This window comes from Macrococcus equipercicus (assembly GCF_024205945.1).
Lineage (GTDB): Bacteria > Bacillota > Bacilli > Staphylococcales > Staphylococcaceae > Macrococcus > Macrococcus equipercicus.
Window position 1 is genome coordinate 1,265,527 of the sequence record NZ_CP073809.1, and the last position, 56,582, is coordinate 1,322,108.

A 56,582-nucleotide genomic window follows, 5' to 3' on the forward strand; every position below is an offset into this window, starting at 1 on the left:
TATAAAAAAACAGGATAGCTGATAGACTATCCTGTCGATTTCTTCAGGTAAGCGTCCGAGTGATATCCTTTTGCCTGAGAGTTTCACGTTAGTTTGCCCCTTCGGCGATGATATTATCATTCTCTCTATCACTGTTCTTCCGCTGTTATATATTGTTTAATATATGAGATGCATGCATCTATAGTATCTTCACTATCGACTTTTATGAATGCGATTTCATTATATCGTGAACACCGTGAGATATACAACTGTTTAATGGAAGAATAGGATCGGGAAGCTGCATTAGGGCGTGCAGAATCACCAACAATCCTATTATACATTGTATTAATGTTCGTATCTACCCAAATATTAAGTTTATTTTTATTTAGCATTTCAATATTGTTCGTATTTTCAACAATACCGCCACCGGTCGCGATGATGTAATTGCCATCGATAAATTTTTTGAGCGCGGCCGCTTCGAGCGCTCTGAAGGCAGACTCACCATGCTGTGCGAAAATTTCACTGATGGCCATCTGCTCCTCGTCTTCAATATATGTATCAATATCAATAAACGGCAGATTTAATTCTGCCGCCAGTCGTTGTCCTAATGTAGTTTTCCCTGCGCCCATAAAACCTACTAGTGTAATCGCCAAGTCAATGCTCCTTTAGTTCCTGGATAATCCGGTTATAGTAATAGTCTTCGATATTATCGATTGAATTCAGTTTGATCATATATCTTACACTATAACTACTGACGTAAAAAATAACAATCATCAGCAGGATCAGTGCAAAAGGAAACATCATCCCTTCATGTGATTTGAACGATCTCATTTTTGACTCTCCTCGCATCATGCCATTTAACCGCTAAAAAAATATGGCCGCTCTGTTCATAGAAGCGTGCCTGTCTGACCTGTTCAAGCAGGATGACATAGCCCGTCTGATTGAGTGTCCTGACGATTCTGCCTTGATGATACATATAGCTGTAGCGCTTCCCTGATGCGGTGTCTTTTGCCGCAAGATCGCCGTCTATGACAGTCACTTCTTTACCTTCTATCTCACTGAGTATATCTCTCAGACAAAGCTCAAAGTTAATATCATAGTTGTCAGAAGCAATCGATTGAAACATCTTGATATTCTGGATGATCAGCGGAAATAACGCGCAAATGACCAGCGCTATACTGAAATTCAGCAGCATCTCAAGAAGTGTAAAGGCATCATCTCCTCTGAATGCACACTGTCTCAGAATCTTTGCGGCATAGTGCGCCTCCTTGTTCAATAACGTCTCCTCCCGATTTCACATAGACATAAAATTCACGGTAATCTTCCAGTTCCTTAGTTGATACCGCATACGTGCTATTCATCTGATGCAGAAGCGGAATCAGCACTGCACAGATCAATGTAATAATGGAAAGGCTGAGTATAGCATCGATAAGCAGAAATGCATCATCCCTGTACAATTCTGACCCTCCCTCTAACAAGCTGAAAGATAAGTTCAAATCGTTTATTATTGACAAAATAAGTCACTGTCGCCCCGTGATTGATGCTGTCACCCGAAAAGGTGATGGCAGACGCATTACGGCTGTTACCTGTGTATATATAGCCGTTCCTAAGACGATAGCTCGTCTTTATGCCGAGTTTGGACGAAGATATATTAATGGCTGTCTGACCAGGCAGAAACTCGAGCGTGACCGACTGCCCCGTCGACAGCGCAAGTGTCTGATAATAAGTCACTACCGCCAGCAGCTCATTATTGACTTCAGCTACGTCAGCCTGCTTGTAGTCAAACGGATGATAGCTCATCATATGAATCATGATGAGCATCATCAACATCACAAGCAGCATTTCAATGTAACTGAACGCCGAATTACTTGCCGGCTGTCGCTTCGCCATTAACAATTGTAATCTGGCTGCCATTTTTACATGTGGTCTGATTGGATTTCAAAAATTCAGGTACCAGTTCCTGAATAGAAGCAGGCGTTGTCCCGTTCTGCAGTCTATAAGCCTCAATCTGCCCCTGCACCATCTTCACCTGGGCCTGACAGCCTGTCTGCTGAACATTATCGGTCTGTTTGGCGATATTTGGTATAATGACGATGATCAGCACCGAAATCACCAGCAGGACGAGCAGCATTTCAATCAAAGTAAATCCTTCATCACTTCTGAAAACTTTTTTAAAACCTTTCCTGATAAAGTTCAGCATTAATTTCTCTCCTTTATTGTATGCCGCTCATCATCTGCAGCATGGGCAGGATGATCACAAGATACAGGGTGATGATCAGCAGCCCGAGCGCTGAGAAGACAACCGGCTGAATCCACTTAATATATTTGAGTATCTGCATCTCAAATTTCTTGAAGATGTATTCCGAGTAATATTTGAGTTCGACATCCAGTTTGGAGTTCTTCTCCCCGTGCCTGATAAAGTTAATCATCGATTGTTCGAACAATCCGACGCTCTCTACCGCTTCCGGCAGTGATTGGCCTGCCATCAATGCCTGCTGAATCACGTTTCCGATGTGCTGCATGACGAGGTCCTTATCCTGACTTCTGAAAATCTCAATGATTTTAATCATCGCGATGCCATTGCCGAGGAAGAAAGACAGCTCAATACTGACCCGGTAAGTAATATATTTTCTGTAAAGGCTGTTGATCACCGGCACTTTCTTCAGGAGCCAGAGCTTCCTTCTGATAGCCGCCCGCTTAAAAAGGACGTAGTACATGATAAGCGCTATGACAAGGACCGCCGACCCGCCAAGCAGCAGCTTCGGCATAATAAAAAGCAGCGTAGTGAGGATTTGAAGTTCTTGTGATATTTCAATGCCCATCGAGTCATACATGTTCTGGAACTGAGGAAGAACTGTCTGATTGACGATAAGAATCAATGTGAAAAAAATAGCGAGCAGAATGAACGGATATTGAATCGTCTTCATAAAATGCTTCAGACTCTGGCGTTTCACTGTGCTGAATTGGTGGCACTGCACGAGCGTATCTTCCAGGTTGCCATATCGCTCACCAAAGTATACCTGCAGAATAATATTGGCTGGATAGCGCAGCAGTGAAATGATATCACTGAGTGATTCACCGCGCCGCAGCAGTTCCAGACATTCCTTCTTGATGCCCGGTGCCACGCCGTCATATTGACTGAACAGAAATTCAATGGCCTCATATTGGGTGAAACCGCTTCTTGTCAGTTCTGCAATCCGTATTAAGAAATCGTCCTGATAGTGCTTCAGCTTATTGGTTGACCACACGGAATTTCTCCAGTTCTTCAGTAGTAATCAGCTGCCCATCATGCAGCTGCTGTATTTGTGCAAGCAGCGGATTGAACGCCTGAAGCGGCTGACCGGCCAGCAGCTGATGGATATGCGCATTTGTCAATGTTTCGATAACGAGCTTTCGACTCCCGCCTGATTTGATCAGCCGCTGACTCGTGATGAGTTTGACCGACTGCTTCAGTTCGGAATGCCTGATTCCCATCTCAAGGAGACGTTCTACAGCGCCCGGCGTATCACTAGCATGCAGTGTTGACAGTACTAGGTGACCACTCAGACTCGCATTAATGACTTGTTTCGCTGTCAGCTCATCGCGGATCTCACCGATCATCACAATGTCAGGATCGCAGCGCAGGATCGCCTTGAACGAGTTCTGGAAGGTTATTTCAGCTTTCTCGTTCACACTGATCTGAATGGTATCCTCCAGTATTTGTTCTACCGGGTCTTCAATCGTTATGATCTGCCGATTCAGCGTCTGTCTGGCGTGCGCCAGCAGATTATACATCAATGTACTTTTTCCGCTGCCAGTTGGACCAGTGATTAAAATCAGACCATGAGACAGCTTCATCGTTTCATACAGTATTTCAGTGTTGTCAATGAGCCGGCTTGTAAATTGTGCCTTTAAAATTCTCAGCACAGCCGCTTCTGTCCCTATTGACTGAGGTAAAGTAGACACTCTGACATGAAACTGCTGGTCTTCATGGATGATAGCGACAACACCGCTCTGTGCCTTCTTTTTGTCCGCAACATCGAGCCGCGAGACGAACTTCAAATAAGCGAGTATACGCTCATAGTGATGAAGCTCCAGTGTCTGCACAAAATGCATCTCTCCGTCAATACGCTGTTTCAGCTGGACGGCCTCACGGCAAGGAATAAAATGAATATCAGAGGCATTGCTATCAATACTGCTTTTAATGATCTGATTAACTATTTGCTCCATATCTCCCTCCTTAATTAAGTAATCGAAACGATTCAGCAGAAATTTTTTTACAGGGGAAAAAACGCCTAAGTAAATTTATTTATCTTTATTTGTATAATAATCTTCAAGATAATGGGTATTAAAAATTAGGTTTACATCTGTATGATGTATCTTTATAATAATAGGTGATATTAAGAGTTTTTGGAGAGGAGAACATCAAATGGATAAAGTCTACAAAACTTTAGGATTCTGGACTGCCATCTTCGCAGTTATGTTCTATGTCGGCCATATGGAAATGATGGCATTTGTATTTTTAGCTCAAACAGGCTTCTTCGTTCTTTTAGGATATATGAATCTATCAGAAAGAATGTATATGTATATCTTTGCGGCTTACCTTGTTGTATGCTTCGTTGGTTTCACATATTATTCAACATTCCTGCTGGAACCCGCTTTCGGTTTACATCACGAATAAAAAAACCTTCCTCTTTGCGAGGAAGGTTTTTTAATAGCCGTTGACGTATGGATTATGATCCATCTCATGACCAATCGTCGTCTTTGGCCCATGACCGGGATAGATGACAGTTGCTTCATCCAGTGAAAACAACACTTCAGTGATACTGTGCATTAACGACTGCAGATTACCGTCTTTCAGATCGGTGCGGCCGATGCCTTCATTGAACAGTGTATCGCCGACGACAGCGAAATCATCGAAAACGTACGTCAGACTGCCCGGAGAATGGCCCGGTGTCTCCATCACTTGAAAGTCGAATGATTTCACATGGCGCTGACCTTTCGCAATGATCTTCGGCTCCTGTCTGATGACGATTTCCGGAATACCGTATCTGCTGAACTTTTGGGAGCCATTGAATGCTGAGTTGGACAGCCAGTACTTCTCTTTATCCGAGACATATACCGGAACATCGAATTTCCTGCATAAATCATCCACTGCACCTATATGATCAAAATGAGTATGGGTCAGTAAAATTCCAGCGACCGGCTTGTTGACGGCTACCAGCTGATTGATGATCTTCTCCGCTTCAGCACCGGGGTCAATGACCAGCACTTCCTCATCATTTTCGACGATATAGCAGTTGGTTTCCAGCATCCCGAGACTCATTGCATGTAGTTTCATTATGAACTACCTCCTTATAAAATTACCCTCGACAAATGTCACTATTAATTATACAATAATCAGTGATAATAAAAGTACTATGTTGGGGGTTATGCTATGCCATTTATCAATACTGGCGAACTATTCGATTTATTCGGTACTAAAATTCATATCGGTGTTAATATCTTTGCATTATTGATGTTAGCTGTTGCTGTATTTGCCGTTTCAGGTTTAATCGGCGCAATCAAACAAAAGAATTTGTTAGGAATGCTCTTTGGTCTGATTGCTGCATTAGCATTTGGATTCTTCGCATTAGCGACAATCTTTACTTACGGCTATCCTATTTTGCACCACTAAAAAAGACGATTAACATCGTCTTTTTTTATTTTAAATGTTTATGGACTGAATCCAGCTTATCATTCATCTTCCTTTTTTTATCTCTTCGGTCATCGATTCTCAAATTCGTGCAGACACGCTGCACGCCTTTGTTGAACGGTGCTTCGTGAATTTCCTCCACGACTTTAAGCAGCACCGGCAGGTCCCCTTCAATCAGCGTACTCATCGGCGTCAACTGAAAATCAATAAGTCCCTGTCCCTTTTTCTCCTGCAGAATCTTCTGGACATCTGCCACGTATTCACTCACGCTGATTGATTTACCGTCCAGCGGTATAATGACAACATCTATAATAGCCATGTTTAACCCTCACTTCACATATTGTTTGATTAAAGCTGCTGCACCTATCATGCCTGCATCATTGCCCAGCTGTGCTGTGACAATTTTAGTGCCTTCAGCGGCCGGGCTGAAAGTCATCTCCTGATAACGCTCCTCAATATGGTCAATCAGAAAATCACCTGCTTTAGATACACCACCGCCGATAATGATATATTCAGGATTAGTCATCACACTGATGACACTCAGAGCATAGGCAATGTAATTGGACACTTTGCGGATGATATAGAGTGCAAACTCATCGCCTGCTTTAGCCGCATCGAACACTTGTTTAGCCTGCAGCGTTCCTGCCTCTAAATCGTCTTCAATAAGGGTGCTGAAGCGCAGTTCCTTGTAGTAGTAATGGGCAAGGTTAACGACCCCTGTCGCGCTTGCTACTGTCTCTAAACAGCCTTTATGACCACAGTTGCACTGGAAGCGCTCCTTAAAGTCGACTTTGAAATGGCCGAGTTCTCCTCCTGATCCGTTGTATCCATGGACAAGCTCATGATTGCTGATGATACCGCCGCCGACACCTGTGCCGAGTGTGATACACACTACATCCTTCGAACCACGGCCCGCTCCTCTGACCTGTTCGCCGAGCGAGGCAACATTCGCATCGTTATCAACAAAAACCGGTTTACCGCTTAACTGCTCATAGGCCTCACGAATATTTTTCCTGCCATGCCAGTTCAAGTTGATGGCACCGTTGACGACACCGTTGTCAAAATCAATAGGTCCAGGTATGCCAAGCCCTGTCCCTTTAACATCTTCCATACTATATCCTTTTAAACGGGCATTCCTGGCGAAGGATTCGTGAATATTGCGAAGGATATGACGGCCTTCCTCTTCTTTATTCGTCGGAATTTCCCACTTGTGGAGAATTTCCAGTGCCTCATTCATTACACCGAGCTTACAAGTTGTACCGCCGACATCAGCTGCTAGAATAATCATAGTTTCCCCATCTTCCTTTGATTTAAAATTAACCTTGCCTGGATATACTCTTCGTTAGTAATCAAGAGCGTCTCATGCAGCGTCTTCAGTTCCTCATTCATCATCGCTATCGTATTCTGTTCGTCTTTAAAATACACAATCAGACCAAACTTCTTCAGCAGCTGCTGGACATCATAAAATGAATTCATATTAATTATCAAACACCTTTATCTCTTGATCTAATTGCCGATAGGCAGGATTGTCGCTTAATTTCATGGCTTTATTCAAATAGTTCTTTGCCCCCGGATAGTCATCCTGTGCCCGTCTTGCTAATGCCATCTGATAATTCAAGGACGGTGAATCCGGAAATTCTTTCAGTCCTTTTTTCCATACCGCTACAGCATCTGTCAGACTGCTGTTATTCGCTTTGACCAGTCCCGAGAGAATATAAGTCTGATCGTCCTCATACCCATTGGCCATCGTATCCTGCAAGATGGACTCAGCCTTCTCAAAATTTCCCTGCTCTATCAGCTGCTCTGCTTTCATGTTATAGATATGCTGTTCCTGCTGAGAAAAGATCGTTATCAACAGCAGAATCGTGAGCACTGCCGTACCGGTTGCAGCAAGGTAGAAATAACGGCGGTTCAACCGATAGACCGTTATAATAAGTGCGGCCAGGAACCCGCTGAACAAGCCGCCGAAATGCGCATAGTTATTGACTTCAGCAAATAAATTACTGATCAACAGGAACAGAATCGCTCCGATGATTGTCTGCCTGACAAACGACCGGTTAAACTTACCATTAAAGATAATATATGCGACTAATGCACCGAGAAGACCACTGATGCCTCCACTTGCCCCTGCTGAAATCGAGGAAGTATCGAAAGACAATGAGATCAAATTTCCAAAAATACCGGCTGTAAAATAGATGAGCAGAAAACGGTAAGACCCATATAAATATTCAATCAATCTGCCGAAAATATACAGCGACATCATATTAAACAGAAGATGCGTCACGTTGAAATGAAGAAATATCGAAGTGATCACCCGGAAATAATCGCCATGGACAAAGTTGAAATGAGTCAGTCCTCCGTGGTCGATCAGGCCGTCTCCTGTACTGCTCCGTCCCCATATGATTGTAAGGATAAAGACCACGATATTGATGAAGATCAGCGCAAAAGTCAACGGCGCAAATTTCACCATCGCCTGATTGATGAAATCAGTCTTTAACAGGCGGCTGCGGTAAGTATTCACTGACTGCGGTTTCGCTTTGAAATAACTGGTCTTCATATGGTAAAACATAGAAATATCCAGTGCATCAAGGTCCTCCTGCGACTGGGCAGCCGTTACTTTAACAAGCCTGTCTTCTGCACCAGAGGGCAGCTCCTGGTTGATCAAGACCAGTCTGATTTTCTGAGGGATGAAGGCCAGCTGCTGATTAAAGACATCGAGATTATCTTTCATCTTATCAATTAAAAAATTCAATGACTGTACATTCTGTTTGTCGCTGATGAAACGGATCAGCTCTTTCTTTGTTTTATGCTGCAGAATCACATCTGATTCTTCTTCATTGATATAGGCCAGCTCGTAGCCGGAATATTTAATGATGTGATAGATGGACTGCCACAACTGTTTATTACTAATCATAAACGCACTCCAGTCAATATTCTTTGTTCAGTGATAATCTGGTGAACGGGTTCATCGAATGATTCAGGAGCGATTTCAGCCAGCTGTCCTTCCAGGGCGAGGCTGACTGCTGTTCCCTTATAATCCGCAAGAAAGCGGTCATAATATCCGCCGCCGTAGCCAATCCGGTAACCTTTTAAGTCAAAGACCACACCCGGAACAATCAATAAATCCATCTCATTATTGATGTCACGCGCTCCAGTGACCATTAAAATGCCTTTTTCGTCTTCCTGCAGTTCATCGATTGATGAGAATTTAACAAAATCCATCGTTTTTTGATGATAATCACAGTGCGGCACATAGACCGATTTCCCCTGGACGAGGGCGAACTTAATAATCTCATAAGTATTGATTTCATGGGTCATACTTAATGTTATGCCGATTGAGGATGCCTTGTGCCATGCATCGAGCTGGAACAGCTTCCTCATCAACAGGACTTCCTGCTTATACTTAGCTGTTTCTTTCAAAAATTTGAGTTTCTCCTGCCGCATACTCTTTTTATCCATCCCAACCACCTCATCCATATTATACATGATTTACAGGTAAAGCTTAAAGATGTAAAAAAAGCAGACACATAAGTGTCTGCCAACGCATTATTTAGTTTCTCGGTGTAAAGTTTGTTTGTTATCACGTGAACAGAATTTGTTCATCTCGATACGTTCTGGGTTATTACGTTTATTTTTCTTAGTAATGTAGTTTCTTTCACCACATTCTGTACATGCTAAAGTTACGTTAACGCGCATTATATTCCCTCCTTACTCATTGTTTCCATACGACCTTTTAATAATAACACCAATTTAACAGGATTTCCAGCGTTATTTAAGAAATTTATCGTAACGGTCGCCAGTAATGAAGTAATAAATATTTTCGGCGATATTTGTAATATGGTCGCCGATCCGTTCGAGATAACGTGCCGCTAGATGTGCCTGACCTGATATGAAAGGGTCGTTATCGATTAAATAGGTCGTATTGACAATCTCTTTATATAAATCATCAATGTCCTGATCTCTATCGATGACTTCTTTAGTCAGATTGACATCTTTCTGCTGGAAGGCATCTCTTAAATCATACAGCATCAGTAAGCTTAATTTCCCCATAGTTTTAAGGCGGGATAATACCACGGTGTCCTCAAATTTAACGCGGCGGCGGATTTTTGCAAGATTACCTGCATTATCACCCATCCGTTCAAGCTCAGAAGCAATTTTAATGCTGGCCATAATGATTCTTAAATCAGTCGCTATCGGCTGCTGCTTCGTAATTAACCTGATCACCTGCTCATTGATAGCATTCTCCATATCATTGATGACAAGGTCATGTTTGATAAGCTCTCTTACTTCCTGAACATCTTCACAGTTTAAAACGTCAAGTGAACGTTCAATCACGTGATAAACTTCTTCGGCGAGTTTGATGACAGACTCAATCAAATCGTTTAACGATTCTTCGTATTTTTCTCTCATATCAACCGAAACGTCCAGAGATATAGCGTTCTGTCTGCTCATCAGCAGGGTTAGAGAAAATCTTGTCGGTCGTATCAAACTCATTGACGTAACCATTCAGGAAGAAAGCTGTTTTGTCAGAAATACGAGCCGCCTGCTGCATATTGTGCGTGACGATGATGATGGAATAATCATTCTTGATTTCCTGTACAAGTTCTTCAACTTTTAATGTTGAGATCGGGTCAAGTGCTGAGGTCGGTTCATCCATTAAGATGACATCCGGTTCAATTGCCAGACAGCGTGCAATACAAATACGCTGCTGCTGTCCACCTGATAAGCCATAAGCATTCTGGTTAAGACGATCTTTTGTTTCATCCCAGATGGCTGCGCCGCGCAATGATTTCTCAACGATTTCATCAAGAATCTTCTTGTCGGTAATGCCATGGATTCTAGGGCCATAAGTGATATTGTCATAAATTGATTTCGGAAACGGATTCGGCTTCTGGAAAACCATGCCGACACGCGTTCTCAAATACTCCACTTTATAATTGCGATCAAAAATATTATCACCGCGGTAAAGGATTTCTCCTGACGTCTTGACGCCCGGTACAAGTTCAATCATTCGGTTCAGTGTTTTGATATACGTTGATTTACCACAGCCGGACGGCCCGATAATCGCTGTCACTTCATTTTCCACAATATCGAGGTTGATATTTTTCAGCGCATGGTTCTCACCATACCATAGGTCAAGATTTTTTGTCTGATAAACGATTTTATCGCTAACCTGATGGTCTGGTGCCTGTCTTTCCAAAGATGGTGATACTGATACGTTCGGTTGTGTTGCAACTGCTTGTTTCATCATAAGACCCCTCTCAAAATGAGATTAAAATTTTTTCTGATATTTGTTACGAATATAAATCGCAATGGAGTTCATGGCGATAAGTAAGATCAACAGCACGATAATCGCTGCTGAAGATAAATACTGGAACTCTTGTTTAGGAAGTTTAGCCCATGTATAGATCTGCATCGGCAGTGCCTGGAAACGGTCCATAATGTTATCCGGTGTTTTCAGGAAGATAGTCGGGATCCCGATAACGACGAGCGGTGCTGTTTCACCGATTGCACGCGATAAAGCAAGGATAGTACCCGTCAGTATTCCCGGGATGGAGGCCGGTAGCACGACATTTGTAATGGTCTGCCATTTTGTGCCGCCAAGGCCGAGACTCGCCTCCCTAATAGCGCCCGGCACTGCACGGATAGCTTCCTGACTAGAGACAATGATGACCGGCAGGATCATCAGGGACATCGTCAATGCCGCAGCAATGACTGATTTTCCTAATGACAGCGAATCAATCCCTGCCCCGCGGACAAACAAGGTCAGTCCAAGCAGTCCGAATACGACAGAAGGAACGCCCGCTAAGTTAGAGATATTGATTCTGACAAATCTGGTGAACCAGTTGTCTTTTGAGTATTCTTCCATATAGATGGCTGTACCTACTCCGAGAACTACAGCGATAGGCGCAATAGTCATCATCAGCCATAACGTACCGATCAATGCACCTTTAATGCCGGCTTTCTCGGGTGTGGTCGATGAAAAGTTCTCAAAGAATGCAGGTGTCAGCCAGCCGGCACCTTTACGGATGATATCGTAAAGCAGAATAGCCAGCACAATTAAGCCGATCATGGTGCACAGGAAGAACACACCTTTAATGATGTTGTTCTTCGACAGCCTGCCTGAGAGGTTGGATTCAACTTTCTTCTGATCAATTAACTGCATATTAATACTCCTCTCTAAAGCGGCGTGTCACCCATTGCGAAATAAAGTTCATAATTAACGTGAAGACGAACAATGTGAAACCGACCGCATAAATACTATAGTAAATATCGGTGCCGAATGTGGCGTCTCCTGTGGCTACCTGGACAATGAATCCAGTCATCGTCTGAATGGAATTCGTCAGGCTGAGCGATGAATCGGGGCTGCTCCCTGCTGCTAAAGCGACAATCATCGTCTCACCGATTGCCCGCGAAATCGCAAGAACGATCGAAGCGAGAATACCAGATAAAGCAGCTGGAAAAACAACTTTCAAAGCGACTTCCAGTTTTGTTGAACCGAGACCGAGCGCGCCTTCTCGAATGGCCTGAGGCACTGCGCTCATCGCGTCTTCACTTAAACTTGCAATCATCGGAATGACCATGATACCTATGACAAGTCCAGGGCTGACAGAGTTGAAACTCCCTAGATCAGTCCAGAACGTCCGAAGTAACGGTGTTACAAATGTCAATGCAAAAAAGCCATAGACAATTGTCGGAATACCGGCAAGAATCTCAAGAATCGGCTTCACGATTCTTCTTGTTGTATCACTGGCGTATTCGCTTAAATACAATGCTGCGCCGAGGCCGACCGGTACTGCGAATAAAGTCGCGATAAAAGTTACTTTCAATGTGCCGAGGATCAAGGAATAAATTCCATATTTAGGCTGCTGGCCAAAAGCATTCCAATCTTTTTCCAGGAAGAACTGTGAAAATGAGACTCTTGAGAAAAAAGTCACAGTTTCAGTTAATAAAGTAATCAAAATACCTATTGTCGTTAAAATAGATACAGATGCGATAATCAGAAGGATGGCCGGGATCAGCCTTTCAACAAAACCCCTTGAGCCCTTCCCCTGATTCTGCTGAATCATTTGCTGTACTGAAATTTTATCCTTCATGTTTAGACTCCTTCATTTTAAAAAAGGGACGAACGAGTTCGCCCCTCATCATATCAATGAATTTACTTATTTTACTGCATCAAGTTTTTTCATATCTTCTTTATATTCTGCATCTTCTAATGGCACATAGCCTGAATCTTTAGATGCTTTAGGTGCTTTTTCTAAAGTGTATTTAATGAACTCTTTAAAAGCGTCGTTCTTTTTCAGCGAATCATTTTTAGCGTAGATGAATAATGGTCGGCTAAGTGGATAAGTTCCATCTTTAACTGTTGCTTCTGTAGCTTCAACAGGTGTTTTTTCTTCTTTACCTTGAATTTTAACCGCTTTTAAGCTGTCTTTGTTTTCTTGGTAGAAGTTGTAGCCGAAGAATCCGATACCATTTTTGTTGTCTTTTACTGAAGAAACGATGACGTTTGTATCAGCATTTTTCTCAGCTTTGATCTCACCTTTGTCTAATACTGCTTCACTGAAGAAGTCATAAGTACCGTGAGACTGGTCAGGAGAGAAAGCTTTGATTTCTTCAGCAGGGAAGTCACTGCGTACGTCTTTCCAAGTCTTCGCTTTACCGCTGTAGATTTTAGCTAGTTCGTCGAATGTTAAGTAGTCAACGAAGTTGTTGTCTTTATTTACTGCAACAGTTAAACCGTCAGTTGCAAGTTTGAATTCTGTATAATCAATGTTTGCTTTTTTAAGTGCTGCTTTTTCTTCGTCTTTAATTTCACGAGATGCGTTAGAGAAGTCTGTTTCGCCAGCGATGAATTTTTCGAAACCACCGCCTGTACCTGATGTACCGACAGATACTGTTACATCTGGATATTCAGCTTGGAACTCTTCATTGATTTTTTCAATGATCGGTGCAACAGTTGTTGAGCCGTCGCCGTTTACTTCGCCTTTAACGCTTTTAGTTTCAGTAGATTTTGTATCGCTGCTGTCCGCCTTTTTATCTTCAGTTTTGCTGCTCTGACCTGCGCCACCACAAGCTCCTAAAAATAATGCAGTACCTAATACAGTTGTAGAACCTACTAATTGCCATTTTTTCATTTTCAAGTTTCCTCCCGTATGTAGACAGAAAATATATATCGTTTTCTTACAACACTTACTTTACATGACCATTGTTAATTAAAAATGAAAGTAATGTAAATTTTGTGTAAAGAAAAAAGCGTCCCAAACAAACGGGGCGCTTTACGCTCTAAACTGTAGATTGTATTAAACATATTATGGGGTCGCTGTCTTATGAGCCTGGTCCTGAAAATAAGCATTGATGATATCACGACCAAGATCTCCGCCTGGCAGCCACGGCGGTGGTACCGGCTGATTCGTATAAATAATCGAGAAGCTCATCTGCGGATTTTTTTCCGGAGCATAACCGATATAAGTAGAGTTAACTCTTGATTCACCATCCTGGAAGACTTCGGCGGTTCCTGTTTTACCGGCTGATCTCACGACGGTATTGTTGAAACTTGCATATCCAGTACCTTCTACCCGATTAAATACCATGTCAAACCCGGCTTTCACTTCATCAATCTCTTTCTGTGAGTTAGTGATGCGGTTAAGCACTTTTCCGGCAAATACTTTTTTCACGGCTCCTAACCGATCTGTCTTTGAAGGTTCTCTGATTTCTTTTACTAAATGCGACTGGATGCGATAGCCGTTATTAGCGATTGTAGAAATATACTGAGACAGCTGCAGCGGCGTATACGTATCATACTGACCGATTGCAAGATCCAAGTAATTCCCCGGGTTATCTTTCAGCACGCCGGTCTGTCCTGCCACTTCATTCGGCAGGTCAATTCCTGTCTTGACGCCAAGACCGAACTGATTCATTCCTTTGCGGAGCTTCAGTCCTGCTTCAGTAATATCTGACGGCAGCTGCATATTATCCTTATAAGCGGCGCCCGCTATCTTCAAAGCTGTTTTAAACATATAGACGTTTGATGAATGCATTAACGCTTCTTTATCAGAAATCAGCACTTTACTGTTCTGGTTGAAATAAGAATGTTTAGTCAGTCCACCTTGAAACTTCAGCGGTTCATCAATCATTTTCTCACCGACGGATATGGCGCCCGTTTTGTAGCCTGTCAGCAGTGTCGCCCCTTTGACAGAAGAGCCGACTGCATACTGCGAAGTGAATGTTCCGTAATGATAATCCGTAATTCTGCCGTTTTTATCGATCTGTCTGCCTGCCAGGGCAAGAATGTCACCATTGTTCGGGTCCTGCACAACTACAAGCACTTTATCCATATCTTTAGCACCTTGTGACCGTAAAATAGCAATATGCTTATCGACAAACGCCTCAACTTTTTTCTGCAGGTCGATGTCGATGGTCAGTATTAAATCATTCCCGCGCGATCCTTCATCAATAACTTTCGTATTAATGATCTTGCCGGATTTATCAGTGATGTAGCGCATTTTCTTTTTCTTGCCGCGCAGTACGTTCTCATATTGAAACTCAAGGTAGCTCTGGCCGACCCGGTCATTTCTTGAATAACCTTTAGCCAGATAGTAATCCACCAGGTCTTTCGGCAGTCCTTCTTCTTTCGATGACACCTGGCCGAACATCGTTTTCAGCGTTTTACCGTATATATACTTTCTGTCCCAGTCCATCGATGTATCAATGCCGGGCATTTTTGACAGGTTTTGCGAGACAAGGGCGTATTCCTTTTCGGTCACATGATTATTTTTAATGGTCTGCGGGCTGAGCTGACTTCCCGATGACATTTCCCGGTATATAGCTGCCACTTCCCGTTCTTCAGGAGACAACTGAGCCGTATATTTCGGAGTGAGTTTCTTATACAGGGCTGCATCGAATTCATCCTGCGTCATCATGCCCTGCTCAAACATCTTATAGTTTTTAGCCATCAGCTGATTGACTTCTTCTTTGCGGGTGAGTATGAAATAATCCTGCTTATCTCTCGTCGTCAATGCATCAGTCGGCATTTGAATATATTCAGCCAGTTTCTTCGCTGTATCGAGCATTTCTTTCGTTGTGGTCATCCGACCGCGTGTGTAAGTGATAGATTTTTTTGACACATTATCGACTAGTAATTTTCCGTTGCGGTCATAAATCCTTCCGCGTGGCACTGATTCGTTCACTTCAATATTTTCGTTGTTATCCACTGCTTTTTTATAGGATTCACCATTAGCTATCTGCAAATAACCGAGTCTGAGCACCAGCACAGTCAATAGCGCCATCACAGCAATAAAGATGACATTGATTCTGCGGTCCGTCAGCCGCTTCTGCTTCAGTTCGTTTGTTTCCTGTTTCAATCGTCTCAACAGTTGAACCTCTTTTCACACGTTATTTACTTATCATATATGAAACGTCGGCTGATTTCTACTGTTGCAGCCATAAAAAAAAGAGGCCGTAGCCTCCTGCTTAATTATTTTGCTGCTGCATATAATTCGTTGACTTTATCCCAGTTCACTACATTCCAGAATGCGTTAATGTAGTCAGGACGTTTGTTCTGATAGTTTAAGTAGTAAGCATGCTCCCAGACATCGAGACCTAAAATAGGAGTCTTGCCTTCCATCAGCGGGTTGTCCTGATTAGGAGTAGAAACTACTTCAAGCTCACCATTGTTAACGACTAACCATGCCCAGCCTGAACCGAAACGTTTAGTCGCAGCATCAGCAAATGCCTGCTGGAATGCTTCGAATGAACCGAACTTCGCATTGATCGCTTCAGCTACTTCACCTGTAGGTGCGCCACCATCTTTTGACAATAGCTGCCAGAATAATGAGTGATTGTAGTGACCGCCGCCGTTATTGCGTACAGCTGTCTGTTTGTCTTCAGGTACTGAATTAATATTAGTCATCAGTTCTTCGATTGATTGGCTTTCAAACTCTGTTCCAGCTAACGCTGCGTTCAAGTTAGTGACGTAAGTGTTGTGATGCTTTGTATGATGGATCTCCATCGTTTCTTTGTCGATATGTGGTTCTAAAGCATCATAAGCATAAGGTAACTTTGGTAATTCAAATGCCATAATTGTTCATCCTCCTCTGAATTGTTTACTTTTTAATTTTAACAACCTTTTGCACGCGGCTCAACTAGTTTGCTTTTTTATCCGAAAAAAATAGATAGCCATGCCGGATTATGATACAGTGCATGATGGAGGGACAATCAATGAACAAATATACAATCGCACTCAATCGATTATTGACACCGAAAAAATATCCTTTATATAGAACGACTCCGCTCAGATATGTATTCCTGCATCTGCTGCTCATCTCACTTTTAATGTCAGCGCCCGGTCTTACAAACAGCTACTTGTCCATTTCATCGTTTTCCCAGCTTGTTCAGGAAAAAGAGCGTGATATCCCTGATTTTCAAATGGTGGATCATCAGCTGGAGCTGCCGGATGACCGTGAGCAGACCATTCCGCTGAAAGGAGGCACTATTACGTTCACCGAACAGCGCTCAGGCCGGTCATCAGATATTGTGACATTCACAAAAGATAAGCTGTATATTCAGTCGATTGCTCCTATTACTTACAGCAGCCTGAATATGATGGATGATAAAACGTCGATGATCAAGCAGATGAAGATTTATACCCAGTCATCATTTTTCTATTTCCTGCTGATCGCTCTCGTCCTTATCATCGTCCAGCTGACCATCACCATCATCAAGGTATCATGTGTCAGTTTAGCTGCACATGGTTTAGCAAGCATCGCCCGTCGCAAATCGCGGTTCATGAACTGGTTCAAAATCACAGCCTTTTTACTGACGGTGCCTGCACTCGTTCAGTATATGAACCTTTTAGTTCCGAATGCTTTATTCAATCCTTTGTCTTGGTGTATAATGATTTTACTTGTTAGTATTGCCGGCTGGTATTTACCACGAAAAAAGACAGGCAAATAATATAATCCAAGAAGGAGCCATCATTTCATGCCAGAAATTACCCATAGAAGTAACACCCGTCCAGTAAAAGTCGGAAATCTGACTATTGGAGGAAATAACGAACTGATCATCCAAAGTATGACGACGACAAAGACGCATGACGTCGAAGCGACCGTCGCTGAGATTCTTCGCCTTGAAGAAGCCGGCTGTCAAGTCGTCCGTGTGGCATGTCCGAAAGAAGAAGATGCACTTGCTATTCCGGAAATCAAAAAACGCATCAATATTCCGCTGGTCGTTGATATCCATTTCGACTACAAACTTGCACTGCTTGCCATTGAAGGCGGCGCTGACAAAATCCGTATCAATCCAGGCAACATCGGCCGCCGCGAAAAAGTCGAGGAAGTCGTGAAAGCATGCAAGGCAAAAGGCATTCCTATCCGTATTGGTGTCAATGCCGGTTCACTTGAAAAACACATCATCAAGAAATACGGTTATCCGACAGCTGACGGTATGGTCGAAAGTGCGCTTCATCATATCAAAATTCTGGAAGACCTTGATTTCCATGATATTATCGTCTCCATGAAAGCAAGTGACGTCAATCTTGCTATTGAAGCCTATACGAAGGCGGCGCAGGCTTTTGACTATCCACTTCATCTTGGTATCACTGAAAGCGGTACATTGTTTGCCGGTACAGTTAAATCAGCAGCCGGCCTTGGCGCCATCATGAGTCTCGGTATCGGTAATACGCTTCGTATTTCGTTATCAGCTGACCCGGTCGAAGAAGTAAAAGTCGCACGTGAACTGCTGAAAACATTCGGTCTATCAAGTAATGCTGCGACGTTAATCTCCTGCCCGACATGCGGCCGTATCGAAATTGATTTGATCTCTATCGCCAATGAGGTCGAAGAATATATCTCAACGATTAAAGCACCCCTTAAAGTGGCAGTGCTCGGCTGTGCCGTGAATGGTCCGGGTGAAGCCCGGGAAGCGGATATCGGTATCGCCGGTGCCCGTGGTGAAGGTCTGTTATTTATGAAAGGCAAGACAGTCAGAAAAGTTCCTGAGGAAACGATGGTAGAAGAACTGAAAATTGAGATCGATAAGCTCGCTGAAGAATATTTCCGTAAACAGGAAGCGCTGAAATTAGAAGCAGCGGCTCAAGAGGCTGCAAGTGGCTCGTTATAGATTAGGCATTGATATCGATGGGACAGTAACGTGTCCTACTGCACTCGTTCCGTATCTGCAGCAGTCCTTTGATCAAAATCTACGTTATGAAGATATCACGGCCTACGATCTCGGCATTGTCCTCGGTAAATCTGCAGAAGAAATGTATGACTGGTTCATGGCGCACCAGGAAGAGATTTACATCAACTCACCGATTGCAGAAGGCGCAGCGCCCGTGCTCAGAAGCTGGGCCGAATGTCATGACCTGTTCTTTATCAGTGCCCGTTATGACTATCTTGATGATATTACTGAGCAGTGGTTCATCTCGCATGATATTCCTTATCACCATATCGAGCTGACTGGCAGTCACGACAAGATTGCCGCTGCGAGACGACTGGAAGTTGATGCGTTTCTGGAAGATAAGCTTGACAATGCCATAAATATCAACAAGGCACTTAACATTCCTGTCATCCTTTTTGACACGCCTTATAATCAGGCTGAACTGCCGGACGGTGTCTACCGTGTGACATCATGGCAGCAGGTTGATGCCATACTTAAAGCGCAGTTAGCATAAATAAAGACCTGGAGGTTTTCCTCCAGGTCTTTATTTACATTTCTCGCATAATCCGTACAGTTCAATTTTGTGGGAGCGGATTTCAACGTCCGGTATCTCTTCTTGAAATACCGCCATCGGGCAATGCTCGATGACTTTTGTGTCGCCGCATGACTCACAGATAAAATGATGGTGATGATGATTCGTGCATGCCAGTCTGAACTTCTTCTCACCTGCCCATTCCGTTGTCTCCACAATATGCAGCTCGTTGAATGTATGCAGATTGCGGTACACCGTATCGAATGAAATGCCGGGATATTTATCATTCATTGCCAGCTGAATCTGTTTGGCACTCAAATACTTGTCTTCGTCCTTCAGTATAGTAACCATGTCTCTTCGTTTATCCGTATATTTATAGCCTTTATCTTTTAATACTTGGATGGCTTCATCAATCTTCATTGACAAGACCTCCTTCCCTTCTTTTCTGGTAGATGATACTGCCGAGCAGAATCACAATCAGCAGCAGCACAATAATACCGCCCGGTGATATGTTCATATAGAACGCAAGTATCAGCCCGGCAATGACAGCTGCCTCGCCGAATATCACACTCCAGAGCATCAGCGCCTTGTACCCTCTTGCAAAGCGCATGGCGCTCGCTACAGGCAGTGTGATCAGACTGCTGACCAGCAGAATACCGACGACTCGCATCGATGCCGAGATGACAAGCGCTACGACCAGCATGAACAGAATATGCAGCAGTCTCGGCACACCGATAATCTGCGCATACTCCTCGTCAAACGACAGCACAAACAGCTCTTTGTAAAACAAAACGACAAAGCACACGACGATTAAGAAAATCGCTGCAATGGTCAGCAGATCACTGAAAGTGACGGCGCTGATGCTGCCGAACAAGTAGCCGAATAAATCCTGATTAAAGCCGTCAGCAAGTGAAATGAAGACAACACTCAGTCCGATCCCGAGTGACATGATGATCGGTATCGCAAGTTCCTCGTAATGCTTGTATACCGTTCTCAGCCGCTCGATCAAGAGCGCACCGATTATCGAGAAAGCAATGCCTGACCAGACCGGGCTGATGACGATGGCAGGCACGAGTTTCGTCAGCAGCATGCCGAATGATATGCCGCCGAGCGTGACATGACTGAGTGCATCGGCGATCAGCGACAGCCGTCTGACCACAATAAAGGTGCCGATTAAGGGCGCCAGTATACCGATCAGCATACCGCATATAACACTGTATCTCATAAAGTCAAACTGAATCAATGCATCGATCATTGGCAGCACTCCCTTTGATGGTTATGGTCCACAAACTGAACCGGATGACCATAAATTTTTGAGATCTCAACCTGGTCCAGTGATTTGAACTGCTGGATGGTCCCATGGAAATGCAGATGCTGATTCAGACAGACGACGCTCGTCGCCGTGTCTGCCACGATACCGATGTCGTGTGTGACAAGCAGTATCGTGATGCCCTCATTTTTCAGCTGAGTGAGCAGCTGATAAAATTCTGCGACATGCTTCGCATCAATGCCGACGGTCGGTTCATCAAGAATCAGAATCGACGGATTTGAGATCAGCGCTCTTGCGATGAAGACGCGCTGCTGCTGGCCGCCGGACAGCTGTGAAATATTTTTGTGCTGTAAATGGATGATATGCAGGCGCTCCATTAACCGGATCACACGTTCACGGTCCTGTGCCGTGAAACGCTGGAACAGTTTCTTCTCCTGAGTAAGGCCGCTTGTGATCACTTCTCTCACGGTCGCCGGAAATCCTGTGTTGCCGGCATTCGCTTTCTGTGAGACATAGCCGATTTTGTCGGACAGCTGGTTGGTGAGCCGCTGTCCATTCACTAAAATAGTTCCTGTCTGCAGCTGAAGGATACCAAGAATCAGTTTCAGCAGCGTAGATTTGCCTGAACCATTCGGTCCGACGATCGCCGTGAAGCTTCCGGGATAAATCTTAATATTGATATCTTTCAGCGCCACTTTGTCAGGATAACGATAATTGACATTTTTAATTTCAAATATAGGTTCCATCGTCCACCTCTTTAAACTTTTAACTCATCTATCATAATGTAAATCGTAATGAAAACGCAAGGATGACAACTCATCCCTGCGTTTATTGGTTCATTATTTTAGTCTGAAGGTCCGGATCGAACCGGCCACCTTTAATCATTTCGATTTCAAACTTGTAAGGGGCTTTCTTGTCTTTCTTGTCCATGCCGACATAAGGTGTCTCCAAAATCTTTGGAATCTCTTTAAAGGCTTCATGATGGACGATATAATGCAGCGCATCAAAACCGATTTCACCGAAACCGAAATTTTCATGTCTATCTTTTCTTGCACCCTGCACATTTTTGCTGTCGTTGACATGCAGCACTTTAATTCTGTCGACACCGACCACTTTATCAAACTCATTCAGCACACCATCAAAATCATTGATCAGATCATAACCCGCATCATGCACATGGCATGTATCAAAGCAGACCGACAGACGGTCATTGTTTTTGACACCGCTGATGATCTCGGCTAATTCTTCAAACGTCTTGCCGCATTCCGACCCTTTACCGGCCATCGTTTCAAGTGCAACTCTGACGCTGTTGTCGTTACTCAGCACTTCATTCAGACCTTCGATGATCTTTTTAATGCCTGCCTCTTCGCCTGCCCCGACGTGTGCACCCGGATGCAGCACGATGTCACGCGCTCCAAGTGCTTCGGTTCTGATAATCTCTTTCTGCAGAAACTCAACACCCAGTTCAAACACTTCCGGTTTGACAGTATTGGCGATATTGATGATATAAGGCGCATGGACGACTATATTGGATAAGTTGTTAGCCTTCATATGAGCGAATCCCGCCTCAATATTCAGCTCCTCTATCGGTTTACGTCTTGTATTCTGCGGTGCGCCTGTATAGATCATGAATGTTGAAGAGCCGTAGGACGCTGCTTCTTCTGATGCAGCAAGCAGCATCTTCTTTCCACTCATCGATACATGTGAACCTATCAGCATTGCCTTCACTCCTATTTCTTTCTTGCTTCTCTGTTCGTCCGTTTCGCGTGGGCTTTTTTCTCATTGCGCTTCAGTTGGTCAAGCTCATATCTGAACTTACGCTTATAGCCCGGCTTCACTTTTTTCTTTGATTTCACTTTATGTTTTAACGACTGCTCGATGTTGTCTTCCTGCTTTTTACGGCCGGCACGCTGCGTGCGGTCCTTGATTTCCTTGATTTCTCCAGCTTTCACGTCAGCGTGGATAAAAGTAAAGCCCTTCGCTGTGATCTGATTGATCAAATCTTCTTCATCAGGCGTGTAGAGCGTGATCGCCGTCCCTTGATAGCTGCCGCGGCCTGTACGGCCGACGCGGTGTGTGAAGAAGTCTACATCTTTAGAGATCTCATAGTTGATGACGTGGCTGACACCTTCGATATCAATTCCGCGTGACGCCAGGTCGCTCGCTACAACATACTGGAAGTCGAGCTGCTTGATGCGTTTCATCTGCTGTGTCCGTTCACGAGGTGCAAGCCCGCCGTGAATGATACCGGCCTTGACGCCTTTGTCCGCCAGAAAACCGAGCACTTCATCTGCATGCTCGCGGCTGTTGGCGAAGATGATGCATAAATATGGGTTGATCGTCTGCATCACTTCAAATAGTTTTTCTTTTCTGTCATTGCTCTTCGTCGGAATCAGATAGAATTCGATGTTTTTGTTCGTGCGTTCTGCCGGATCGATCTGAACGAATTCAGGCTGTGCCAAATATTTGTTCAGGAAAGGATGCAGGGCTTTCGGAATGGTTGCCGAGAAGACAGCCAGCTGCGCATCTTCGCCGAGGCGTGAGGCAATCGTATCGACGGCAGGCATGAAGCCGAGGTCAATCATTAAATCGGCTTCGTCAATGACGATGGATTTAGCCAGATGCAGCTTCAGTGCATTTTCAGCCGCCATATCATTGATACGGTTCGGCGTGCCGACGATGAGCTGCGGTTCCACCTTGGATTTTAATATATCTTTCTGCTTGTCAGTGCCGCCGATGTAAAGACCTACTTTGATGTTCTTTTTAAATGATACTAAATGCGCAGCTGCCTCATACAGCTGCTTGGCCAGTTCTCTTGTCGGCGCAAGAATAATGATCTGTGGTTCGTGCAGTGCCGGGTCAATCTTATCAATCAGCGGCAGTAGGAAAGAATGTGATTTCCCTGTGCCCGTCTGCGATTGTCCAATCAGGTTAATACCTCTTGTTAGTTTAGGAATTACTCGTCTCTGGACTTCAGTCGGCTGATTAAAATTCAAATCTTTCACCGCTGCAATCATTTCAGATGAAAGTTCGAAATTTTCAAATGGATGTTTAGCCATTGTTGTCCTCCTTTATTTGTTCATCTCATGTATTATATAGGAAACCGGGCCATAAAGAAAGCGGCTTAATTAATAGAGGGAACTATGTTAAATTTGATATACTGATAAAGACAGGAGGCTATAACATGGAAATCGTAAAAATTACACCCCGCGGCTATTGTTACGGTGTCGTCGATGCGATGGTCATCGCACGCAATGCATCACTCGACCAGACGCTGCCGCGTCCCATATATATACTCGGTATGATCGTCCATAACAAGCATGTGACCGACGCTTTTGAGAGCGATGGCATCATCACGCTTGACGGCCCTAACCGGCTGGACATACTGGAACAGATTGATGAAGGGACCGTGATCTTCACAGCGCACGGTGTTTCTCCTGAAGTGAAGCGCCGTGCCAAGGAGAAAGGGCTGGTCTGCATTGATGCGACCTGTCCGGATGTCGAGAACACACATACGCTTATCCGTCAGAAAAAAGCAGAAGGCTACCACGTCATCTATATCGGCAAGAAAGGCCATCCGGAACCTGAAGGTGCGGTCGGCGTTGCCCCTGAGATCGTCCATTTAGTGGAGAATCAGAATGATATCGATGCGCTGCCTGCTGCACTCGCAGACGGCAGGCTGATCGTCACCAACCAGACGACGATGTCACAGTGGGACGTCCTCCATCTCATGGAATCGCTTGAACAAAAATTCCCGCACATTGAAGTTCATAAAGAGATCTGCCTGGCGACACAAGTGAGACAGGAAGCAGTTGCTGAGCAGGCGGGTCAGGCTGATGTCCTGATTGTCGTCGGCGATCCAAAGAGCAACAACTCCAACCGCCTTGCTCAGGTCTCGAAAGAAATTGCGCATACAGAGGCCTACCGCATTTCTGACATCAGTGAGCTGAAGCTGGAATGGCTTACCGGTAAATCAACGGTTGCGATAACAGCCGGCGCCTCTACACCGACCCCGATTGTCAAGGAAGTGATTGACTACGTGAAGTCATTCGACCCTGCCGATCCGCTGCCTGTCCCTGAGCGCTCTGCAGTCCCGGTTGATAAAATACTGCCGAAAATCAAAAATCCAAAGCCAGTGGATGTGCTATAACAATTCCGTCCAATATAAAGACACCGAACGAGATTTTCTTGTCCGGTGTCTATTTATTATGCGGTCAATAAGCTTTAAATGGATTCGTATCCACAGTTGAACTGATGACAGGTACATCAAGGTCAAAGCTCTCCAGCAATGATTTCAGTCCCTCTTTCACCACACTCTCCGCATAGTGCTGAATATCAACAGCCGGCAGGCCATTCATCAATAAGTCATGCGCCTCGTGGTACTTGATATCACCTGTCAAAAAGACATCCACACCTGACTGTCTGACAGCCGGGACATAATCCATGCCCGCGCCGCCGATAATACCGACTGTGCGGATTTCCTGATCAGGGCTGCCGATCAGACGGACAGTGTCCACCTTAAGCTTCGACTTCACCTCTTTCAACCAGTTCCCGATCTGAACCGGCTGCTCCAGCTCTGCTTTAATGCCCGTGCCAAACATATCTTTCACTAGAAACTCATATATGTCGTAAGCCGGCTCCTCATAAGGATGGCTGGCTATTAAAGCTGCCTCCACCTGACGTCTTAAACGCGGCTCAAAGACGCATTCAAGCTTAATCTCATCGACAATTTCCAGCTTTCCGACTTCTCCCGTATAAGGATGAGCACTGGCGTCCGGCTTGAACTGACCTGTGCCTTCCAGCTGGAAGAAGCAGTCGCTGTAATCACCGATCTGTCCGGCGCCTGCTTCACTCAATGCTGCTTTAACCTGCATCACATGGGATTCAGGTACAAACAGCTGTAATTTAGCCATAGCACTCAGCTGAGGCACAAGAATGTCCTGATTTATAAGATCAAGCTTATCAGCGATCATCGCGCTGACGCCTTGCGGATGGGCATCCAGATTCGTATGCAGTGCAATCAGATTGATACTATTTTTGATCAGCTGCTGAATCACAGCACCATAACCTTGATTCGTAATGTTTTTAATGCCGCTGAAGATGAGCGGATGATGGCAGATAATGGTGTTACACTGTTGCTGTACGGCTTCTTCCACCACTTCAAGCGTGCAGTCGAGCGTCGTCATAATAGTCGTGATTGCCGACTCTTTATCGCCGATCAGCAGTCCGACATTATCCCACGACTCTGCCTTACTAAGCGGGATTTCCCGGTCAATCAGCTGCATCAGTTCATTGATTTTCATCCGATCACCTCTTTAAACATGATAAGCTGCTGCTCGATTTCCTTGAGCCGCTCTGTCTGTTCTGGATTGTCTTTAATACTTTCCTTTACACGCTGCAGGTGGTTGTATTCCCGCGTCCATTTTTCAAGGAACAGCGGAGAACGCTCTGCCATCAACAGTGGGCCGAATTTGAGCTCTGCCGCTGTCAGTGTCATCGGCTGCTGCTTGTCGGCTACGACAATCTCATATATATGACGCTTCTCTTTGATGATCTCTTCAGCCGTGATCGTATAACCGAGCTTGATTAATGCTGCTCTGACACTTGCTGTATGGATATTGCTCTGTAGAATCAGTCGTGGTGCACTGTTCAGCTTGTTCATGCCGCTTAACAGGATGTCAGCAATCAGCGGACCACCCATGCCGCAGATGGTGATTGAATCTACTTCACCGTCTGCAATCACTTCAAGTCCTGATCCTTTTCTCACAGCAATCTTATGCGTCAGTCCGTGTGCTCTGACATTGTTGACTGCAGCCTGAAACGGGCCGTCGACCACTTCTCCGGCTACAGCACTTGTGACTTTGCCGTCCGCTACTAATGCAATCGGCAGATAAGCATGGTCTGATCCGATATCTGCCATCGTCGTGCCTGTTACATAGGCCGCTACTTGTTCTAAACGTTTACTCAGCATAATGGTTTCCTTTCAAAAAAAAATCCTTTGCCTCAGCAAAAGATTTTTCATTTATTATTTCGCGCCGTCTTTTAAGTATTTCACAAGTGTATCCAAATCTTTATCAGCGATTACAGATTCATCATGTGCAGGCATCGGGCCTTTACCGTTACGGATAATTTTTTTCATCTCATCTGCAGGTTTTTTGTTTCCTGTAAGTTTAGGTCCCATTGCACCTTCAAGGTTTTGACCATGACATGAAGTACAGTTGTCTTTAGCAAACGACGCAGCATCAAATTTCTGCGCTGTTTTAGTACCTTCGTCTTTATTCTCTGCTGCTTTGTTCGCACCGTGAGCTGACAAGAAGAACACCAGGCCTACACCCATAAGCAGGATAAGAATAAATGGAATGACTGGATTGCGATTCATTAAATATACCTCCCTTTAAATTCACCATATACATTTCTATTTTATATTAAATACTAGCAATGTCAAAGTGTTTTCAAGATTTTAATCAATAAATTAATCCATGAAATCCTTCAGACGTTTGCTTCTGGATGGGTGTCTTAATTTACGGAGGGCTTTCGCTTCAATCTGGCGGATACGCTCACGTGTCACACCAAAGACCTTTCCTACTTCTTCCAGCGTCCGTGTACGACCATCGTCTAAACCGAAACGAAGTCGCAGGACGTTCTCCTCACGGTCTGTCAATGTATCGAGGACATCTTCCAGCTGCTCTTTCAGCAGTTCATAAGCAGCGTGATCTGCCGGACTCTGGGCATCCTGGTCTTCGATGAAGTCCCCTAAATGACTGTCATCTTCTTCCCCGATCGGCGTTTCAAGTGATACCGGCTCCTGGGCAATCTTAAGAATTTCCCGCACTTTCTCTGCCGGCAGGTCCATTTCCTCACCGATTTCCTCCGGGCTCGGATCACGGCCTAGATCCTGCAGCAGCTGGCGCTGTACGCGGATCAACTTGTTGATGGTCTCCACCATGTGGACAGGAATACGAATCGTCCGCGCCTGGTCAGCGATCGCACGTGTGATCGCCTGACGGATCCACCACGTTGCATAAGTGGAGAATTTAAACCCTTTGTTGAAGTCAAACTTCTCAACCGCTTTGATCAGGCCCATATTCCCTTCCTGAATCAAGTCGAGAAACAGCATGCCGCGGCCGACGTAGCGTTTTGCGATGCTGACAACTAGACGTAAGTTCGCTTCAGCAAGCCGCGCTTTTGCCACTTCATCACCCTGCTCTATCCGCTTCGCAAGTTCAATTTCTTCAGCAGCGCTGAGCAAGTTGACACGGCCGATTTCTTTTAAATACATCCGCACAGGGTCGTTGATTTTAACGCCGGGAGGTGCTGACAAATCATTCAGATTGATTTTGTCATCAGTATCTTGTGCATCTTTTTCATTGATCAATGTAATATCATTTTCAGCGATCGCTTCGAAAAATTCATCCATCTGGTCTGCATCCATCTCAAAATTCTGCAGACGGTCCGCAATTTCCTCATGGCTTAACTGACCATTCTTTTTTCCTGTTTCAATCAACTGTGCTTTGACCTGATCGACGGTCAACAGTCCTTCGTTGTTATTTGCTGTGATGCTCTCTTTCTTTTTAGCCACTAAGCATTACCTCCTGAGTTACTTCAGTTTTTTCTGTCTGTTATAGTCAATGATCGCCTTCATCAACCGGTCTCGCTCAGCTTCATTACTTTCTGCAATCGCTTCAGACAGCGACTGCTTCAAGTGACTCAGACTGCGCAGTTCCTCCTGTTCATGACGGATGACATAAATATAGTCCTCTATCTCCTCGACTGACGGGTCCTGGTTGATGATGATTTCATCAATTGAAATAATATCGCTTTGACAATGGGCCGGAACGAACGATAAAAACTGACTGACGTTAAAATAGTCGCTGCTTTCATAATACCCTGTTAAAGCAATAAATATCTCCTGATGTTCCTGCTTTTTGAAATGTTCAGCTGTAATATAACCTGTCATTTTGTTGAACAAATATTTATCCTTAAAAAAATGTTTAAGCACCAACCGTTCCGCTCTTTCAGGCTTGGAATACGTAACGATTCTTGGGCCTGGAGTGAACTGTGGCGCTGACTGAGGAATATATTTACTGACTTCAAAATTGAGACTGTCAAAATCTACTTTAAACAATTCACTAGCCTCGTGCAATACTTTTTTCCTCAGAGCCGGTGATTTAATACGTGCGATGTCATTCGTCACTTCTTTCAGCCGCTGATCAAAGACAAGGTCGTTGGAAGCCACCTGCTTTGACATTTCCTTCAGCTTGTAACTGACGAAAGACAGCTTATTGTGCATGACATAACTTAAAAAGGCCTCTTTGCCCATGTCATTGATCATTTCATCCGGGTCCCGGTCTTTCTTCACTGGTACGACAAAGGTGCTGATCCCTTCGTTCAGTAAATTCTCGCCGACGCTCATCGTCGCCTTCTGTCCCGCCGTATCTCCGTCAAACATCAATGTGACATTGCCGGCAAGCTTCTTCAGCTGCAGCACATGCTCTTTACTGAGCGCTGTCCCCATCGTCGCAATCGTATTGGTCAGACCCGCTTCCGTCACTTTGATGACGTCCATAAAACCTTCCAGCAGAATGACTTCATCCTGCTGTCTGATTGCTTTGCGCGCGACATCCAGATGATAAAGGAGCTGTCGTTTCTGGAAGACCGGGGTTTCCGGGCTGTTTAAATATTTCGGTTCCTCATTCTTATACGTTCTCCCGGAAAAACCGACCGTATGTCCCTGGGCATTGTTGATCGGAAACATGATCCGGTCACGGAAGCGGTCATAGTAGCTGAAATTTTCTTCATTTCTCGATAACAGTCCGGCCTCGTAGGCAAGCGCCTTGTCAAACCCGCGTTTCTCCAGAAAGTCATGCGCAAAATGACTGATATTCGGGCTGTAGCCGATCTTCTCGCGGTTGATGATTTCATCTGTAAAGCCCCGGTCATATAAATACTGCAGCGCAGGCTCTGCCTCCTCAATCGCTTTCAGCACGTAATGATAATAATCGCGCAGCAGTTCATGCATTTCAATCATCTTCATATTATCATTGGCATAGACGACCGGTTCACGCTGTGCTATTTGGACGCCGACATTTTCACCGAGTCTTCTGACAGCTTCCACAAATGAGATATTTTCAATCTGCTCCATAAACTGAAAGACATTCCCGCCTTTTTTGCAGCCGAAGCAATGACAGATTTGCTTATCGACTGATACTGAAAAGGATGGCGTCTTTTCATCATGAAAGGGACATAAACCGATATAGTTACGTCCCCTTTTTTCTAGCTTCACATATTGGCTGACTACGTCAAGAATGTCATTCTTTTCACGTATTTCGTTAATAAGGTCTTGATCTAACTGCAAACTAACACCTCTTAGTAATCGTATCTGTTATTGGTCGTAATGATCTTGATGATTTCATTAGCCGTCTCTTCGATGGCTTTATTTGACACATCGATGACCGGACAGCCGATGCGGCTGACGATTTTCTCGAAATACTCAAGCTCCTCAAGAATCCGCCGGTCCTGCGCGTAATTGGCATCATCATTCAGACCGAGCTGAGTCAGCCGCGCTTTACGGATAGCATTCAGCTTGGTCGGATCAATTTTCAGGGCGATGCATTTTGCCGCATCAATTTCAAACAGCTGGTCAGGTGGATCTACTTCCGGCACAAGCGGCACGTTCATCACCTTAAAGCGTTTATGGGCAAGATACTGACTGAGCGGTGTCTTAGAAGTACGCGATACACCAATCAGCACGATGTCCGCTTTAGGCAGCCCTCTCGGATCACGGCCGTCGTCATATTTAACAGCGAACTCAATCGCCTCTATCTTCTTGAAATAATCTTCATCAAGCTTATGGACAACTCCCGGCTCATTGAGCGGCGACTCATTCAGTTCATTTGTCAGTTCAGCCATGAGCGGCCCCATGATATCGACATGCTTCAGCCCGTACTGTTCAAGCTGCTCTTTCATATACTTGCGGATATCCGGTCTGACGAGCGTATATATCACGATAGAACGCTGTTCACGTGCAATGGCAATCACTTCGTCTATATTCTCAGGTGTTTCAATGTAAGGAAGACGGATTGTCTCAAGGGCATTACCAAGCTGGTTGAATTGCGAAGTACAGGCTTTCGTTACAAGTTCAGCTGTCTCTCCGACAGAATCCGAAGCAATGATTAATCTGATTTCATCCATGAGTAATACTCCTATTCATCTTCAATTAGTGCGACAAACGCACGCGTTATAGTAGTCTTCGTAATACGTCCGGTCACTTCATAGCTGGAGCCTTTTTTCTTTACCACCGGCAGTGAATCAATCTGCTTCTCAATGAGCAAGTTAGCCGCATAGACGAGCAGGTCATCAGGCGTCACGACCGACAGATTAGGCATACGGCTCATAATCACGTGAACCGGCACGGCATGAATGTCCTGGCCGCCCATGGAAGCACGGAGCAGATCTTTACGGGAACAGACACCGACCAGCTGATTCTTCTTATTGATGACAAACAATGTCCCGACGTCCTCAAGAAACATCGCACAAATCGCATCATAGGCCGATACATCTTCATTGATCACACTCGGTATCGACTGAAAGTCTTTGACCTGGAACTTTCTGATGGATGCAGACAGCAGCTGCGTACTTGATTTACCGGTGTAGAAATAACCGACCCGGGGTCTTGCATCCAAGTATCCGGCCATCGTCAAAATCGCGAGATCCGGTCTTAATGTCGCCCGCGTTAAATTTAACCGCTCTGCTATCTTCTCTCCTGTAATGGGGCCATTGTTCTTGACTATTTGCAGAATCTTTTCCTGTCTTTGATTCAATTCGATGGTGAACACCCCTTGGACATAGTTAGATAAATTTATTATACGCCTTAAAGCTTTGTGACACAAATAATTGATTTAAATGATTGTCTCTCCATTTAAATCATGATATATTCATAATAAGCGAGTTAAGGACGGTGAGAGCTTAACACTTAAATGGCCTGATTATGTTAATATTCAAAGATGAGTGGAAACACTAATTTGGGTGGAACCGCGGGTAATATACTCGTCCCAAGGCATAATGCCTTGGGACTTTTTTTATCCGCTTTAATCATAAGGAGGAATTATCAATGACAAACATGGATACAGTAGTATCGCTTGCAAAACACCGCGGATTTGTCTTTCCAGGCAGTGAAATTTACGGCGGTCTGGCAAACACGTGGGACTACGGCCCGCTCGGTGTAGAACTGAAAAACAACGTAAAAAAAGCATGGTGGCAGAAATTTGTGCAGCAGTCCCCGTATAACGTCGGACTAGATGCAGCTATTTTAATGAACCCTAGGACTTGGGAAGCAAGCGGCCACTTATCAAACTTCAACGATCCGATGATCGACTGCAAAAACTGTAAAGCGCGTCATCGAGCAGACAAACTGATCGAAGACGTTATGCAGCAGGAAGACGATACATTCATCGCAGACGGCTTAAGCTTCGATGAGATGAAGCGTCTGATTGACGACCATCATATCGACTGCCCGGAATGCGGCGCCCACGACTATACGGATATCCGTCAGTTCAACTTGATGTTCAAAACATTCCAGGGCGTCACTGAATCTTCAACAAACGAAATCTTCCTTCGTCCTGAGACGGCTCAAGGTATTTTCGTCAACTACAAAAATGTTCAGCGTTCTATGCGTAAAAAATTACCGTTCGGTATCGCTCAGGTCGGCAAATCATTCCGTAACGAAATCACGCCGGGTAACTTCACATTCCGTACACGTGAATTCGAACAGATGGAGCTGGAATTCTTCTGTAAGCCGGGCACTGAAATCGAATGGCAGAACTACTGGAAAACGTTTGCGGCAGACTGGCTGAAAACGCTGGGCGTCAAAGAAGAAAACACACGTCTGCGCGACCACGATGAAGATGAACTGTCGCACTACTCTAACGCGACAACAGATATCGAATACAGATTTCCGTTCGGCTGGGGTGAGCTGTGGGGTATTGCCAGCCGTACTGACTTCGACCTCAAAAAACACATGGAGCATTCCGGCGATGACTTCACTTATCACGACCCGGAAACGAACGAGAAATATGTCCCGTTCTGTATCGAGCCGTCACTTGGCGCGGACCGTGTGACACTTGCATTCCTGTGTGATGCTTTCGATGAGGAAGCGCTTGAAGGCGATGACAAACGTACTGTGCTGCGTTTCCACCCGGCACTTGCACCTTATAAGGCAGCCATCCTGCCGCTCAGCAAAAAGCTGTCTAAAGACGCGCTTCAAGTATTCGAAGAATTAAGTGCGGATTTCAATATCGATTTTGATGAAAGTCAGTCAATCGGTAAACGCTACCGTCGTCAGGATGAAATCGGAACACCGTACTGCATCACCTTCGACTTCGATTCACTGGAAGACAACCAGGTGACTGTCCGCGACCGCGATACGATGGAACAAGTACGTATGCCGATCAGCGAAGTCAAAAACTTCCTTTCTGAAAAAGTAAAATTTTAAAAATAAGCCTCCATTCAGTTGAATGGAGGCTTATTTATTTGACCCGGCTATCTCAGCTGCTCAAGTATTCGTCTTGATTTCAGCGAGACTCCGATGAATTCATCATACAGCTGGAAGACCAGCCGTTCCATCTCACTCACTAGCTCTTCGCTGATCGTCACCGAGCTGTACTGGTCGAGCGGCAGACTGTTCAGCAGATAAAGGAAATACAGGCTTTTGTTGCTCATCGGCACGGCATGCATATCTTCAGTCATCGCCCGCTGCGTCAGTACACTGTTCAGCTTCATGGAATAGCCTGTAAACTGCGCATGACCTGCCGACTGATCGACTGGACACTCAGTGAAGTTCGGCGTGTAGCCATAGAGCGGCATGCATTTCAGACTGGCGATCAGTGCGATGACAGCAGGATCCGCCCCGTCCGCAATATGGTCAAGACCGAACTTCAACAGCTCATAGACGAACTTACTTTCGTCATCATCTTCCATCGCCTTATCAATCAGCTCAGCAATGTACTGCGCATAAGTCAGCTTGAACAGATCACTCCGAATCTCATAATGGCTGTTCAGCGTATCAACAGAGCTCAGTGTGCCCATCCCTTTGAACTGGGAGAAAATAAATAGATTCTCATAGAACAGATCGAGCGCGTAGCCGAACTTCTTAGATTTCTTAGCGTTTCTTGCCATGACCGGTATCTTTCTGCCGTGCTCGGCAAGAAACGTCACTATGAGATGCGAATCCCCGTAGTCAACACGACGTATGACGATACCGTTCACTTTATTCAGCATCGCTTAATACTCATCTTCCCGGTAGCCGATCTGTCTGATGAAGTTCGGCTTATTGCGCCAGTCCTTCTGCACTTTCACCCACAGTTCAAGATAGACTTTGGAGCCGAGCAGCATTTCGATATCCTGACGGGCACGCTTACCGACTTCTTTCAGCATCTTGCCCTGCTTGCCGATAACAATCCCTTTCTGGGAATCGCGTTCGACATATATCGTCGCTTCAACGTGCACGCGGTCTTCTGATTCACGCAGCATCTTCTCGACGTTGACACCGATGGCATGAGGAATCTCCTGGCTTGTCAGGTGAAGCACTTTTTCACGGATAAGTTCCGCTACTATGAAGTGTTCCGGATGGTCAGAAATCTGGTCCTTCGGATAATACATCGGGCCTTCCGGCAGATAGCCGCTGATGACTTCGACAAGACGGTCGACATTGTTACCCTGCAGCGCTGAGATCGGGACAATTTCAGCAAACGGCAGCAGGTCTTTATATTTCTCGATTTCTGTGATCAGCTGATCCGGATGGACAAGGTCAATCTTATTCAGCACTAAAAAGACCGGTGTCTTTGTATTTTTCAGCATCTCGACGATATATTCATCTCCGCGGCCGATGCTTTCTTCGACATTGATCATGAACAAAATCGCATCGACTTCACGCAGTGTGTTCTTCGCGACTTTCATCATATAGTCGCCGAGCACGTGCTTCGGCTTATGGATGCCCGGTGTATCGATGAAAATAATCTGGGCGTCGTCTGTCGTCAGCACGCCCTGCACTTTGTTACGCGTCGTCTGTGCCTTGTCAGACATGATCGCCACTTTCTGACCGAGGACGCGGTTCATAAAGGTTGATTTGCCGACATTCGGCCGGCCGATAATAGCTACAAATCCTGATTTAAACTCATTAGTCATTCGTTAAGTCCTTTCCTGAAAATCCATTTGGTAGAAGTTCGGCCACTGTGCTTTCAATGACATCACCGGCTGTATTCGTCATCAATACCGGCATGTCATCGTCGCACAGCTCTTTCATGACTTGCCGGCATACGCCGCATGGTGATGATGGTTTGTCAGCTCCTGTCGCCACAACGATCATTTTGAAATCTCCTGGACGGTACCCCTGTGCGATCGCAGAGACAAGTGCTGTACGTTCAGCACAGATGGTCGGGCCGTACGCCGCGTTTTCGACATTGCAGCCGTAAAAAGCCCGGCCGTCTTTTGTGACAAGGTATGCCCCCACTTTAAAATGGGAGAACGGTGTATATGCCCTGCTTCTTGCAGTCAGCACTTCCTCAAGCCATTCTTGTTTAAATTCCATCTCTTTTACTCCTTTAGTTTAATAATGCGAAGATGCGTGGAATAAATATCACGCAGCCGATAATAGCACTCATCATGCTTGCCAGTACAACAGCAAAGCTCGCTGTGTCTTTAGCATGTTTTGCGAGCTCATGGTAATCGTCAGTCACGAGATCCACGACGTACTCAACCGATGTATTAATCACTTCCATAAATAACACCGAAAAAATGGCGATTGTGATGAACAGCCATTCCACTTTTGTCAGATCGAAACAGCTGCCTGCGATGATGACAAGGACGGCCGTCAGCAGGTGAAGCACGAAATTTCTGTCTTTCTTCAATAAAGTCATGAATCCCTGCAGTGGATAGACGAAGCGCTTCATCAGCTATCCTCTCGTCAGACCGAAAGCTGTCAGCAGTTCATCCTGACGTCCGAACATCTGTTTTTCGTCAGCTTCCGTCATATGATCATAGCCTAGTAAATGCAGCAGACCGTGAAGCGCCAGAAACCCGACTTCACGTTCAAAGGAGTGACCGTAATCGTCAGCCTGCTCCTTCGCCCGTTCCACACAGATGATGATGTCACCGAGCACACGGATCATTGACGGATCTTCAAAGTCGTCTTCTCCTTCTTCCATGGCAAAGCTGATGACATCTGTCACGCTGTCCTTATTTCTGTACTCTGCGTTGATCGACTGGATCTCTTCACTGGAAACAAACGATACAGCGACTTCCGCTTCTTCTGCTATTCCTTCTTCAGCTGCTGCAAATTGAAGCAGTTCTTCAATCTTCGGCAAATAAGCAGCAGCCAAATAATTCTCATCATCAATAAATTCTACTGTCAGCATTATTCTTCCTCCGAATAGGCTCTGATTATTTTACTCACCAGCGGGTGACGGACGACATCTGACGACTCGAACGTCTGCATGCCGATGCCCGGGACATCATACAGACGACGCTCCGCTTCCACAAGGCCGCTTTTAACACCTTTCGGCAGGTCAATCTGCGTCTTATCACCGGTGATGACCATCTTTGAACCGAATCCAAGACGGGTCAAAAACATCTTCATCTGTGCATGCGTTGTATTCTGCGCCTCGTCGAGAATGACGAACGCATCCTCAAGCGTTCTGCCCCGCATATAGGCAAGCGGTGCCACTTCAATGACGCCGCGCTCAATCAGCCGTGCGGTATGCTCTGCGCCGAGCACATGATGCAGCCCGTCATAGAGCGGCCGTAAATAAGGATCGACTTTCTCCTTTAAGTCACCGGGCAGAAACCCGAGCGATTCCCCGGCTTCAACCGCAGGACGCGTCAGCACGATCCGTTTCACCTGACCGGCACGCAAAGCTTTAGCTGCCATGACAACCGCGAGAAACGTCTTGCCGGTTCCTGCCGGCCCGATACCGAAGACAAGGTCACTCTTCTTCATTTCGTGAATATAGAGCCGCTGCCCCATCGTCTTCGCCCGGATGGACTTACCGTAAGCATCTTTTGTGATTTCTTCATCATAAAGATCACTTAAATAGTGGATGGTTCCTTTATCAGCCATCTGGGCCGCTGACTGAACGTCTTTCAAGGATATGTTCATCCCTTTTTGAACTACCTTTAGTAAGTTAAGAAGGACAGCCTCTGCTTTATCGACATCTTTGTCGTCTCCCGAGACAGTCACCTGCCCGCCCCGTGTATGTATCTCTACATTGAAAGCTTCTTCCAGATAAGTGATGTGTTCATCACCATTACCGAGGATTGCCTGTGCTTCATTAACATTCTCTATTGTGATTGTCTGTGGCATTCAAAAACTCCTTATTATCAGTTTAAGTTAAATTTAACATAGTGGCTGAATAGTTTCATCTAGCAGTTACAGCTTCAGCGACGATTAATGCGTTCTGTGTCAAAAATCCATATTAATTTTCCGATTAATAGTTATCTCTATTTTACCAAATGTCAGCAGGAATCCGCGGACATTTGCCTTGAATCCAACAAAAAAGCCGGGGCCCATAGTCACTGGGTCCGGCTTTACTGTTATCTTCTGCTTTTAGGTGGTGCCAGCACTTCTGACAACACGATGCCCTGCACAAGATGATGTTTTGAAAAATCAAGCAGCGGCTCCGAACTGACAGTCAGATCACCTTCAGTAATACTGCTGATCCGCTGTGCCTTCTGTTTTTCAGACAGATGTGTATCCGCCATGATGGCCTGCATCCGGGCTTCCTTGCTCTTATCAGGGCGGGGACGTTTTTCTGCCTGTGCCTGAATGACCGGCTGTGATGATTCCACCACTGGATGGGTGCGTTCAATCACGTTTCTTTTGAAGTCATCCAGCGTCCTGATCTGAGGTGTGCTTACCGGTTTTTCTTTCGTCTTGTGCTTCTTCTCGCTCATTGACTGAAAGACCGAGAAGATAATCCCGATGATAAATAAAATAACGCCTGTTTCCATTTACAGCACCTTACTTTCTTTGTGGCGGTGTATTGTCGTTTGTATCCGTCATTTTATTGATGGCATTTCTCATGCCTGTATCTGATTCGATATTCTTCAAGTTATAGTAGTCCATCACACCAATGTTGCCTTCCTGCAGCGCTCTCGCCATCGCAAGCGGTACTTCGGCTTCTGATTCGACGACTTTCGCTCTCATTTCCTGGACGCGGGCTTTCATTTCCTGCTCCTGGGCGACGGCCATCGCACGGCGTTCTTCCGCTTTCGCCTGTGCAATGTTTTTATCTGCCATCGCCTGCTCTGTCTGGAGATCTGCCCCGATGTTCTTGCCGATATCTACATCCGCGATATCAATCGACAGAATTTCAAAGGCCGTCCCTGAGTCAAGACCTTTGCCAAGAACGGTCTGTGAGATCATATCCGGATTCTCAAGGACGGAAGTATGTGACCGGCTTGAACCAATCGTCGAGACAATCCCTTCACCGACACGGGCAACGATTGTTTCTTCACCCGCACCACCGACAAGACGCTCAATGTTAGCACGCACCGTAATTCTTGCCTTTGCTTTCACTTCAATACCGTTCATTGCGACACCGGCGATAAATGGTGTTTCAATGACTTTCGGATTGACCGACATCTGCACTGCTTCCAGCACGTCACGTCCAGCAAGGTCAATCGCCGCCCCACGTTCAAACGGCAGATTGATGTCCGCCCGCTGTGCTGCGATAATCGCATCCACGACGCGGTCGACATTACCGCCTGCCAGATAATGCGATTCCAGCTGGTTCGTCGTTAAATGAAGGCCTGCTTTATGCGCTTTAATCAACGGATCAATGACACGTCGCGGTGATACACGGCGCAGACGCATACCGACCAGTGTGCCGATCCCGACTTTGACGCCTGCTGCTAGTGCTGATATCCATAGTCCTACAGGAACAAAGGTGAACAGCAGCATTAGCAGAAATAAAACAACAACAATAATAATCCCTAAAATAATCAGTTCCATGTGCTTGACCACTCCTTAAATAATTTCTCGTACAACGACACGCGTTCCTTCAACATAAATGATACGTACTTCTTTGTGCTGTCCGATAAAAGCACCTTCACTGACTGCATCAATCCGCTCCTGCCCAAGAGCGATAATCCCGGATGGTCTGAGCGCTGTAGCGGTGACAGCGAGCTGACCTGTCAGATGACTTCTGTCATCATGGGACGTATAGCCCGCTTCCTTTGAAGTAGCATCTGTTAAGATGACTTTACTGAACAGGGGCACTTTTCTACTTAAAAACTTCACGATAATCACCCATTCTATTAACGCAATAATCATACACGAGGCAACAAACACTGACATTTTCCCGATATCCGCACCGATCAATAGAAAACTTGATGCGATCATGATAAGACCAGCAATACCGAGCACGAGTCCTACGACAAAGAGCTCCATAATGACAAGAATGATGCCTGTCAGAAACAAAATAATGGACAGCATTTCAAGGTCTCCGTTAAGCGCCGTCACTATAATAAAACCAAGTGCTGCAAGAACTGCCAGCACGCCTGACCAGTAGAGCCTGTCATAAAGCTGCCAGACAGCTGCTGTGAACATGATGAGCATCAATATGAACAAAGTGCCATCATATAAAGTCCATGCCAATTTTGCCACCTCCTTACTGTCATTATACATTAACTTCCACAGCTGTAATAACATTTGATGAAAAATTAAGAAAACTTTAAGGATTGAGCATGAAAACCGGCATAGCAAAACACCCCGGCAGCTGACTGTAATAGTCAGCTGCCGGGGTGCAACTGCAATCGATTGATTGCAAGTTTCGTTATTCAAAGATTGTCCTCACGACGAATGAGATAGATCTATTCATAATATTTGAGGGAGTTCAAATATTATTTGAATTTACGTTTACGTGCTGCTTCTGATTTCTTTTTACGTTTAACACTTGGTTTTTCGTAGAATTCACGTTTACGAACTTCTTGGATCGTACCGCTCTTAGAAACCGTACGTTTGAAGCGACGCAGTGCATCTTCGATAGATTCGTTTTTACGAACGACTGTTTTAGACATTATATTTCCCTCCCTCCAAATATCAACGGAACATTAATGAATCATAGATATCTCTATGTACTCAAGTATTATAATATAACTGCAGTAAGCGGTCAATAGTGAATTTATTTACCAGCTATCAGCGCCACAGCACCTTTCTGCTGTTCTTTCGGCATGACTTTGACAAATTGTCCGTAGTTGAGCGGATAGCCTGCCTCTGTGATCTTCACTTTGACGATTTCACCGATCAGCTGCTCGCTGCCTGCAAACTGTACTTTCAAGTAATTATCAGTATAGCCGATTAAGACGCCGTCCTCTGAGCCTTTTTCCTCAGGAATAACTTCCAGCACTTCACCATCAAACTGACTCGCATATTCTTTTGCCAGCTGGTCTGACAGGCTGATGAGCCGGTGCACACGCTCATTTTTAACCGCTTCATCAATCTGATCGGTCATGCGGGCAGCAGGCGTGCCCGTCCGCATAGAGTACGGGAAGACATGAAGCTCTGAGAATTTATGGGCTTCAATGAAGTCATAGGTCTCCATGAATTCTTCTGCTGTCTCACCCGGGAAGCCGACGATGACATCACTCGTCACTGCAAGCCCCGGCATGATCGCATGGAGCTTCTGCAGACGTTCAGAGAAATGCGCCATCGTGTATTTACGGCGCATGCGTTTCAAGACGGTATCACTGCCGGACTGCAGCGGAATATGCAGATGGCGCACGACTTTATTGCTCTGGTCAATTACATCGATCACTTCATCTGTCAGCTGACTCGCCTCAATGGACGAGATGCGGATACGTTTCAGCCCGTGAATGGTCTCAAGGTCGCGCAGCAGCTGTGCCAAGTTGTAATCTTTTAAGTCTTCGCCGTAGCCGCCCGTATGAATACCGGTCAGGACAATCTCCTGGTAGCCTGCTTCCACTAACTGCGCCGCCTGTCTGACGACTTCCTTAGGGTCACGCGAACGCATCAATCCCCGTGCCCACGGGATGATGCAGAACGTACAGAAGTTGTTGCACCCTTCCTGGATCTTCAGTGAGGCACGTGTACGGTCCGTAAAATACGGCACATCGAGTTCTTCATAAGTCCGGTTTTTCATGATGTTCGTGACACCATTGATCGGCTGACGGACAGTTTTATATTCTTCGATGTAAGGCAGCAGCTTGTTTCTGTCCTGTGTTCCGACGACGACATCAACGCCTGGAATATCCATGATTTCAGCAGAAGATGTCTGCGCGTAACAGCCCGTCACACAGATGACTGCCTCAGGATTGCGTCTGATTGCACGCCGGATGACCTGCCGGCTTTTTTTATCTCCAGTGTTCGTCACCGTACATGTATTGATCACATACACATCCGCGTTCTGTTCAAAGTCGACCCGTTCATAACCGTCGTCCTTGAACAACTGCCAGATCGCTTCAGTCTCATAATGGTTTACTTTACATCCTAATGTATGAAAAGCAACTGTTGACATTTTCTCACCTCATTAAATCTTCATTGATTCTTCATATGCATTATTTAAAAATAACACTTTTGCATAAAATATTCAATGAGTTTTCCTGGCAGGAATGATTATACCATCAGTTCGAAAAAATAACTGACCGCACTTAAGGCATACAGTGGTGCCGTCTCTGCTCTTAAAATTCTCGGCCCGAGCCCGATCGTCCGGCCGCCGAAAATTTCCAGTTCAGCCGCTGATAAGCCGCCTTCCGGACCGAAAATAATAAGCACGCGCGTACCCGGCGCCATCGACTTCAGTGCTGCATGAAACTTCTTCGTCTCGCCTGCCTTCGCTTCTTCTTCGTAGGCAACAAGCACTTGATCATAATCTACTGTCAATTCAGCAAGTGCTTTACTGCCCGGCTGGAATGTCACCGTCGGAACATGCCGGCGGTAGCTCTGTTCTGCCGCTTCCTTGACAATCTTATTGAAACGTTCCAGGCGCTTCTCCATCTTCTTCTGGTCGACTTTAATAATCGTCCGTTCGGAGACAAACGGAATAAAATGGGCTGCTCCGAGCTCCGTCGCCTTCTGAATCATCCACTCGTACTTATCATTTTTCAGCAGACCGCTTGCTATCGTGACATCAACCGGCAGCTCAGTCGTAATGTCCAGTGCTTCAGTCGCCTCGACTTCAACGCTGCTGTCAACGGCCGTCAAGCGGCAGACATAGACCCCGTTACGGAAGTTGACAATGATCTGATCGCCGGCACTGCTGCGCATGACGTTCTTTATATGATGGACATCATCAGCTGACTGAATAGTAAAACGCTCGTTCAGTCCAGCGTCCTCCGCTAAGAAATACCGCTGCATTATGCCACCTCTTTAACAGCCGCAACCGCAATCCAGCCGCTGTCACGGGATATCTCAAGGATGCGGTAGCCTGCTTTCTCGAGGTGCGTGACAATCATGTCTTCCTTCTCTGTGATGATACCGGAAGTGATGAAGATGCCGTTCTCGTTCAGCAGCTTGTAGCTGTCATCAATCATGAGGTCAACGATGTGCGCAAGAATATTCGCTAATATCACATCACGCTTCTCAGTCTCTCCGGCAAGCAGGTTCCCTGTATCAACTGCAATGTGTGCCGCACAGCCATTGATCTCAAAATTCTCTTCCGCTACCCGCACTGCCACTTTGTCAAGGTCGACTGCACGGATCGGCGATGCGCCGAGCTTGTGCGCTGCAATACTTAATATGCCGGACCCTGTGCCGACGTCAATAACTGACCGGCCGGGTTTCACATACTTCTCGATCAGTTTGAGGCACATAGACGTCGTCGCATGATCACCTGTACCGAACGCCATGCCGGGGTCAAGCGTAATGACCGTCTCATCCGGTGCTGCATCGTAAGTCTCCCAGCTCGGTACAACGGTGAACGTCTCTGAAGCGCGAAAGGCATGGAAATGCCTCTTCCATTCATTCTCCCAGTCATCGTCCTTTATATCCGCCGCTGAAACAGCGAAGTCTGTGACAGGAATATCATGCAGCTGCAGTACAGCCTGCTTAATATCTTCAAGCAGTGATTCCTTATAATCAAACGCGCTGAAGTAACACCTAATGCGTATTCCCGTCTCAGGATAGTCAGCCGGGTTAAGATCATATATTTCACCGTAACTATCGACTCTACCTTTTGATACTTCCGCGCTGTCTTCAATCACGACGCCATTGGCACCAAGTTCATCCAAGATGTCCGCGATGAACGGTTCCACTTCATGATTGGTCAGTATTGTCACTTCTTTATAATCCATCTTATTCACCTCTGAAGAATCGACGTGTCTTATCAAAGAAATTATCGTGCTGCTCGTCAATCTCTTCTCCGTCAATCTCAGCAAACTCTCTCAGCAGTTCAACCTGCCGTTCTGTCATATTTGTCGGCGTCTTCACATTGACTGTCACAAACTGGTCGCCTTTGCCGTAGCCGTGGACATTTTCGACACCTTTATCCCGTAGTCTGAAGCGTCTGCCTGTCTGTGTCCCGGCAGGAATCGTCAGCCTTACTTTACCGTATAATGTCGGTATTTCGATCTCATCACCGAGCGCAGCCTGAGCGAACGTCAAGTCAAGCGTATGGAAGATATCATCACCGTCACGTTCAAACAAGTCGTGGCTGTTCACGCGGAAGACGACGTATAAGTCACCTGCCGGACCGCCGTTAATGCCCGGTTCTCCGTGACCCGCTACTCTGATCTGCTGGCCGTTGTCAACGCCTGCTGGAATCGTCACATTGATCGTCACATTTTTCAGGATCGTACCGTCGCCGTGACATTCATGGCAGGGCTCTTCAATCTTCTTACCTGTGCCCTGACAGTCAGGACAAGGACGCTCTGTACGGATTCTGCCGAACGGTGTGTTCTGTTCAACGCCGACCTGACCGCGGCCGTGGCATGTTGGACACGTCGTGACTGAAGTGCCGGGTTCTGCCCCTGTCCCTTCACAGACGTCACAGGCCACTTCTTTTTTCACGGTGATCTCACGCTCTGCACCGAAGATGGCCTCTTCAAAATTAATCGTCATCTGATACTGCAGATCATTACCTTTCTGTGGTGCATTCGGGTTCCGTCTCGCACCGCCGCCGCCGAAGAAAGAACTGAAAATATCTTCAAAGCCGCCGAAACCGCCGAAATCTCCGCCGCTGAAGCCGGCACCCTGACCCATACCGGCATGTCCGAACTGATCATACTGCGCTTTCTTGTTGTCATCACTCAGCACTTCATAAGCTTCAGAAATCTCCTTGAACTTCTCATCTGCACCTGCTTCTTTGTTAATATCCGGGTGATACTGTTTGGATAACTTACGGTATGCTTTTTTAATCTCATCTTTAGAAGCGCCTTTAGATACACCAAGGACTTCATAATAGTCTCGTTTTGCCACGTCAGATTGCTCCTTTATCATTTATCTCATCTATCATATAGGAAACTGAAGAAAAAGCCAAAGCCAATAAATTGACTTTGACTTTTAAAGACTTCAGCTATTATTTTTTATCGTCGTCTTTCACTTCAGTGAAATCCGCATCCACTACATCATCCTGTGGTGCTTCGCCTTCAGCCTGCTGCTGTGCCATCTGTTCATATAATTTCATTGATAATGCCTGAACGATTTCATTCAATGCATCTTTCTTAGTTCTAATGTCTTCAAGGTCATTGCCTTCCAATGCTTTTTTAAGTTCTTCTTTGGCATTTTCAGCTTTTTCTTTTTCAGACGCATCCACTTTGTCTTCTAAGTCTTTCAATGTTTTTTCTACAGTGAACACTAATTGATCTGCTTCGTTGCGAAGGTCTACTTCTTCACGGCGTTTTTTATCCGCTTCTGCATTCGCTTCTGCATCTTTCACCATGCGTTCGATCTCTTCATCTGATAACGCTGATGTAGACTGGATAGTGATCTTCTGTTCTTTTTGAGTGCCTAAGTCTTTCGCTGTAACGTTGACGATACCATTTTTGTCGATATCAAATGTCACTTCGATTTGTGGCACGCCGCGTGGTGCCGGCGGAATATCAGTCAACTGGAAACGACCGAGCGTTTTGTTGTCTGCCGCCATTTGACGTTCACCCTGCAGGACATGGATGTCTACTGCCGGCTGATTGTCAGCTGCTGTAGAGAATACTTGTGATTTTGAAGTCGGGATTGTTGTGTTACGTTCGATTAAGACTGTAGACACACCACCCATTGTTTCAATACCAAGTGATAATGGTGTTACATCAAGTAATACAACGTCTTTAACGTCACCTGTGATCACGCCGCCTTGAATCGCTGCACCCATCGCAACAACTTCATCAGGGTTAACGCCTTTATTCGGCTCTTTGCCTAATTCTTTTTTGATAGCTTCCTGTACGGCAGGAATACGCGTTGAACCACCGACAAGGATGACTTCGTCGATATCCGCATTAGACAGACCGGCATCTTTCATCGCTTGACGTGTCGGTCCCATTGTGCGTTCTACAAGCGCACGAGATAAGTCTTCAAACTTCGCACGTGATAATGTCACTTCCAAGTGTAATGGACCCGCTTCTCCTGCAGAGATGAATGGTAATGAGATTTGAGTTGAAGAAACACCTGATAAATCTTTTTTCGCTTTTTCAGCTGCATCTTTCAGACGCTGCATCGCCATTTTATCTTTAGATAAATCTAAGCCGTTTTCTTTCTTGAATTCTTCAACAAGGAAACTGATGATGACATTGTCAAAATCATCCCCGCCAAGACGATTGTCACCTGAAGTAGACAACACTTCAAAGACACCGTCACCAAGTTCAAGGATAGATACGTCAAATGTACCGCCGCCTAAGTCGAAGACAAGTACTTTTTGTTCTTTATCTGTTTTATCAAGACCATATGCCAGTGCTGCAGCAGTCGGCTCGTTAATAATACGTTCTACTTCAAGACCTGCGATTTTACCGGCATCTTTTGTCGCCTGACGTTCTGCATCGTTGAAGTAGGCAGGAACCGTGATAACTGCTTTCGTCACTTTCTCACCGAGATATGCTTCTGCTGTCGCTTTTAAGTTCTGCAGAATCATCGCTGAGATTTCCTGCGGTGAATATTCTTTACCTTCAACATCTACTTTATAGTCAGTACCCATGTGACGTTTGATTGAGATGATTGTGTTAGGGTTAGTGATCGCCTGACGTTTTGCGACTTCACCGACTTGAGTTTCACCATTTTTGAATGCCACAACTGATGGTGTCGTTCTGTTACCTTCAGGGTTCGCGATGACTTTTGGTTCGCCGCCTTCTAATACAGATACGCAAGAGTTCGTTGTTCCTAAGTCAATACCAATTACTTTACTCATGATTAAATTCCTCCATAATAATTGTTTTGATTGATTACTTGATTAAAAATGCGTCTATTCGTTGACTTTGACCATCGATGGTCGAAGCACGCGCTCTTTTAATTTATAGCCTTTTTGCAGTTCTTCCAGTACGACACCGGAATCTTTGCTGTCATCTTTATCCTGCATCACTGCCTGGTGAAGATTCGGGTCAAACGGCTGGTTCTCCGCTTCAATTTCTTCCAGACCATGGTCTTTCAGCGCGCTCACCAGATTTTCGTGAATCATCTGAAGCCCTTTGTAAAGACTTTGGAAGGCCGGATCTTCGCCTTTCTGGCTTAATGCACGTTCAATGTTGTCAAGAGCAGGAATGATGTCACGCAGTACGCTCTGAGAGCGGTATGTGCGTTCGGTGTCCAGCTCAGCACGTGTTCTTTTTTTATAGTTTTCAAATTCAGCATAGAGGCGCAGATACTTTTCTTCACTTGCTTCAGCGGCCTGCTCAAGCTCAGCTACTTTTTGCTCAAAGTTGTCTTCATCCACATCAATCGGTTCTTCATCGACAGGTGCCTGACTGACATTCTGCTCTTCTGCTTTCTGCTGTTCTTCTGCAGTTTCTAAAGACTGCTCTTTTTGTTCCTCAGTCACAGTAAGTTCCTCCTTCGCCCTAAAGCGCTTTTAATTCTTCGAATACTCTGCGGTAGCTCATCTGCACGGGACCGATGACTGCCAGCCGGCCAAGAAAGCCTTCTGATACGACCGGTGCCGTGATTAAAGAAACATTCTGCAGAGTATCATCGATTTCCTGTCCTATCTTAACATTAACTAAATTATCATTCATACTATTTAGCTTCTTGATCAGCGCAGATGAATCAATAAAAGTCAATGTATGCTTGATCGCATCGATATCATTCGACGGTAGAGAGTCAAAGATAAACTTTCTGCCTGCGATGTACTTGACAGGATCACGGGTCGTCATCCGCCTGATGATCCAGGAAATGATGGTTTTTAGGAGCTGCTGTTCAACAGGCACGTCCACAGGCTGAAAATCGTCTTCCAGCTGGAGATTGTTCAGCTCATCCAGCCGTTCATAAAGATAACGATTCAGCAGTGTCAGCTGTTCCTGCGTCAGCTGCTTCTGCCATATGATCTGCTGGTGATCAATGTCACCATTCTGATAGACCACAATTAACAGCAGATGGTTGTGAAATGCTGTCAGATGAATATCAGAGAGACCTGCATTACGGTGATAACCAGTGAGGACGGAGACATACTGCGTCTCTTCCGCCATGTGTTCAGCCAGCTGCCGGTGATTATTCGCATGAATAATCACCGCATCTGAATGCAGTTCCTGCTGCAGACTTCTGATGTAGTGCTTATAACCTTCGACAGATGGTCTTCTTCCGGAAGACGTGTGGGTCTTCTCAATAAAACCCTGTGCTTCCAGCCGCTTCATTTCAGCGCGGATTGTCGCCGGGCTGATCGTCAGCTGATGGTTCGCCATCAGGGCCTTCGATCCAACAGGCATCCCACTTTCAACAAAATCTTCAACAATAGTGTTAAGCAGTGATTGTTGTCTATTCGTGAGCATATTCCACCTCGTTAGCACTCACTAACCTCAAGTGCTAATATTAATTTATCAAATTGGTCAAAGTATGTCAATCTTTTGCATTCATCCTATCAAAAAATTTTTTCTAACGTAAAAAATCCCTGCTTTACACTGAAAGCAGGAACTTCTCAAAGACATTGTTACCGATCATCCGACCGGCCGGTGTCAGCGCTATATAATTGTTGTCCTCAGTGAGGAGACCATCTGCCACTAAATCTTCAAGCACATCCTTGAAAACGTCATCAAGCGTTATATTATACCGCGCAGCGAACACGGCTTTTGAGACACCGCTGTTCAGCCGCAGCCCTAAAAACATGAATTCTTCCATCGACTCTTCCACTGTCACCTGGTGCGTCTCTTTAACGGCACTGCCTGTCGTCTGCATGGCCTTGATGTAATGCGGGACCGGTGCGATATTGAAGTAGCGTGCGCCGTTAATGTAACCGTGACTGCCGGCACCGGCGCCGTAGTATTCACTGTTCTGCCAGTATACTTTGTTATGGCGGGACTCGTGACCCGGCTTAGCGAAATTAGAGAGCTCATACTGACTGAAATCAGACTGTGCGAGCCGCTGGATTGTATAGTCATACATCTCAGCCGCAAGCGTGTCATCCGGCAGCTGCAGCATCCCTTTACGGTACTGGTTATAAAACTGCGTCTTCGGCTCCAGAATAAGCGAATAGCTCGAAATATGGTCGATATTAAGCGCCAGTGCCTTGTCAAGGTCACGCTTCACCTGCTCCAGCGTCTGGGTCGGCAGATGATACATCAAGTCAATGCTGACCGACTGGATACCTAACGATTTTGCGGCATCGACAGCCGCTTTTATGTCGCTTTCCTCATGCGTCCGGCCGAGCAGCTTCAGCAGATTGTTATCAAAGGTCTGCACGCCGAGACTCAGCCGGTTGACCCCGTACTGCTTCATCACGGCAATTTTCTCGGCTGTCAGTTCATCCGGATTCGCCTCCATTGTCCATTCATCGGTCACTGTGAACCGGTCCGCTATATAAGATAACAGCCGCTCCAGCTGAGTGACAGATAAAGCAGTCGGCGTACCGCCGCCGATGAACAATGTGTTAAAAGTACAAGTGTCAATGCCTTCCAGTTCCTGGATCAGACAGTCAATATAAGCATCGACGGGCTGATTCTTGATCAGAAACTTGTTGAAGTCACAGTAAGTACAGATCCGGTTGCAGAATGGAATATGAATATATAAACTCGTCATTGTCTCACCTCTTCGCAGGCAGCTTCACAGGAAAACGCCCCGGCGTTTCCTCCGGGGAACGACCAAGGCGTCATCAGCTGCTTGTTTATTCTTCATCCATTTTCAGTACAGCAAGGAAAGCTTCCTGCGGGATTTCCACAGAGCCGACCGCTTTCATCTTCGCTTTACCTGCTTTCTGTTTTTCCAGCAGTTTACGTTTACGGCTGATGTCACCGCCGTAACATTTCGCAAGAACGTTCTTCCCGATGGACTTAATATTTGTCCGTGCCACAATCTTCTGCCCGATGGCTGCCTGAACAGGCACTTCAAACTGCTGTCTCGGAATTAATGTCTTCAGTTTTTCGACGATGACTTTACCGCGGTCGTAGGCGAAGTCACGGTGAACGATAAAGCTCAGTGCATCGACAGTGTCACCGTTCAGCAGAATGTCCATCTTGACAAGGCGGCTCTCTTTATAGCCGATCAGTTCGTAGTCAAATGACGCATAACCTTTTGTATTGGATTTCAGCTGGTCAAAGAAATCAAAGACAATCTCTGACAGCGGAATCTCATAAATGATATTGACACGGATGTCATCCATGTAGTCCATCGTCTGGAAATTACCACGTTTTTTCTGGCACAGCTCCATGACAGAACCGACATAGTCATTCGGCACCATGATGCTCGCTTTAACATACGGTTCAAAGATTTTATCTATTTTCTGCGGATCCGGCATTTTTGATGGATTATCCACGATGACTTCGGACTTATCTGTCATCTCGCATTTATAAATAACAGACGGCGCAGTCGCAATGAGTTCAATGCCGAACTCGCGCTCAATACGCTCCTGAATGATCTCCATATGCAGCAGCCCAAGGAAACCGACCCGGAAACCAAAGCCGAGCGCCTGTGACGTCTCCGCTTCGAATTCAAGTGACGCATCATTCAACTGCAGTTTTTCCAGCGCTTCCCGCAGATCATTATAGCGCCCTGTTTCTATCGGATAGATTCCGCAGAAGACCATCGGATTCATCTTCTTGTAACCTTGCAGCGGTTCAGCTGCCGGATTGCCGGCAAGCGTGATTGTATCGCCGACACTTGAATCAGCTACGTTTTTAATGGAAGCTGTGATATAACCGACGTCACCGACAGTCAGTTCTGCGACCGGAAGCTGCTTCGGTGTATTGATACCTACTTCCACCACTTCAAATTCTTTACCGGTCGCCATCATACGGATTCTATCGCCCGCTTTAACTGTGCCGTCGATAACACGGATGGATGAAATCACACCGCGGTAAGCATCGAACGCACTGTCAAAAATCAGCGCTTTAAGCGGTGCTTCAGGATCGCCTTCCGGCGGCGGCACAAGCTCGACAATCTGTTCCAGTATTTCGTCGATACCGATGTTGGCTTTAGCCGAAGCGAGCACTGCATCAGAAGCATCAAGGCCGATGACATCTTCTATCTCCTGCTTGACCCGCTCCGGTTCTGCAGCCGGCAGGTCAATCTTGTTGATGACGGGGATTAATTCCAGATTGTTATCCAGCGCGAGATAAACGTTGGCGAGCGTCTGCGCTTCAATACCCTGTGCTGCGTCTACTACAAGGATGGCGCCTTCACATGCTGCCAGGCTCCGTGACACTTCATAAGTGAAATCGACGTGTCCTGGTGTATCAATTAAATGAAAGATGTATGTTTCGCCGTCTTTTGCTGTATAATTTAACTGCACGGCGTTCAGCTTGATGGTGATACCGCGTTCGCGTTCAAGATCCATTGAATCCAGCAACTGAGCTTTCATCTCACGGCTTGCTACCGATTTTGTGTTCTCGAGAATTCTATCTGCTAATGTCGATTTGCCGTGGTCAATATGGGCGATAATCGAGAAGTTTCTTATCTTTTCCTGTCTCTTCAGGCGCGCTTCATTGTTCATCTATAGAACCAACTTTCTTTCTTAGTCAATACAATTGATTATAGCAAGATAAAACAACGACTTCAATCCATTTTAAAATAACGATTGCATATAGCCGTTAATTTTGATAAAATATTTCTTGTTGCAAACAAATTGTACCTGTTACTCATTATTAGGAGGTGACATCATGCCAAACATTAAATCTGCTATTAAACGCGTGACTACAAGTCAAAAAGCTCAAGACGCTAATATCTCTCAAAAGAACGATATGCGTACTGCTGTGAAAAACGCAAAAGCTGCTGTTGAAAACAACACAGATAACAAACAAGAATTAGTGACTTTAGCTGTTAAGAAAATTGACAAAGCTGCTAAAAACAACTTAATCCATGCTAACAAAGCTGGACGTTTAAAATCACAAGTTATGCGTTCTAACTAATCATAACACGCAGCCCCGCGATTATTCGCGGGGCTTTTTTATATGCTCAGTATAAACAATTCAAGTATCAGCACTTTATCCATGTAAGAGGACTTCAGCTGATAATCCGTTTCCGTGCATTTCTCCATGATACCTAGTATATGTGAGAGATCCAGGCGACCTACTTTTCTCAGGGCGAGTTTCACCCGGTAAGGATGTATTTTCAGGCTTTTAGCGATCTGCGCTTCACTGAACCCTTTCTGATTTAAAATTTTCGTCTGGTAGTACAGTCTATACTGCCCGCTGATCAGTGCCAGCAGTTTGATCGGCTCTTCCTTCATGTTGATCAGGTCATGCAGCAGCTGGACTGCTTCTTTCTTGCGGTTCGTCGTAATATAATCGGTCAGCAGAAAGACGTTCTGCTCAAGGCTGCGCGAGACAATCAGCTTCACATGGCTGAGGACGATGATCGGTTCGTCACCGACATAGAGCAGCAGCTTCTCAAGCTCATTTGTGATCAGTTTATAGTCAGCCCCTGTCAGCTGAATCAGTTCATCAAGGGCATCCTGCTTGATATCTTTGAACTGCTCGTTCAGCGATTTTTTAATCCACTGGCGGAGCGCATGTTCATCCATGGCTTCGATCTTATTGACTTGATGCTGCTGCTTCATCAATTTCACGATTTTTTTGCGCTCATCCAGCTTGTCATGATTCACTTCAAAAATGACATAGTTCGGCCCATCGAAACGGGTGATGAACTCAACAAGTGCCTCCAGCGAATGCTCCACTGCTGTTTTCCCCCGGTCACCGGTGAAGATATAGCTGTTTTTAACGACGATGACTTTATAATCGCTTAAAAATGGTATCGTCATGGCATCTTCGATGATCTGCTGCACCGGCACTTCATGCAGATCATATTTGGCAAAGTTAAAATCGTCCTGGTCAGGCAGCAGTTCGTCTACGATTTCCCGTGTTTTTTCTGCTACCAGTTCAGGCACGACACCATAGTTTAAAGTTATAGCTTTCAAAATAACTGCTCCCTTATTAAATCTTAATTTCATTATAGCTTTTTTTTCCCAGTTATCATATACTAAAGAAGAATTGGAGGTTGATGAAATGAATCATTTTGAACACGATGTACAGTCTAAAAATAACGATGTTAAAGACTCAATGCTGGCATTTGGAATTGGCTTAGGTACATTTTCGGCCATCTATATCATCGCCCAGATTTTTGACTTACTGCCGAAATAAGCAAGAAACCAGACGTTACTGTCTGGTTTTTTTTATGGCCTTTTTACCTGTGATGAGCGCGTTGTCCTCAAACTCCACTTTCCCGTCACGCTGGGTGTTCAGTATACTGATGCCCCGTGTCTCAAGCCGCCGGATGACACTTGAGTGCGGATGTCCGAAGCGGTTGTTACGGCCGGCCGAAATCACCGCATAGTTCGGCTTCAGCCTATCGAGCAGCGCATCTGAAGTACTCGTCTCGCTGCCGTGATGGCCTATTTTCAGTACATTCACCGTGATGCCGCTGAGCTGTGATGTAATCTGCTGCTCTTTGTCAGCAGGCAGATCTGCCATCAGCAAATAAGTCAGCTGCTTAAGCTTGACGAACGTCACAATACTACTGTCGTTTTCGTCTCCGGCTGAGGAATCTATATTCATCAAGTGCAGCTGGGCATGTCCAAGCTTCATGGCCGGCAGCCGTCTGCTGTCTATCACCTTCGTATGATTTTCTGCTGCCGCAGCCAAAGTTTCCTTATATTTCTCCGCCCCGAACGATACCGGATTGATGATTAAGTAATTAATGTCAAAGTGATGCAGCAGCTGTACCGCCTCCCCGAAATGATCCTGATCCGGATGTGTTAACAGCAAGTAATCAATCGTGTCATAGCCGCGTTCAGTCAACAGCGGAATCACCGAGAAATCAGCCGTTGAAGACGCTTTCCTCCGCTCTTTCCACGGCGCGCTGTCAAACGTCAGCTGACCGCCGGTATCAATGACCATCACTTTGCCCATGCTTTCGACAATCGTACTATCGCCCTGTCCGACGTCTACAAAAGTCACACGATCTGCCTCTTTCGGCCAGGGCCAGCACATGAGGAGCAGGCAGAGAGAAGCCATGACGCTCAGCCCTGCTGATGTCGAGCGGTAGCAGCAGTATATGCCGTAGCAGACGACAGCTGCGATCATTATATAGAAGACAGCCCACTGGTTGCTGATGACTGTCTCCGGCAGATGCAGCCCATTAAAGAGCGCAATCAGTGCATCATTGATTTTAAAGAGCACGGTCAGCATATCGAGAAGCACTGACGGTACAACATGAAAAAACATCGCTGCGAGAAGAATAAGCGTACATAACGGGAACAGCAGGAAAGTGAAAAACGGGACAAACAGCAGATTCGTAATAAAACCGCTCCACTGAATAGTGTTAAAATGGAGCAGCAGGACCGGCAGACTCGCCATCTGCGCAAAAAAAGTAGTCATTATAAAAACAGCAGGCGCCGGCTTTCCGTCAAATAACCTTCCGGTAAAGATCAGCACAAACGAAATGATATAGGATAACTGGAAGCCGATGTCCATTATCAGCTGGATATCATAAAGCAGGAATAACAGAAACGACAGCGCGAGACTGTCCAGCAGGGTCATTCCGAACGGTTTCAGCAGTATATAGAGAAAAATGAACAGAGATGCACGCAGGACAGAAGGTGAACAGCCGGTGAGCAGTGCATAGAGCGGAATCAATACCAATATTACCATCCGGCTGTATAACAGCGGAACATACAGTCGCTTTAGGACGTAGAAGAGCTGTACCGATAATAATGCCACATGTGAGCCGCTGATGGCATACAGATGATAGATGCCCAGTGCTTTCAGCGCTGTCAATTCATCTGTGGATAAATAGCGTGTATCACCAAGTGTCAGCGCCACGACATACGCCATGCGTTCATGAGGCAGCGTCATCAGCCAGTCAGCAAGCTGCAGCCGGTATTTCTTCAGCCAGTCTATGCCGACCGGTTTGAGCGGCTGACAGCTTGTCCTGTCAAATGTCGTTACCTTGGCGGTATAATGAATTCCTTGAAAGCTGAGGTACTCATCATAGTCGAACTTCAGGCCGTTCGTGTTCGGCAGTACCCGCTGCAGCCTCAAATCAACCGGACAGCGCGTATAATAAGGCATATGTGCTTTGATGAAGCGCTGTTCTTCTTCACTGCCGATATAGTAGTTGAAACGCAGTTTTTTCTCTCCGGCTGTCAGTGTACCGGACAGTAAATCTCCGTCCACTTGAACGTCGTCCTCAAAAAGCACGGGCCCTTTGTACGACCCGGCTTCATTATCAGTCCAGTCAAAGTCACTGAGAACCGTATGACCGCTGCTGCTCAGCATCAAAAAAGCAGCGATGACTGCACTGTACATCAGTAAAAACATCAGTTGCTTTTTAACGTAAAGATGGATAGTCAGAACTATCACAAGGATACATGCGCTTACCGGAGATTCGGTCAGCAGAATACCGATCAATGCACTTAATGCGCTATTCAGCCACACATGTATCCCCCTTTACTGGATAGTCATAAAATATGAAGCGGTTTTCTCTGCGTCAAATGGAATTTTTTCAGCCTGGATGCCTGCCTTTAACAGCAGTTCTATCGCGTATGGATGATTTTTATAATCCTGAGCGTAGTAAATTTTTTTGACGCCTGCCTGGATGATGGATTTTGTACAGTGCAGGCAAGGAAAATGTGTCACATACAGCTCTGCTCCTTCTGTCGACACGCCCATTTTGGCGCACTGCAAAAAGGCGTTCATCTCAGCATGGACCGTGCGGATGCAATGTCCTTCCTCTACATAGCAGCCGACATCGATACAATGGGCATCGCCTGACACCGAACCGTTATAGCCGCCGGCAATAATGCGGTTTTCCCTGACAATCGTCGCGCCGACGCTCAGTCTCGTGCACGTTGACCTTAAAGCCAGCAGCTGACTCTGCGCCATAAAGTAATCCTTCCATTTCATTCGTTCCATTGTTATTCCCCCTTATCACTTTTATTTTAAGCAATAACAGCGGGAATTACAATTCGACAAATGGTTCGAGGGTGACATATGTCTTCTCGCCGATACCTTTAATCTCTTTCAGCTCCTCTTTCGTCTTGAAGCCGCCGTGCTGCTCGCGGTACATGAGAATGTCCTGCGCTTTCTTCGGACCGATGCCGGGAATTTCCTGCAGCTCTCCTTCCGTGGCAGTATTGATGTTCACTGTCTGCTGTGCAGCAGAATGGCCGGCAGCCTGATGGTACATTTCATACTTGCCCGCTGCTACTTCTCCTTTAACAGGAATATAGATGACCATTTGATCGGTCAATGTCATCGCCAGATTCACTGCCTGAATATCTGCATTTTTCAGCGGCACTGCTAACTTGATCACATCATTCACCCGCTGCGTCTTTTTTGCGGGGTAGACACCAGCGAATTTCACTGCTCCTTTAACATCCACCATGATTGAATCACTGACTGTCTTATCATGCACGGGTTCAAGAGCTTTCACGGGCTGCGCCGGCACTTTCACGACTTCATCCGTAGTCTGTCCGGGCTCATTCTTAAAGAAGTTGAAGATGAGAAAACCTGCCATCAGCAGCACCACTATAATACCCAGCTTGGCCTTATGTTTCTGCAGCAGCAGAAGAAAATCATCCATATAAAAACACCTCCACCTAATTATCGGTGGAAGTGTCATTTTCACTTTTTTCTGTCACAAATAAAATTTAATTTCATCATTGATGTGTCACGACGAAGAACAGCCGTTCCGGTTCATTGCCGACCGGCTCATCCGGCAGAAAGTCAGCAAACACACGTACTGCTTTCAATTCCGCCTCAGCAAGCAGCCGTGTATAATCCGGCACACTTAACGTCTGCTGAAAGTGCGTTTCATCATAGCGGTCATACTTACCCTGGTCATCTCTGACGAAAAACGACAGTTCATGCCAGACACTGTCCGCTTGTTCACCGGCAAACGTCTGCCATATATAAGTGACATCCTCCGTCTCATCCGTGTAAGTCTGACCATCAAACAAATGTGCCATCTTCCACTGTGAGTGAACATCAAACAGAAAGGTCCCTTTTTCAGCAAGATGCGCCTTCACCCGGCTGAACAGTGCCGGCAAATCTGCAGCTGCGATATAATTCAGACTGTCACAGTAACATGTGATTAAATCAAACGTCATGCCGAGGTCCAGCTCAGTGATGTCCTGAACAAGCCAGTTGACTGACGGATCCTTCTGAGCTGCGACAGCAAGCATATCTGCACTTAAGTCAACACCGACACGGGTCAGAGACGTCGGCAGCAGCGTCGTGAAACTGCCGGTGCCGCAGCCGAGATCGAGCACTGTCTTTGCATCAGTTAAATAAGGTGCGGTCACTGCCAGCCACTTATCATAAGGCTGATCATACATCAGCCTGTCATATAACGCCGCAAATGCTTCATAGGCCATCTTAGTCTACCTGTTCAAACTCAATGA

68 protein-coding genes and 1 riboswitch (1 of these 69 running past the window's edge) are annotated in these 56,582 nt (G+C 45.6%); of the genes, 9 read left to right on the plus strand and 59 right to left on the minus strand.

Annotation, left to right across the window (positions count from 1 at the left end; all coding sequences use genetic code 11):
• Window positions 1-52 precede the first annotated feature (52 nt).
• Window positions 53-139, minus strand: a riboswitch (glycine riboswitch).
• The 8 genes from KFV11_RS06515 to comGA all read right to left on the minus strand — a co-directional run bounded on the left by KFV11_RS06515 (window position 129) and on the right by comGA (window position 4,188).
• Complete coding sequence (locus KFV11_RS06515) at window positions 129-632, minus strand: shikimate kinase (RefSeq protein WP_254249523.1); 504 nt, start codon at window positions 630-632, stop codon at window positions 129-131. It overlaps the preceding riboswitch by 11 nt.
• 1 nt (window position 633) lies before the next feature.
• The gene (locus tag KFV11_RS06520; protein ID WP_170234528.1) at window positions 634-810 is read right to left on the minus strand and encodes a hypothetical protein; all 177 of its coding nucleotides are present in this window, start codon (window positions 808-810) and stop codon (window positions 634-636) included.
• Window positions 788-1,255 carry a ComGF family competence protein gene (locus KFV11_RS06525; protein ID WP_149458579.1) on the minus strand — a complete coding sequence of 156 codons (468 nt, stop codon included), beginning with the start codon at window positions 1,253-1,255 and terminating at the stop codon, window positions 788-790. Before KFV11_RS06525 ends, KFV11_RS06520 begins: the two co-directional genes overlap by 23 nt.
• Window positions 1,194-1,436: a hypothetical protein gene (locus KFV11_RS06530; RefSeq protein WP_254249524.1), complete on the minus strand. Its 243-nt coding sequence runs from the start codon at window positions 1,434-1,436 to the stop codon at window positions 1,194-1,196. Before KFV11_RS06530 ends, KFV11_RS06525 begins: the two co-directional genes overlap by 62 nt.
• On the minus strand, window positions 1,423-1,869 hold the full coding sequence (locus KFV11_RS06535; RefSeq protein WP_149458577.1) for a hypothetical protein: 447 nt from the start codon (window positions 1,867-1,869) through the stop codon (window positions 1,423-1,425). The genes KFV11_RS06530 and KFV11_RS06535 overlap by 14 nt, the downstream gene beginning before the upstream one ends.
• Entirely contained in the window at window positions 1,844-2,179 is a 336-nt protein-coding gene (comGC, locus tag KFV11_RS06540) for a competence type IV pilus major pilin ComGC (RefSeq protein ID WP_149458576.1), read from the minus strand. The genes KFV11_RS06535 and comGC overlap by 26 nt, the downstream gene beginning before the upstream one ends.
• Before the next feature lie 13 nt (window positions 2,180-2,192).
• Window positions 2,193-3,227 (minus strand): competence type IV pilus assembly protein ComGB, encoded by a 1,035-nt coding sequence (gene comGB / locus KFV11_RS06545; RefSeq protein ID WP_254249525.1) that lies wholly within the window; start codon window positions 3,225-3,227, stop codon window positions 2,193-2,195.
• Window positions 3,211-4,188 (minus strand): competence type IV pilus ATPase ComGA, encoded by a 978-nt coding sequence (gene comGA, locus KFV11_RS06550; RefSeq protein WP_149458574.1) that lies wholly within the window; start codon window positions 4,186-4,188, stop codon window positions 3,211-3,213. Before comGA ends, comGB begins: the two co-directional genes overlap by 17 nt.
• Window positions 4,189-4,387: 199 nt before the next feature.
• Between comGA and KFV11_RS06555 the strand changes: the two genes are divergently transcribed.
• Window positions 4,388-4,639, plus strand: coding sequence for a DUF2626 domain-containing protein (locus KFV11_RS06555; protein ID WP_149458573.1), 252 nt, complete (start codon window positions 4,388-4,390; stop codon window positions 4,637-4,639).
• Between the two features lie 30 nt (window positions 4,640-4,669).
• Here KFV11_RS06555 and KFV11_RS06560 read toward each other — a convergent pair whose 3' ends face one another.
• A complete protein-coding gene (locus tag KFV11_RS06560) occupies window positions 4,670-5,299 on the minus strand; it encodes an MBL fold metallo-hydrolase (protein ID WP_149458572.1) in 630 nt (209 codons plus the stop codon).
• A gap of 96 nt (window positions 5,300-5,395) precedes the next feature.
• Here KFV11_RS06560 and KFV11_RS06565 point away from each other — a divergent pair, with 96 nt between their 5' ends.
• Complete coding sequence (locus KFV11_RS06565) at window positions 5,396-5,635, plus strand: DUF2759 family protein (RefSeq protein WP_149458571.1); 240 nt, start codon at window positions 5,396-5,398, stop codon at window positions 5,633-5,635.
• Window positions 5,636-5,660: 25 nt separating this feature from the next.
• Here KFV11_RS06565 and KFV11_RS06570 read toward each other — a convergent pair whose 3' ends face one another.
• The 13 genes from KFV11_RS06570 to KFV11_RS06630 form a co-directional block, all read right to left on the minus strand.
• The gene (locus KFV11_RS06570; RefSeq protein WP_254249526.1) at window positions 5,661-5,972 is read right to left on the minus strand and encodes an MTH1187 family thiamine-binding protein; all 312 of its coding nucleotides are present in this window, start codon (window positions 5,970-5,972) and stop codon (window positions 5,661-5,663) included.
• Between the two features lie 9 nt (window positions 5,973-5,981).
• Window positions 5,982-6,941: an ROK family glucokinase gene (locus KFV11_RS06575; protein ID WP_149458569.1), complete on the minus strand. Its 960-nt coding sequence runs from the start codon at window positions 6,939-6,941 to the stop codon at window positions 5,982-5,984.
• The gene (locus KFV11_RS06580; RefSeq protein ID WP_149458568.1) at window positions 6,938-7,129 is read right to left on the minus strand and encodes a YqgQ family protein; all 192 of its coding nucleotides are present in this window, start codon (window positions 7,127-7,129) and stop codon (window positions 6,938-6,940) included. The genes KFV11_RS06575 and KFV11_RS06580 overlap by 4 nt, the downstream gene beginning before the upstream one ends.
• Before the next feature lies 1 nt (window position 7,130).
• Window positions 7,131-8,567, minus strand: coding sequence for a rhomboid family intramembrane serine protease (locus KFV11_RS06585; RefSeq protein WP_254249527.1), 1,437 nt, complete (start codon window positions 8,565-8,567; stop codon window positions 7,131-7,133).
• Window positions 8,564-9,112 carry a 5-formyltetrahydrofolate cyclo-ligase gene (locus tag KFV11_RS06590; RefSeq protein WP_170234527.1) on the minus strand — a complete coding sequence of 183 codons (549 nt, stop codon included), beginning with the start codon at window positions 9,110-9,112 and terminating at the stop codon, window positions 8,564-8,566. The genes KFV11_RS06585 and KFV11_RS06590 overlap by 4 nt, the downstream gene beginning before the upstream one ends.
• Before the next feature lie 87 nt (window positions 9,113-9,199).
• Entirely contained in the window at window positions 9,200-9,349 is a 150-nt protein-coding gene (gene rpmG / locus KFV11_RS06595; RefSeq protein WP_133442739.1) for a 50S ribosomal protein L33, read from the minus strand.
• A 72-nt stretch (window positions 9,350-9,421) separates the two neighbouring features.
• The gene (gene phoU, locus KFV11_RS06600; protein WP_254249528.1) at window positions 9,422-10,063 is read right to left on the minus strand and encodes a phosphate signaling complex protein PhoU; all 642 of its coding nucleotides are present in this window, start codon (window positions 10,061-10,063) and stop codon (window positions 9,422-9,424) included.
• A gap of 1 nt (window position 10,064) precedes the next feature.
• Window positions 10,065-10,904, minus strand: a complete 840-nt coding sequence (gene pstB, locus KFV11_RS06605; RefSeq protein WP_254249529.1) for a phosphate ABC transporter ATP-binding protein PstB — start codon at window positions 10,902-10,904, stop codon at window positions 10,065-10,067.
• Between the two features lie 21 nt (window positions 10,905-10,925).
• Window positions 10,926-11,819, minus strand: a complete 894-nt coding sequence (gene pstA, locus KFV11_RS06610; RefSeq protein WP_149458563.1) for a phosphate ABC transporter permease PstA — start codon at window positions 11,817-11,819, stop codon at window positions 10,926-10,928.
• Window position 11,820: 1 nt separating this feature from the next.
• Window positions 11,821-12,723 (minus strand): phosphate ABC transporter permease subunit PstC, encoded by a 903-nt coding sequence (gene pstC / locus KFV11_RS06615; protein ID WP_425463253.1) that lies wholly within the window; start codon window positions 12,721-12,723, stop codon window positions 11,821-11,823.
• Window positions 12,724-12,816: 93 nt separating this feature from the next.
• Window positions 12,817-13,791, minus strand: a complete 975-nt coding sequence (locus KFV11_RS06620; protein ID WP_254249530.1) for a PstS family phosphate ABC transporter substrate-binding protein — start codon at window positions 13,789-13,791, stop codon at window positions 12,817-12,819.
• Window positions 13,792-13,965: 174 nt separating this feature from the next.
• Entirely contained in the window at window positions 13,966-16,029 is a 2,064-nt protein-coding gene (locus tag KFV11_RS06625) for a peptidoglycan D,D-transpeptidase FtsI family protein (RefSeq protein WP_149458560.1), read from the minus strand.
• A 101-nt stretch (window positions 16,030-16,130) separates the two neighbouring features.
• Window positions 16,131-16,733, minus strand: a complete 603-nt coding sequence (locus tag KFV11_RS06630; protein WP_149458559.1) for a superoxide dismutase — start codon at window positions 16,731-16,733, stop codon at window positions 16,131-16,133.
• 140 nt (window positions 16,734-16,873) lie between these two features.
• On the opposite strand from KFV11_RS06630, the gene KFV11_RS06635 reads away from it, so the two are divergent.
• The 3 genes from KFV11_RS06635 to KFV11_RS06645 are packed head-to-tail and all read left to right on the plus strand — an operon-like array spanning window position 16,874 to window position 19,325.
• Window positions 16,874-17,608, plus strand: coding sequence for a DUF1189 family protein (locus tag KFV11_RS06635; protein ID WP_170234525.1), 735 nt, complete (start codon window positions 16,874-16,876; stop codon window positions 17,606-17,608).
• A gap of 36 nt (window positions 17,609-17,644) precedes the next feature.
• Entirely contained in the window at window positions 17,645-18,772 is a 1,128-nt protein-coding gene (gene ispG / locus KFV11_RS06640; RefSeq protein WP_246143121.1) for a flavodoxin-dependent (E)-4-hydroxy-3-methylbut-2-enyl-diphosphate synthase, read from the plus strand.
• Entirely contained in the window at window positions 18,759-19,325 is a 567-nt protein-coding gene (locus KFV11_RS06645; RefSeq protein ID WP_254249531.1) for a 5' nucleotidase, NT5C type, read from the plus strand. The genes ispG and KFV11_RS06645 overlap by 14 nt, the downstream gene beginning before the upstream one ends.
• Window positions 19,326-19,355: 30 nt before the next feature.
• Here the strand turns inward: KFV11_RS06645 and KFV11_RS06650 are convergent, their stop codons facing one another.
• The 5 genes from KFV11_RS06650 to KFV11_RS06670 form a co-directional block, all read right to left on the minus strand.
• Window positions 19,356-19,763, minus strand: coding sequence for a Fur family transcriptional regulator (locus KFV11_RS06650; protein ID WP_149458555.1), 408 nt, complete (start codon window positions 19,761-19,763; stop codon window positions 19,356-19,358).
• Entirely contained in the window at window positions 19,753-20,598 is an 846-nt protein-coding gene (locus KFV11_RS06655) for a metal ABC transporter permease (protein WP_149458554.1), read from the minus strand. The genes KFV11_RS06650 and KFV11_RS06655 overlap by 11 nt, the downstream gene beginning before the upstream one ends.
• Complete coding sequence (locus KFV11_RS06660; RefSeq protein ID WP_149458553.1) at window positions 20,595-21,359, minus strand: metal ABC transporter ATP-binding protein; 765 nt, start codon at window positions 21,357-21,359, stop codon at window positions 20,595-20,597. The genes KFV11_RS06655 and KFV11_RS06660 overlap by 4 nt, the downstream gene beginning before the upstream one ends.
• Before the next feature lie 82 nt (window positions 21,360-21,441).
• Window positions 21,442-22,332, minus strand: coding sequence for a deoxyribonuclease IV (locus tag KFV11_RS06665; RefSeq protein WP_254249532.1), 891 nt, complete (start codon window positions 22,330-22,332; stop codon window positions 21,442-21,444).
• A gap of 11 nt (window positions 22,333-22,343) precedes the next feature.
• Window positions 22,344-23,672 carry a DEAD/DEAH box helicase gene (locus tag KFV11_RS06670; RefSeq protein WP_149458551.1) on the minus strand — a complete coding sequence of 443 codons (1,329 nt, stop codon included), beginning with the start codon at window positions 23,670-23,672 and terminating at the stop codon, window positions 22,344-22,346.
• Window positions 23,673-23,797: 125 nt separating this feature from the next.
• Here KFV11_RS06670 and KFV11_RS06675 point away from each other — a divergent pair, with 125 nt between their 5' ends.
• Window positions 23,798-24,763, plus strand: a complete 966-nt coding sequence (locus KFV11_RS06675; RefSeq protein WP_254249533.1) for a 4-hydroxy-3-methylbut-2-enyl diphosphate reductase — start codon at window positions 23,798-23,800, stop codon at window positions 24,761-24,763.
• 64 nt (window positions 24,764-24,827) lie between these two features.
• Here the strand turns inward: KFV11_RS06675 and KFV11_RS06680 are convergent, their stop codons facing one another.
• From KFV11_RS06680 to ccpN, 7 genes are all read right to left on the minus strand, one after another.
• Window positions 24,828-25,916 (minus strand): Nif3-like dinuclear metal center hexameric protein, encoded by a 1,089-nt coding sequence (locus KFV11_RS06680; protein WP_254249534.1) that lies wholly within the window; start codon window positions 25,914-25,916, stop codon window positions 24,828-24,830.
• Window positions 25,913-26,584: a tRNA (adenine(22)-N(1))-methyltransferase gene (locus KFV11_RS06685; protein WP_149458548.1), complete on the minus strand. Its 672-nt coding sequence runs from the start codon at window positions 26,582-26,584 to the stop codon at window positions 25,913-25,915. Before KFV11_RS06685 ends, KFV11_RS06680 begins: the two co-directional genes overlap by 4 nt.
• 54 nt (window positions 26,585-26,638) lie before the next feature.
• Window positions 26,639-26,992, minus strand: a complete 354-nt coding sequence (locus KFV11_RS06690) for a c-type cytochrome (RefSeq protein WP_254249535.1) — start codon at window positions 26,990-26,992, stop codon at window positions 26,639-26,641.
• A 93-nt stretch (window positions 26,993-27,085) separates the two neighbouring features.
• Window positions 27,086-28,192 (minus strand): RNA polymerase sigma factor RpoD, encoded by a 1,107-nt coding sequence (rpoD, locus tag KFV11_RS06695; protein ID WP_149458546.1) that lies wholly within the window; start codon window positions 28,190-28,192, stop codon window positions 27,086-27,088.
• A gap of 18 nt (window positions 28,193-28,210) precedes the next feature.
• Window positions 28,211-29,968, minus strand: coding sequence for a DNA primase (dnaG, locus tag KFV11_RS06700; RefSeq protein ID WP_149458545.1), 1,758 nt, complete (start codon window positions 29,966-29,968; stop codon window positions 28,211-28,213).
• A gap of 11 nt (window positions 29,969-29,979) precedes the next feature.
• A complete protein-coding gene (locus KFV11_RS06705) occupies window positions 29,980-30,804 on the minus strand; it encodes a pyruvate, water dikinase regulatory protein (RefSeq protein ID WP_149458544.1) in 825 nt (274 codons plus the stop codon).
• 11 nt (window positions 30,805-30,815) lie between these two features.
• A complete protein-coding gene (gene ccpN / locus KFV11_RS06710) occupies window positions 30,816-31,448 on the minus strand; it encodes a transcriptional regulator CcpN (protein WP_149458543.1) in 633 nt (210 codons plus the stop codon).
• Between the two features lie 275 nt (window positions 31,449-31,723).
• Here ccpN and KFV11_RS06715 point away from each other — a divergent pair, with 275 nt between their 5' ends.
• Entirely contained in the window at window positions 31,724-33,103 is a 1,380-nt protein-coding gene (locus tag KFV11_RS06715) for a glycine--tRNA ligase (protein ID WP_254249536.1), read from the plus strand.
• A gap of 47 nt (window positions 33,104-33,150) precedes the next feature.
• Here the strand turns inward: KFV11_RS06715 and recO are convergent, their stop codons facing one another.
• The 19 genes from recO to lepA all read right to left on the minus strand — a co-directional run bounded on the left by recO (window position 33,151) and on the right by lepA (window position 50,675).
• Window positions 33,151-33,888, minus strand: a complete 738-nt coding sequence (recO, locus tag KFV11_RS06720; protein ID WP_254249537.1) for a DNA repair protein RecO — start codon at window positions 33,886-33,888, stop codon at window positions 33,151-33,153.
• Window positions 33,889-33,891: 3 nt separating this feature from the next.
• Complete coding sequence (era, locus tag KFV11_RS06725; protein WP_149458540.1) at window positions 33,892-34,794, minus strand: GTPase Era; 903 nt, start codon at window positions 34,792-34,794, stop codon at window positions 33,892-33,894.
• Complete coding sequence (gene cdd, locus KFV11_RS06730) at window positions 34,787-35,197, minus strand: cytidine deaminase (RefSeq protein WP_149458539.1); 411 nt, start codon at window positions 35,195-35,197, stop codon at window positions 34,787-34,789. The genes era and cdd overlap by 8 nt, the downstream gene beginning before the upstream one ends.
• Window positions 35,198-35,210: 13 nt before the next feature.
• Complete coding sequence (locus KFV11_RS06735) at window positions 35,211-35,558, minus strand: diacylglycerol kinase family protein (protein WP_254249538.1); 348 nt, start codon at window positions 35,556-35,558, stop codon at window positions 35,211-35,213.
• 3 nt (window positions 35,559-35,561) lie between these two features.
• Window positions 35,562-36,023, minus strand: coding sequence for an rRNA maturation RNase YbeY (gene ybeY, locus KFV11_RS06740; protein ID WP_149458537.1), 462 nt, complete (start codon window positions 36,021-36,023; stop codon window positions 35,562-35,564).
• Window positions 36,023-36,967 carry a PhoH family protein gene (locus KFV11_RS06745; RefSeq protein ID WP_149458536.1) on the minus strand — a complete coding sequence of 315 codons (945 nt, stop codon included), beginning with the start codon at window positions 36,965-36,967 and terminating at the stop codon, window positions 36,023-36,025. The genes ybeY and KFV11_RS06745 overlap by 1 nt, the downstream gene beginning before the upstream one ends.
• A gap of 230 nt (window positions 36,968-37,197) precedes the next feature.
• Complete coding sequence (locus KFV11_RS06750; RefSeq protein ID WP_149458535.1) at window positions 37,198-37,614, minus strand: YqfB family membrane protein; 417 nt, start codon at window positions 37,612-37,614, stop codon at window positions 37,198-37,200.
• Between the two features lie 10 nt (window positions 37,615-37,624).
• Window positions 37,625-38,611: a flotillin-like protein FloA gene (gene floA, locus KFV11_RS06755; RefSeq protein ID WP_149458844.1), complete on the minus strand. Its 987-nt coding sequence runs from the start codon at window positions 38,609-38,611 to the stop codon at window positions 37,625-37,627.
• A 21-nt stretch (window positions 38,612-38,632) separates the two neighbouring features.
• The gene (locus tag KFV11_RS06760) at window positions 38,633-39,262 is read right to left on the minus strand and encodes an NfeD family protein (RefSeq protein WP_246143108.1); all 630 of its coding nucleotides are present in this window, start codon (window positions 39,260-39,262) and stop codon (window positions 38,633-38,635) included.
• Between the two features lie 245 nt (window positions 39,263-39,507).
• The gene (rpsU, locus tag KFV11_RS06765) at window positions 39,508-39,684 is read right to left on the minus strand and encodes a 30S ribosomal protein S21 (protein WP_016998564.1); all 177 of its coding nucleotides are present in this window, start codon (window positions 39,682-39,684) and stop codon (window positions 39,508-39,510) included.
• Between the two features lie 104 nt (window positions 39,685-39,788).
• Window positions 39,789-41,141: a tRNA (N(6)-L-threonylcarbamoyladenosine(37)-C(2))-methylthiotransferase MtaB gene (mtaB, locus tag KFV11_RS06770; RefSeq protein ID WP_149458534.1), complete on the minus strand. Its 1,353-nt coding sequence runs from the start codon at window positions 41,139-41,141 to the stop codon at window positions 39,789-39,791.
• Window positions 41,142-41,239: 98 nt separating this feature from the next.
• On the minus strand, window positions 41,240-41,980 hold the full coding sequence (locus tag KFV11_RS06775) for a 16S rRNA (uracil(1498)-N(3))-methyltransferase (protein WP_149458533.1): 741 nt from the start codon (window positions 41,978-41,980) through the stop codon (window positions 41,240-41,242).
• Window positions 41,980-42,915, minus strand: a complete 936-nt coding sequence (prmA, locus tag KFV11_RS06780; RefSeq protein WP_254249539.1) for a 50S ribosomal protein L11 methyltransferase — start codon at window positions 42,913-42,915, stop codon at window positions 41,980-41,982. Before prmA ends, KFV11_RS06775 begins: the two co-directional genes overlap by 1 nt.
• A gap of 1 nt (window position 42,916) precedes the next feature.
• Window positions 42,917-44,038, minus strand: a complete 1,122-nt coding sequence (dnaJ, locus tag KFV11_RS06785) for a molecular chaperone DnaJ (protein WP_254249540.1) — start codon at window positions 44,036-44,038, stop codon at window positions 42,917-42,919.
• A gap of 100 nt (window positions 44,039-44,138) precedes the next feature.
• Window positions 44,139-45,953, minus strand: coding sequence for a molecular chaperone DnaK (gene dnaK / locus KFV11_RS06790; protein ID WP_254249541.1), 1,815 nt, complete (start codon window positions 45,951-45,953; stop codon window positions 44,139-44,141).
• A gap of 54 nt (window positions 45,954-46,007) precedes the next feature.
• On the minus strand, window positions 46,008-46,580 hold the full coding sequence (gene grpE, locus KFV11_RS06795) for a nucleotide exchange factor GrpE (RefSeq protein WP_149458529.1): 573 nt from the start codon (window positions 46,578-46,580) through the stop codon (window positions 46,008-46,010).
• A 19-nt stretch (window positions 46,581-46,599) separates the two neighbouring features.
• Entirely contained in the window at window positions 46,600-47,523 is a 924-nt protein-coding gene (hrcA, locus tag KFV11_RS06800; protein ID WP_254249542.1) for a heat-inducible transcriptional repressor HrcA, read from the minus strand.
• 124 nt (window positions 47,524-47,647) lie between these two features.
• A complete protein-coding gene (hemW, locus tag KFV11_RS06805) occupies window positions 47,648-48,766 on the minus strand; it encodes a radical SAM family heme chaperone HemW (RefSeq protein WP_149458527.1) in 1,119 nt (372 codons plus the stop codon).
• Window positions 48,767-48,851: 85 nt separating this feature from the next.
• Window positions 48,852-50,675, minus strand: a complete 1,824-nt coding sequence (lepA, locus tag KFV11_RS06810) for a translation elongation factor 4 (RefSeq protein ID WP_149458526.1) — start codon at window positions 50,673-50,675, stop codon at window positions 48,852-48,854.
• Between the two features lie 166 nt (window positions 50,676-50,841).
• On the opposite strand from lepA, the gene rpsT reads away from it, so the two are divergent.
• Entirely contained in the window at window positions 50,842-51,090 is a 249-nt protein-coding gene (gene rpsT / locus KFV11_RS06815; RefSeq protein WP_149458525.1) for a 30S ribosomal protein S20, read from the plus strand.
• Window positions 51,091-51,128: 38 nt separating this feature from the next.
• On the opposite strand, the gene holA is transcribed toward rpsT, so the two are convergent.
• Window positions 51,129-52,130, minus strand: a complete 1,002-nt coding sequence (gene holA, locus KFV11_RS06820; protein WP_149458524.1) for a DNA polymerase III subunit delta — start codon at window positions 52,128-52,130, stop codon at window positions 51,129-51,131.
• A gap of 55 nt (window positions 52,131-52,185) precedes the next feature.
• On the opposite strand from holA, the gene KFV11_RS06825 reads away from it, so the two are divergent.
• Window positions 52,186-52,320 carry a YqzM family protein gene (locus KFV11_RS06825; protein ID WP_149458523.1) on the plus strand — a complete coding sequence of 45 codons (135 nt, stop codon included), beginning with the start codon at window positions 52,186-52,188 and terminating at the stop codon, window positions 52,318-52,320.
• A 15-nt stretch (window positions 52,321-52,335) separates the two neighbouring features.
• Here KFV11_RS06825 and KFV11_RS06830 read toward each other — a convergent pair whose 3' ends face one another.
• From KFV11_RS06830 to rsfS, 5 genes are all read right to left on the minus strand, one after another.
• On the minus strand, window positions 52,336-54,615 hold the full coding sequence (locus tag KFV11_RS06830; RefSeq protein WP_254249543.1) for a DNA internalization-related competence protein ComEC/Rec2: 2,280 nt from the start codon (window positions 54,613-54,615) through the stop codon (window positions 52,336-52,338).
• Window positions 54,616-54,627: 12 nt separating this feature from the next.
• The gene (locus KFV11_RS06835) at window positions 54,628-55,092 is read right to left on the minus strand and encodes a ComE operon protein 2 (RefSeq protein WP_254249544.1); all 465 of its coding nucleotides are present in this window, start codon (window positions 55,090-55,092) and stop codon (window positions 54,628-54,630) included.
• A gap of 46 nt (window positions 55,093-55,138) precedes the next feature.
• The gene (locus tag KFV11_RS06840; protein ID WP_254249545.1) at window positions 55,139-55,762 is read right to left on the minus strand and encodes a helix-hairpin-helix domain-containing protein; all 624 of its coding nucleotides are present in this window, start codon (window positions 55,760-55,762) and stop codon (window positions 55,139-55,141) included.
• A 76-nt stretch (window positions 55,763-55,838) separates the two neighbouring features.
• Window positions 55,839-56,555, minus strand: coding sequence for a class I SAM-dependent DNA methyltransferase (locus KFV11_RS06845; protein ID WP_149458519.1), 717 nt, complete (start codon window positions 56,553-56,555; stop codon window positions 55,839-55,841).
• Window position 56,556: 1 nt separating this feature from the next.
• Window positions 56,557-56,582, minus strand: the 3' portion of a protein-coding gene (gene rsfS, locus KFV11_RS06850) for a ribosome silencing factor (RefSeq protein WP_149458518.1). 325 nt of this gene lie beyond the right edge of the window; only the last 26 of its 351 coding nucleotides appear in the window; its start codon lies beyond the right edge, outside the window — the gene reads right to left on this strand; the stop codon is at window positions 56,557-56,559.

Coding starts and splice junctions, on each gene's coding strand:
- rpmG (WP_133442739.1), bottom strand. CDS start 9,349: ATGCGCGTTAACGTAACTTTAGCATGTACAGAATGTGGTGAAAGAAAC.
- KFV11_RS06835 (WP_254249544.1), bottom strand. CDS start 55,092: ATGGAACGAATGAAATGGAAGGATTACTTTATGGCGCAGAGTCAGCTG.
- ybeY (WP_149458537.1), bottom strand. CDS start 36,023: ATGCTGACAGTAGAATTTATTGATGATGAGAATTATTTGGCTGCTGCT.
- KFV11_RS06680 (WP_254249534.1), bottom strand. CDS start 25,916: ATGAAAATCAATGAACTGATGCAGCTGATTGACCGGGAAATCCCGCTT.
- comGA (WP_149458574.1), bottom strand. CDS start 4,188: ATGGAGCAAATAGTTAATCAGATCATTAAAAGCAGTATTGATAGCAAT.
- rpsT (WP_149458525.1), top strand. CDS start 50,842: ATGCCAAACATTAAATCTGCTATTAAACGCGTGACTACAAGTCAAAAA.
- KFV11_RS06565 (WP_149458571.1), top strand. CDS start 5,396: ATGCCATTTATCAATACTGGCGAACTATTCGATTTATTCGGTACTAAA.
- KFV11_RS06665 (WP_254249532.1), bottom strand. CDS start 22,332: ATGCTGATAGGTTCACATGTATCGATGAGTGGAAAGAAGATGCTGCTT.
- KFV11_RS06845 (WP_149458519.1), bottom strand. CDS start 56,555: ATGGCCTATGAAGCATTTGCGGCGTTATATGACAGGCTGATGTATGAT.
- comGC (WP_149458576.1), bottom strand. CDS start 2,179: ATGCTGAACTTTATCAGGAAAGGTTTTAAAAAAGTTTTCAGAAGTGAT.
- hemW (WP_149458527.1), bottom strand. CDS start 48,766: ATGACGAGTTTATATATTCATATTCCATTCTGCAACCGGATCTGTACT.
- hrcA (WP_254249542.1), bottom strand. CDS start 47,523: ATGCTCACGAATAGACAACAATCACTGCTTAACACTATTGTTGAAGAT.
- KFV11_RS06670 (WP_149458551.1), bottom strand. CDS start 23,672: ATGGCTAAACATCCATTTGAAAATTTCGAACTTTCATCTGAAATGATT.
- KFV11_RS06825 (WP_149458523.1), top strand. CDS start 52,186: ATGAATCATTTTGAACACGATGTACAGTCTAAAAATAACGATGTTAAA.
- KFV11_RS06580 (WP_149458568.1), bottom strand. CDS start 7,129: ATGAATTCATTTTATGATGTCCAGCAGCTGCTGAAGAAGTTTGGTCTG.
- KFV11_RS06690 (WP_254249535.1), bottom strand. CDS start 26,992: ATGAATCGCAATCCAGTCATTCCATTTATTCTTATCCTGCTTATGGGT.
- pstB (WP_254249529.1), bottom strand. CDS start 10,904: ATGATGAAACAAGCAGTTGCAACACAACCGAACGTATCAGTATCACCA.
- KFV11_RS06675 (WP_254249533.1), top strand. CDS start 23,798: ATGGAAATCGTAAAAATTACACCCCGCGGCTATTGTTACGGTGTCGTC.
- KFV11_RS06660 (WP_149458553.1), bottom strand. CDS start 21,359: ATGGAACCTATATTTGAAATTAAAAATGTCAATTATCGTTATCCTGAC.
- KFV11_RS06840 (WP_254249545.1), bottom strand. CDS start 55,762: ATGGATGATTTTCTTCTGCTGCTGCAGAAACATAAGGCCAAGCTGGGT.
- rpsU (WP_016998564.1), bottom strand. CDS start 39,684: ATGTCTAAAACAGTCGTTCGTAAAAACGAATCTATCGAAGATGCACTG.
- KFV11_RS06655 (WP_149458554.1), bottom strand. CDS start 20,598: ATGATCGATGCATTGATTCAGTTTGACTTTATGAGATACAGTGTTATA.
- pstC (WP_425463253.1), bottom strand. CDS start 12,723: ATGATTCAGCAGAATCAGGGGAAGGGCTCAAGGGGTTTTGTTGAAAGG.
- KFV11_RS06685 (WP_149458548.1), bottom strand. CDS start 26,584: ATGCTGAGTAAACGTTTAGAACAAGTAGCGGCCTATGTAACAGGCACG.
- holA (WP_149458524.1), bottom strand. CDS start 52,130: ATGAAATTAAGATTTAATAAGGGAGCAGTTATTTTGAAAGCTATAACT.
- phoU (WP_254249528.1), bottom strand. CDS start 10,063: ATGAGAGAAAAATACGAAGAATCGTTAAACGATTTGATTGAGTCTGTC.
- prmA (WP_254249539.1), bottom strand. CDS start 42,915: ATGGATTATAAAGAAGTGACAATACTGACCAATCATGAAGTGGAACCG.
- dnaK (WP_254249541.1), bottom strand. CDS start 45,953: ATGAGTAAAGTAATTGGTATTGACTTAGGAACAACGAACTCTTGCGTA.
- KFV11_RS06560 (WP_149458572.1), bottom strand. CDS start 5,299: ATGAAACTACATGCAATGAGTCTCGGGATGCTGGAAACCAACTGCTAT.
- KFV11_RS06535 (WP_149458577.1), bottom strand. CDS start 1,869: ATGGCGAAGCGACAGCCGGCAAGTAATTCGGCGTTCAGTTACATTGAA.
- era (WP_149458540.1), bottom strand. CDS start 34,794: ATGACTAATGAGTTTAAATCAGGATTTGTAGCTATTATCGGCCGGCCG.
- lepA (WP_149458526.1), bottom strand. CDS start 50,675: ATGAACAATGAAGCGCGCCTGAAGAGACAGGAAAAGATAAGAAACTTC.
- mtaB (WP_149458534.1), bottom strand. CDS start 41,141: ATGTCAACAGTTGCTTTTCATACATTAGGATGTAAAGTAAACCATTAT.
- KFV11_RS06735 (WP_254249538.1), bottom strand. CDS start 35,558: ATGAAGCGCTTCGTCTATCCACTGCAGGGATTCATGACTTTATTGAAG.
- KFV11_RS06585 (WP_254249527.1), bottom strand. CDS start 8,567: ATGATTAGTAATAAACAGTTGTGGCAGTCCATCTATCACATCATTAAA.
- KFV11_RS06575 (WP_149458569.1), bottom strand. CDS start 6,941: ATGATTATTCTAGCAGCTGATGTCGGCGGTACAACTTGTAAGCTCGGT.
- KFV11_RS06520 (WP_170234528.1), bottom strand. CDS start 810: ATGAGATCGTTCAAATCACATGAAGGGATGATGTTTCCTTTTGCACTG.
- pstA (WP_149458563.1), bottom strand. CDS start 11,819: ATGCAGTTAATTGATCAGAAGAAAGTTGAATCCAACCTCTCAGGCAGG.
- KFV11_RS06630 (WP_149458559.1), bottom strand. CDS start 16,733: ATGGCATTTGAATTACCAAAGTTACCTTATGCTTATGATGCTTTAGAA.
- cdd (WP_149458539.1), bottom strand. CDS start 35,197: ATGGAATTTAAACAAGAATGGCTTGAGGAAGTGCTGACTGCAAGAAGC.
- KFV11_RS06715 (WP_254249536.1), top strand. CDS start 31,724: ATGACAAACATGGATACAGTAGTATCGCTTGCAAAACACCGCGGATTT.
- recO (WP_254249537.1), bottom strand. CDS start 33,888: ATGCTGAATAAAGTGAACGGTATCGTCATACGTCGTGTTGACTACGGG.
- KFV11_RS06620 (WP_254249530.1), bottom strand. CDS start 13,791: ATGAAAAAATGGCAATTAGTAGGTTCTACAACTGTATTAGGTACTGCA.
- KFV11_RS06590 (WP_170234527.1), bottom strand. CDS start 9,112: ATGGATAAAAAGAGTATGCGGCAGGAGAAACTCAAATTTTTGAAAGAA.
- KFV11_RS06555 (WP_149458573.1), top strand. CDS start 4,388: ATGGATAAAGTCTACAAAACTTTAGGATTCTGGACTGCCATCTTCGCA.
- KFV11_RS06750 (WP_149458535.1), bottom strand. CDS start 37,614: ATGGAAACAGGCGTTATTTTATTTATCATCGGGATTATCTTCTCGGTC.
- KFV11_RS06745 (WP_149458536.1), bottom strand. CDS start 36,967: ATGCCACAGACAATCACAATAGAGAATGTTAATGAAGCACAGGCAATC.
- KFV11_RS06650 (WP_149458555.1), bottom strand. CDS start 19,763: ATGAAGATTGATGAAGCCATCCAAGTATTAAAAGATAAAGGCTATAAA.
- KFV11_RS06570 (WP_254249526.1), bottom strand. CDS start 5,972: ATGGCTATTATAGATGTTGTCATTATACCGCTGGACGGTAAATCAATC.
- KFV11_RS06635 (WP_170234525.1), top strand. CDS start 16,874: ATGAACAAATATACAATCGCACTCAATCGATTATTGACACCGAAAAAA.
- KFV11_RS06775 (WP_149458533.1), bottom strand. CDS start 41,980: ATGCAGCGGTATTTCTTAGCGGAGGACGCTGGACTGAACGAGCGTTTT.
- KFV11_RS06705 (WP_149458544.1), bottom strand. CDS start 30,804: ATGGATGAAATCAGATTAATCATTGCTTCGGATTCTGTCGGAGAGACA.